This is a genomic window from Roseibium sp. LAB1 (genome assembly GCF_054658235.1).
Map to the genome: position 1 here is coordinate 1 of NZ_BAAGIB010000008.1, position 57,671 is coordinate 57,671.

The 57,671-nt window shown below is 56.3% G+C and carries 51 protein-coding genes and 1 tRNA gene (1 of these 52 running past the window's edge); 29 read left to right on the forward strand and 23 right to left on the reverse strand.

All coding sequences use genetic code 11. The features are described from left to right. The coding region (locus tag ACYQ54_RS26830; RefSeq protein WP_460087922.1) for a cadherin repeat domain-containing protein at nt 1–1,676 on the reverse strand (1,676 nt) is incomplete at its 3' end. Between the two features lie 37 nt (nt 1,677–1,713). On the opposite strand from ACYQ54_RS26830, the gene ACYQ54_RS26835 reads away from it, so the two are divergent. Together ACYQ54_RS26835 and ACYQ54_RS26840 are read left to right on the forward strand one after the other, a co-directional pair. Beyond that, entirely contained in the window at nt 1,714–3,306 is a 1,593-nt protein-coding gene (locus tag ACYQ54_RS26835; protein ID WP_460087924.1) for a peptidase domain-containing ABC transporter, read from the forward strand. Then, on the forward strand, nt 3,303–5,519 hold the full coding sequence (locus tag ACYQ54_RS26840) for a peptidase domain-containing ABC transporter (RefSeq protein WP_460087927.1): 2,217 nt from the start codon (nt 3,303–3,305) through the stop codon (nt 5,517–5,519). Before ACYQ54_RS26835 ends, ACYQ54_RS26840 begins: the two co-directional genes overlap by 4 nt. A 78-nt stretch (nt 5,520–5,597) precedes the next feature. On the opposite strand, the gene ACYQ54_RS26845 is transcribed toward ACYQ54_RS26840, so the two are convergent. The 5 genes from ACYQ54_RS26845 to eutB all read right to left on the reverse strand — a co-directional run bounded on the left by ACYQ54_RS26845 (nt 5,598) and on the right by eutB (nt 11,110). Next, nucleotides 5,598–6,965: an aminotransferase gene (locus ACYQ54_RS26845; protein WP_460087928.1), complete on the reverse strand. Its 1,368-nt coding sequence runs from the start codon at nt 6,963–6,965 to the stop codon at nt 5,598–5,600. 33 nt (nt 6,966–6,998) lie between these two features. After that, entirely contained in the window at nt 6,999–8,495 is a 1,497-nt protein-coding gene (locus tag ACYQ54_RS26850; protein ID WP_460087930.1) for an NAD-dependent succinate-semialdehyde dehydrogenase, read from the reverse strand. A gap of 90 nt (nt 8,496–8,585) precedes the next feature. Further along, nucleotides 8,586–9,101 (reverse strand): Lrp/AsnC family transcriptional regulator, encoded by a 516-nt coding sequence (locus tag ACYQ54_RS26855; RefSeq protein ID WP_460087932.1) that lies wholly within the window; start codon nt 9,099–9,101, stop codon nt 8,586–8,588. Between the two features lie 16 nt (nt 9,102–9,117). After that, nucleotides 9,118–10,113, reverse strand: a complete 996-nt coding sequence (locus ACYQ54_RS26860) for a cyclodeaminase (protein ID WP_460087933.1) — start codon at nt 10,111–10,113, stop codon at nt 9,118–9,120. Continuing rightward, a complete protein-coding gene (gene eutB / locus ACYQ54_RS26865; RefSeq protein WP_460087935.1) occupies nt 10,103–11,110 on the reverse strand; it encodes a hydroxyectoine utilization dehydratase EutB in 1,008 nt (335 codons plus the stop codon). The genes ACYQ54_RS26860 and eutB overlap by 11 nt, the downstream gene beginning before the upstream one ends. A 176-nt stretch (nt 11,111–11,286) precedes the next feature. Here eutB and doeA point away from each other — a divergent pair, with 176 nt between their 5' ends. The 3 genes from doeA to ACYQ54_RS26880 are packed head-to-tail and all read left to right on the forward strand — an operon-like array spanning nt 11,287 to nt 14,379. Further along, nucleotides 11,287–12,471: an ectoine hydrolase DoeA gene (gene doeA, locus ACYQ54_RS26870; protein WP_460087937.1), complete on the forward strand. Its 1,185-nt coding sequence runs from the start codon at nt 11,287–11,289 to the stop codon at nt 12,469–12,471. Nucleotides 12,472–12,478: 7 nt separating this feature from the next. Next, the gene (argE, locus tag ACYQ54_RS26875) at nt 12,479–13,654 is read left to right on the forward strand and encodes an acetylornithine deacetylase (RefSeq protein WP_460087939.1); all 1,176 of its coding nucleotides are present in this window, start codon (nt 12,479–12,481) and stop codon (nt 13,652–13,654) included. Continuing rightward, nucleotides 13,651–14,379 carry a GntR family transcriptional regulator gene (locus ACYQ54_RS26880; protein WP_460087941.1) on the forward strand — a complete coding sequence of 243 codons (729 nt, stop codon included), beginning with the start codon at nt 13,651–13,653 and terminating at the stop codon, nt 14,377–14,379. Before argE ends, ACYQ54_RS26880 begins: the two co-directional genes overlap by 4 nt. A gap of 215 nt (nt 14,380–14,594) precedes the next feature. Here the strand turns inward: ACYQ54_RS26880 and ACYQ54_RS26885 are convergent, their stop codons facing one another. Next, nucleotides 14,595–15,095 (reverse strand): hypothetical protein, encoded by a 501-nt coding sequence (locus tag ACYQ54_RS26885; RefSeq protein WP_460087943.1) that lies wholly within the window; start codon nt 15,093–15,095, stop codon nt 14,595–14,597. A 282-nt stretch (nt 15,096–15,377) separates the two neighbouring features. Here ACYQ54_RS26885 and ACYQ54_RS26890 point away from each other — a divergent pair, with 282 nt between their 5' ends. From ACYQ54_RS26890 to ACYQ54_RS26910, 5 genes are read left to right on the forward strand one after another with little or no spacing between them, the layout of a single operon-like run. Beyond that, nucleotides 15,378–17,204, forward strand: coding sequence for a BTAD domain-containing putative transcriptional regulator (locus ACYQ54_RS26890; RefSeq protein ID WP_460087945.1), 1,827 nt, complete (start codon nt 15,378–15,380; stop codon nt 17,202–17,204). Nucleotides 17,205–17,229: 25 nt separating this feature from the next. Then, nucleotides 17,230–17,652 (forward strand): hypothetical protein, encoded by a 423-nt coding sequence (locus tag ACYQ54_RS26895; RefSeq protein WP_460087946.1) that lies wholly within the window; start codon nt 17,230–17,232, stop codon nt 17,650–17,652. 52 nt (nt 17,653–17,704) lie between these two features. Continuing rightward, nucleotides 17,705–18,877, forward strand: coding sequence for a YcaO-like family protein (locus tag ACYQ54_RS26900; protein ID WP_460087949.1), 1,173 nt, complete (start codon nt 17,705–17,707; stop codon nt 18,875–18,877). Continuing rightward, on the forward strand, nt 18,874–19,599 hold the full coding sequence (locus ACYQ54_RS26905) for a TfuA-like protein (RefSeq protein ID WP_460088067.1): 726 nt from the start codon (nt 18,874–18,876) through the stop codon (nt 19,597–19,599). Before ACYQ54_RS26900 ends, ACYQ54_RS26905 begins: the two co-directional genes overlap by 4 nt. Before the next feature lie 6 nt (nt 19,600–19,605). Next, entirely contained in the window at nt 19,606–20,892 is a 1,287-nt protein-coding gene (locus ACYQ54_RS26910; protein ID WP_460087951.1) for a hypothetical protein, read from the forward strand. 29 nt (nt 20,893–20,921) lie between these two features. On the opposite strand, the gene ACYQ54_RS26915 is transcribed toward ACYQ54_RS26910, so the two are convergent. Next, nucleotides 20,922–20,995, reverse strand: a tRNA-Gln gene (locus ACYQ54_RS26915). A 368-nt stretch (nt 20,996–21,363) separates the two neighbouring features. Here ACYQ54_RS26915 and ACYQ54_RS26920 point away from each other — a divergent pair. From ACYQ54_RS26920 to ACYQ54_RS26935, 4 genes are all read left to right on the forward strand, one after another. Beyond that, nucleotides 21,364–23,013 carry a Ppx/GppA phosphatase family protein gene (locus ACYQ54_RS26920; RefSeq protein ID WP_460088069.1) on the forward strand — a complete coding sequence of 550 codons (1,650 nt, stop codon included), beginning with the start codon at nt 21,364–21,366 and terminating at the stop codon, nt 23,011–23,013. Continuing rightward, nucleotides 23,010–23,717 (forward strand): RlmE family RNA methyltransferase, encoded by a 708-nt coding sequence (locus ACYQ54_RS26925; protein WP_460087952.1) that lies wholly within the window; start codon nt 23,010–23,012, stop codon nt 23,715–23,717. Before ACYQ54_RS26920 ends, ACYQ54_RS26925 begins: the two co-directional genes overlap by 4 nt. 204 nt (nt 23,718–23,921) lie before the next feature. Then, nucleotides 23,922–25,424 carry an IMP dehydrogenase gene (guaB, locus tag ACYQ54_RS26930; protein WP_460087954.1) on the forward strand — a complete coding sequence of 501 codons (1,503 nt, stop codon included), beginning with the start codon at nt 23,922–23,924 and terminating at the stop codon, nt 25,422–25,424. Between the two features lie 51 nt (nt 25,425–25,475). Further along, nucleotides 25,476–26,768, forward strand: coding sequence for an RsmB/NOP family class I SAM-dependent RNA methyltransferase (locus ACYQ54_RS26935; RefSeq protein WP_460087955.1), 1,293 nt, complete (start codon nt 25,476–25,478; stop codon nt 26,766–26,768). Nucleotides 26,769–26,787: 19 nt separating this feature from the next. Here ACYQ54_RS26935 and ACYQ54_RS26940 read toward each other — a convergent pair whose 3' ends face one another. Then, a complete protein-coding gene (locus ACYQ54_RS26940) occupies nt 26,788–27,987 on the reverse strand; it encodes a tetratricopeptide repeat protein (RefSeq protein ID WP_460087957.1) in 1,200 nt (399 codons plus the stop codon). Nucleotides 27,988–28,253: 266 nt separating this feature from the next. On the opposite strand from ACYQ54_RS26940, the gene guaA reads away from it, so the two are divergent. The 3 genes from guaA to ACYQ54_RS26955 all read left to right on the forward strand — a co-directional run bounded on the left by guaA (nt 28,254) and on the right by ACYQ54_RS26955 (nt 31,473). Next, entirely contained in the window at nt 28,254–29,825 is a 1,572-nt protein-coding gene (guaA, locus tag ACYQ54_RS26945) for a glutamine-hydrolyzing GMP synthase (RefSeq protein WP_460087958.1), read from the forward strand. A gap of 447 nt (nt 29,826–30,272) precedes the next feature. Beyond that, nucleotides 30,273–30,833, forward strand: coding sequence for a class I SAM-dependent methyltransferase (locus ACYQ54_RS26950; protein WP_460087959.1), 561 nt, complete (start codon nt 30,273–30,275; stop codon nt 30,831–30,833). A 73-nt stretch (nt 30,834–30,906) separates the two neighbouring features. Next, entirely contained in the window at nt 30,907–31,473 is a 567-nt protein-coding gene (locus tag ACYQ54_RS26955; protein WP_460087961.1) for a hypothetical protein, read from the forward strand. A 149-nt stretch (nt 31,474–31,622) separates the two neighbouring features. Here the strand turns inward: ACYQ54_RS26955 and ACYQ54_RS26960 are convergent, their stop codons facing one another. Then, a complete protein-coding gene (locus ACYQ54_RS26960; RefSeq protein WP_460087962.1) occupies nt 31,623–31,922 on the reverse strand; it encodes a putative quinol monooxygenase in 300 nt (99 codons plus the stop codon). Between the two features lie 16 nt (nt 31,923–31,938). Further along, a complete protein-coding gene (locus ACYQ54_RS26965) occupies nt 31,939–32,955 on the reverse strand; it encodes an NADP-dependent oxidoreductase (RefSeq protein ID WP_460087964.1) in 1,017 nt (338 codons plus the stop codon). 107 nt (nt 32,956–33,062) lie between these two features. Here ACYQ54_RS26965 and ACYQ54_RS26970 point away from each other — a divergent pair, with 107 nt between their 5' ends. Then, nucleotides 33,063–33,641 (forward strand): TetR/AcrR family transcriptional regulator, encoded by a 579-nt coding sequence (locus tag ACYQ54_RS26970; RefSeq protein ID WP_460087966.1) that lies wholly within the window; start codon nt 33,063–33,065, stop codon nt 33,639–33,641. Nucleotides 33,642–33,964: 323 nt separating this feature from the next. Here ACYQ54_RS26970 and ACYQ54_RS26975 read toward each other — a convergent pair whose 3' ends face one another. Beyond that, the gene (locus ACYQ54_RS26975) at nt 33,965–34,978 is read right to left on the reverse strand and encodes a zinc-binding alcohol dehydrogenase family protein (protein ID WP_460087968.1); all 1,014 of its coding nucleotides are present in this window, start codon (nt 34,976–34,978) and stop codon (nt 33,965–33,967) included. 106 nt (nt 34,979–35,084) lie between these two features. Between ACYQ54_RS26975 and ACYQ54_RS26980 the strand changes: the two genes are divergently transcribed. After that, nucleotides 35,085–35,489 carry a winged helix-turn-helix transcriptional regulator gene (locus ACYQ54_RS26980; RefSeq protein WP_460087969.1) on the forward strand — a complete coding sequence of 135 codons (405 nt, stop codon included), beginning with the start codon at nt 35,085–35,087 and terminating at the stop codon, nt 35,487–35,489. A gap of 29 nt (nt 35,490–35,518) precedes the next feature. Here the strand turns inward: ACYQ54_RS26980 and ACYQ54_RS26985 are convergent, their stop codons facing one another. Continuing rightward, entirely contained in the window at nt 35,519–36,481 is a 963-nt protein-coding gene (locus ACYQ54_RS26985; protein WP_460087972.1) for a cation diffusion facilitator family transporter, read from the reverse strand. Between the two features lie 124 nt (nt 36,482–36,605). Between ACYQ54_RS26985 and ACYQ54_RS26990 the strand changes: the two genes are divergently transcribed. Next, entirely contained in the window at nt 36,606–36,983 is a 378-nt protein-coding gene (locus tag ACYQ54_RS26990) for a hypothetical protein (protein WP_460087973.1), read from the forward strand. Between the two features lie 8 nt (nt 36,984–36,991). Here the strand turns inward: ACYQ54_RS26990 and ACYQ54_RS26995 are convergent, their stop codons facing one another. Further along, entirely contained in the window at nt 36,992–37,627 is a 636-nt protein-coding gene (locus tag ACYQ54_RS26995) for a MarC family protein (protein ID WP_460087976.1), read from the reverse strand. 226 nt (nt 37,628–37,853) lie between these two features. On the opposite strand from ACYQ54_RS26995, the gene gyrA reads away from it, so the two are divergent. After that, entirely contained in the window at nt 37,854–40,664 is a 2,811-nt protein-coding gene (gene gyrA, locus ACYQ54_RS27000) for a DNA gyrase subunit A (RefSeq protein WP_460087977.1), read from the forward strand. Between the two features lie 93 nt (nt 40,665–40,757). On the opposite strand, the gene ACYQ54_RS27005 is transcribed toward gyrA, so the two are convergent. Continuing rightward, a complete protein-coding gene (locus tag ACYQ54_RS27005; RefSeq protein WP_460087980.1) occupies nt 40,758–41,129 on the reverse strand; it encodes a phosphopantetheine adenylyltransferase in 372 nt (123 codons plus the stop codon). 209 nt (nt 41,130–41,338) lie between these two features. Here ACYQ54_RS27005 and coaD point away from each other — a divergent pair, with 209 nt between their 5' ends. The 5 genes from coaD to tgt all read left to right on the forward strand — a co-directional run bounded on the left by coaD (nt 41,339) and on the right by tgt (nt 45,376). Beyond that, a complete protein-coding gene (gene coaD, locus ACYQ54_RS27010) occupies nt 41,339–41,845 on the forward strand; it encodes a pantetheine-phosphate adenylyltransferase (protein WP_460087981.1) in 507 nt (168 codons plus the stop codon). An 82-nt stretch (nt 41,846–41,927) separates the two neighbouring features. Beyond that, a complete protein-coding gene (locus ACYQ54_RS27015; protein WP_460088070.1) occupies nt 41,928–42,425 on the forward strand; it encodes a peptidylprolyl isomerase in 498 nt (165 codons plus the stop codon). A gap of 45 nt (nt 42,426–42,470) precedes the next feature. Further along, on the forward strand, nt 42,471–42,944 hold the full coding sequence (locus ACYQ54_RS27020) for a peptidylprolyl isomerase (protein WP_460087983.1): 474 nt from the start codon (nt 42,471–42,473) through the stop codon (nt 42,942–42,944). 195 nt (nt 42,945–43,139) lie between these two features. Beyond that, nucleotides 43,140–44,213: a tRNA preQ1(34) S-adenosylmethionine ribosyltransferase-isomerase QueA gene (gene queA / locus ACYQ54_RS27025; protein WP_460087985.1), complete on the forward strand. Its 1,074-nt coding sequence runs from the start codon at nt 43,140–43,142 to the stop codon at nt 44,211–44,213. A gap of 8 nt (nt 44,214–44,221) precedes the next feature. Further along, on the forward strand, nt 44,222–45,376 hold the full coding sequence (gene tgt / locus ACYQ54_RS27030; protein ID WP_460087987.1) for a tRNA guanosine(34) transglycosylase Tgt: 1,155 nt from the start codon (nt 44,222–44,224) through the stop codon (nt 45,374–45,376). A gap of 36 nt (nt 45,377–45,412) precedes the next feature. Here tgt and ACYQ54_RS27035 read toward each other — a convergent pair whose 3' ends face one another. The 3 genes from ACYQ54_RS27035 to galU form a co-directional block, all read right to left on the reverse strand. Beyond that, nucleotides 45,413–45,847, reverse strand: a complete 435-nt coding sequence (locus tag ACYQ54_RS27035; protein ID WP_460087988.1) for a DUF4864 domain-containing protein — start codon at nt 45,845–45,847, stop codon at nt 45,413–45,415. Between the two features lie 185 nt (nt 45,848–46,032). After that, nucleotides 46,033–47,337, reverse strand: a complete 1,305-nt coding sequence (locus tag ACYQ54_RS27040; RefSeq protein ID WP_460087990.1) for a nucleotide sugar dehydrogenase — start codon at nt 47,335–47,337, stop codon at nt 46,033–46,035. 111 nt (nt 47,338–47,448) lie between these two features. After that, complete coding sequence (gene galU / locus ACYQ54_RS27045) at nt 47,449–48,342, reverse strand: UTP--glucose-1-phosphate uridylyltransferase GalU (protein WP_460087991.1); 894 nt, start codon at nt 48,340–48,342, stop codon at nt 47,449–47,451. Nucleotides 48,343–48,733: 391 nt separating this feature from the next. Here galU and kdsA point away from each other — a divergent pair, with 391 nt between their 5' ends. Further along, a complete protein-coding gene (kdsA, locus tag ACYQ54_RS27050) occupies nt 48,734–49,582 on the forward strand; it encodes a 3-deoxy-8-phosphooctulonate synthase (protein ID WP_460087994.1) in 849 nt (282 codons plus the stop codon). Nucleotides 49,583–49,726: 144 nt separating this feature from the next. Beyond that, nucleotides 49,727–51,001: a phosphopyruvate hydratase gene (gene eno / locus ACYQ54_RS27055; RefSeq protein ID WP_460087995.1), complete on the forward strand. Its 1,275-nt coding sequence runs from the start codon at nt 49,727–49,729 to the stop codon at nt 50,999–51,001. Between the two features lie 80 nt (nt 51,002–51,081). On the opposite strand, the gene ACYQ54_RS27060 is transcribed toward eno, so the two are convergent. The 4 genes from ACYQ54_RS27060 to ACYQ54_RS27075 form a co-directional block, all read right to left on the reverse strand. After that, nucleotides 51,082–51,756, reverse strand: a complete 675-nt coding sequence (locus tag ACYQ54_RS27060; protein ID WP_460087998.1) for a DsbA family oxidoreductase — start codon at nt 51,754–51,756, stop codon at nt 51,082–51,084. Between the two features lie 120 nt (nt 51,757–51,876). Then, the gene (locus ACYQ54_RS27065; RefSeq protein ID WP_460087999.1) at nt 51,877–53,058 is read right to left on the reverse strand and encodes a PleD family two-component system response regulator; all 1,182 of its coding nucleotides are present in this window, start codon (nt 53,056–53,058) and stop codon (nt 51,877–51,879) included. A 13-nt stretch (nt 53,059–53,071) separates the two neighbouring features. Beyond that, nucleotides 53,072–54,703, reverse strand: a complete 1,632-nt coding sequence (locus ACYQ54_RS27070; protein ID WP_460088001.1) for an AMP-binding protein — start codon at nt 54,701–54,703, stop codon at nt 53,072–53,074. 24 nt (nt 54,704–54,727) lie between these two features. Continuing rightward, nucleotides 54,728–56,599, reverse strand: coding sequence for an extracellular solute-binding protein (locus ACYQ54_RS27075; protein WP_460088002.1), 1,872 nt, complete (start codon nt 56,597–56,599; stop codon nt 54,728–54,730). A gap of 265 nt (nt 56,600–56,864) precedes the next feature. On the opposite strand from ACYQ54_RS27075, the gene ACYQ54_RS27080 reads away from it, so the two are divergent. Then, nucleotides 56,865–57,476, forward strand: a complete 612-nt coding sequence (locus tag ACYQ54_RS27080; protein WP_460088005.1) for an invasion associated locus B family protein — start codon at nt 56,865–56,867, stop codon at nt 57,474–57,476. Between the two features lie 100 nt (nt 57,477–57,576). Here the strand turns inward: ACYQ54_RS27080 and hspQ are convergent, their stop codons facing one another. Continuing rightward, a protein-coding gene (gene hspQ / locus ACYQ54_RS27085; RefSeq protein ID WP_094070739.1) for a heat shock protein HspQ crosses the window boundary here: on the reverse strand, nt 57,577–57,671 show its 3' portion. 229 nt of this gene lie beyond the right edge of the window; 95 of the gene's 324 nt are visible here — the last part of the coding sequence; its start codon lies beyond the right edge, outside the window; the stop codon is at nt 57,577–57,579.

Consider the following 57,671-nt stretch of genomic DNA (forward strand, 5'->3'; position numbering starts at 1 on the left):
CCGTCAGCAACCCGGACCACGCCGTTCTCGTCGACGGTGAAGCGTGCGTCGTCGACGGAATAGGAAACCGTATCGGTAACGTCTTTGTCTTCAGCAAATGCCGTTACACCAACCACGGTACCTGCCGCGGCATCTTCGGTGATGGTGTTGGCAGCTGTGTCCGTATCCTGAACTGCGGAGGTCGCGAATTCGTTTTCGTCTTCGACCTTGAGTGTGAAAGTTTGCGTGGATTGTGAGCCGTCGGTCGAAGTGGCCGTCACAGTAAAGGAGACCGTTGCTTCGGTTTCGGCATCAAACACCGCGTCTTCGGCGATGCTGACAACACCCTGGTCATCAATGACGAAGCGCGGATCGTCCACCGAATAGGAGACGCTGTCCGTCACATCTTTATCCGTGGCGACGACGGTGATGCCGATTTGGCTGCCACCGTCTACACCTTCGGAAATCGTGTCCGCGACTGCGCCAACCGTACTGACGGCGCTGACATCGTATTCGTTCACGTCCCGGATCGTGATCGTGAAGGTTTCTGTTTGCGTAGCGCCATCGGAGCCGGTGGCAAGCACCACAATCTGATGACTGCCGGCCGTTTCCGCGTCGAGCGCACCGGCAACGGTCACGATGCCGCTTTCAGGGTCAATGGAAAACAGGCCACCTGCATCGTCGAGGAGGCTGTAAGTTACACTTGCGCCTTCCGCAGTGCTCGCGCTTGCCTGGATTCCGGTCGTTGAACCAAATGTGGAATTCTCATCGACGGAGTTGGCACTCTCGTCAATATCGGTAACCGCTGACAAATCCGAAGCAATGGTACCGGCAGGGAGAACAGATTCGCCACTTTCGAACGAAGCGTCAGCGGGTGCTTGTCCATCCGGATCGCCAAATGATCCACCAGTCTGTGTGGTAGGCGCTCCCGTCGAAAAGGTCTGATTTGTATCATCGGCCAGCAAAGAGGCGAGGCTCGCTGATGAGCCTCCACCAACTGGCAAATCGTCGTTGTCCGACCCGGCACCTTCTTCAGTGTTAGCAGCACCATTCAAAGATTGTTCGATGAACGCATCGGATGATTCGTCGTTTTCACGCGTGGAAAGCTCCGGAGTATCGTCGTCGAAAGCTACTGCCTGCGCACCGGAAGACGGGTCTTCCTGGTCGCCGTAGCGTTGCTCTTCCTCGTCACTGCCCAGGTGCAGGTTGGCATTCACCTGTTCCATGGATTCGCCCATGTCCTGGTCGAGGTGATAGTCGTGCGCCTTGTCGAGATGCTGATCCCGATTATCGAGGAGCCCCGAATGCAGAATGCTCTCGGAATTCAGGGTCGTCCTGGTTTCCGTGGAGCTGCCCTCTGCAGGGGACTTTTCCTGAGTGTCTCGATTCTGAGTGTCGCTTGCCATTTCGGTCGCACGTCCGCACAATTTCCGATACTGCCAATGAACGTCGGCGTCCTTAACAAAGCGCAAAATTCGTCTAGGATTCTGGAGGTTAGTTCTAATAAAATTCGGGAAATACGGCGTAAGGTAAACGCTTTTTAAACCCGAACGGCACAGTTTGAGCGAGTAAGTACACGACTCTGGCCCGCATATGCTGAAATCGGTAATTTCATCATTCTTTTTACCTCGTTTGAGGATCCGGCATTCTCCGACCGGAAAATGGATTTCTTCGCCCGGACTGCCGCGCGACGTCATCACTGCATCCGTTTTTGCAAACATCCTTGGCCTGGCGATGCCGCTGGCTATCCTTCAGGTCTACGACCGTGTTCTGCCGAACGCCTCCACCGACACTTTGCTCGTGCTCATCCTGGGGGTCATCGTCGTGCTCATCGCCGACGCTGTCATCAAGGTATCCCGGACAGCCGTTGTCGGCCGGTTGGGAGCTGGCTTCAATCATCAGGCGCACACGGAGCTGTTTCGCCGTGTTCTCGATGCGGAGCCGTCCCAGTTTGCCAAGACGCCGGTTTCCGTCCAGGTGCACCAGCTTCGCTCGCTGCAATCCGTCGCCGATCACTACGGCGACCAGAACCGTCTTCTTGCAATCGATCTACCGGCAGGCGGGATCTACCTGGCAGCGCTCGTCTTCATAGCCGGACCGCTGGCGTTTGTGCCGATCACCTTGTTGGGCATCTTCATGTTTTTTGCGCTCAACAGGAACAAGGTGCTGCAACAGGTTGTCGCCGACCGGGCCGACCAGGACGACCGCAAATCCGATTTTATCCTCGAAGTGCTTTCCGGTGCCAAGACCGTGAAATCCCAGGCGATGGAAGCGCTGATCATGCGCCGTTTCGAACGGTTGCAACGGGCGACTGCCGAACTCAGCTCGAAATACATGCGCCTGTCCGGACAGGCGAGAGACGCATCGGTTCTGTTTGGGACCTTGACGACGATTTTTGTCGTCATCTTCGGTGCGTTGATGGCCATTCACGGCAATTTCAGCGTCGGGGGTGTTGCCGCCAGCACATTGCTGTCCGGTCAGTTCGTGCAGCCCTTTCTGCGCGCGATCAATCAGCTAACCGACATGCAGCGGCTGAAGCACGACTACAGCCAGGTCAACGCCCTGTTCAGATTGCCCGAAGTCGAGCAGCAGGAACCTTTGAGGGTCGACACCGACGGTTCCATTCACCTGATCAACGTCTCGGTTGAACTGGGTGATGGCCGCCGCAGGGTGTTCGAAGATATCAACCTGACGATAGAAACCGGGCAATTTGTCGGTTTCCGCGGGGCGGACGGTAGTGGCAAGTCGACACTCATGAAATTGCTGACCGGCGAAATGACGCCGTCTACCGGCAAGGTGATGATTGGTGGGCACGATTACGACGGCGTGCATCAGCACGCCCTGCGCAAGACCGTTGCCTATGTCGACAACCAGTCGGCCATCTTCAACGGCACGATCCTGGAAAATATCACCATGTTCGGTGCCGTCTCCGACATCGCCCATGCCCGCATGGCGGCAAAGCTGATAGGGCTTGAAAAGGAGATCCATCTTCTTCCGCGCGGCTACGAGACACAATTAGGCTCTGATCTGGGCGGCAAGGTGCCGGCGGCCACATTGCAGCGCATCTGTATCGCAAGAGCACTGGCAGGCGAACCGAAAATCCTGATCCTGGACGAAGCAAACGCCCAACTGGACCAACAAGCCGAAAAGGGTCTTGTCGATGCCTTGATCCGTCTCAAGGGCTACCTGACCGTGATCATCATCAGTCATCGTCCTTCCATGCTGGCCGTGGCCGACCATCAATATGAACTCAGAGACGGCTGCGTTCACGACCTCGGCACGATGAACGTAACCGGGGCGTCTCAGAAAATGGGGATGCCGGCGTGAGCAGACCGCTATTCAATCTTGAAGACGTCCACGCGGCCGACAACGCAGTTCACCGGCAATGGCGCGACCTATCCGCCGAACTGGCCGCGGATGGGAGTTCCTCTGCCCGGCTGGGCCTGCCTGATGAAGGCGCGGCACCGGCCGAACGCTGCCTGATCCCGCTCTTGTGTGAAATGCGCTGGCAAGGCAACGACAGGCTTCTGTTCGAGGCCTTGCCCCATTTCGATCGTATCGACAGCTTCCAGTCTCTGCGCACAGTTCTGAACAGGCTGACAGTCAAGACGAAGCTGTTCCACGGCACTGCGACGGAACTGACCCACGCTCAGATGCCGTGTTTACGTTTTTCCGGCGACGACGTTCAGGTGATCGTCGGACAAATCGGTACGGGCGAGTTCCGTGCTTTTTCCGGCCTGCAAGGGGAGGCGATTGTCGTCCCTGCTTCGGATATCTTGAAAAACGAGATTTATCTCGTTGTGGAAGACACCGAAGACAAGAGCCAGGGCCAAAGCAATCGAAGCTGGTTCTCAACCGTGTCCAGACGGTTCCGGTCAAGCATCATTTCCATTCTTGCTCTTGGTTTTGTTCTCAACATTCTTGCACTTGCTCCGCCGCTGTTCATCATGGCGATCTACGACAAGGCGATGGGAGCGAAATCTACCGAAGTCCTTCTGACCATGGCTGTAGGTATTGCAATCATTCTCCTGTGCGAAATTGTGTTGCGCCGGATGAAAACATGGCTGCAATCCTATCTTGGTGGACGGGTCGACGCGATTGTCGGCAACAAGACCTTTGAACGGATCCTGCATTTGCCATACGCGATGCTGTCCGAAGCACCCATCGGAACTCAGGTCATGCGGCTGCGGTATTTCGACAGCGTGCGTGACATCTTCCAGAGTTCCCTGTTCAACGCGATCGTCGATATTCCCTTCACGCTAATCTTCATTGTAGCGATCTTCCTGATCGGCGGACCGGTGGCTTTGCCGCCGCTGGCGCTTTTGACGATCTACACCTTGCTGGCAGTATATGTTCTGCCAATGGTCCAACGCGAAGTCGCCGCAGTGGGGGAGCAGAAATCGAAGCTGAACAGCTTCATGATCGAGACATTCCGCAATCAGCGCGCGCTCAGAAATCTTTCCGTGGAAGATATCTGGCTGGTGCGGTTTTCCACTCTGTCCACCAGCTTCAACAAGCTCAACATCCATGCGCGTCATATCACCCATGTGCTGCAAACCGTGTCTCAAACTCTTATGACCATTTGCGGTGTTCTGGTACTGGGCATTGGGGCAATGCGTGTCATGGAAGGTGACATGAGTCTTGGTGCGCTGATCGCAACGATGGCATTGAGCTGGCGGGTGCTGAACCCCATGAACCAGGCGTTCCTCAGCATAACGCAGCTCGCGCAAAGCCGAACTGTGATCGAGCAGATCAATAATCTGATGCAGGTTCAGCTCGAACGTGAACCGGGTCACTTGCCGAAGATCACACGCGACATTCGCGGTGACCTGAAAATGTCCTCTCTCGTGCTCCGTTACCCGGGCGCGACAGAAGCTTCGCTGAAGGGGCTTGAGCTCACCGTGAAGGAGGGCGAGACCGTGGCCATCACCGGTCCGAGCGGATCGGGCAAGACGGCACTGTTTCAGGCGGTCATCGGTTTGTTCCAGCCGCAGGTCGGTTCGATTCTGTTCGACGGTCTGGACGTGCGCCAGCTAGACACTGCCGAGTGGCGCTCCTCCATCGGGTATGCTCCTGATGATCTGGACTTCTTTTATGGCACCGTGAAACAGAACTTGTTGATGTCCGATCCAGGAGCCAGTGAGGAAAGACTGATCGAAGTTACGGATCGACTTGGTTTGCTGTCCTACTTGACAGAAAACTTCAACGGTCTTGAAACGCGCCTCAATGGCGAGGTCTTGAAGCAAATACCGGACAACATGAAACAGCGTATTGTGTTGGCCCGTGCCTTCGTGAAGACGGCACCTCTGTATCTGTTCGACAACCCGGGTACGCATCTCGATTTCGAGGGTGACAAGAAGTTCATGGCGATGATCGAGGAGCTAAAGGGCAAGGCTACGATCCTCATCAACACCCAGCGACCAAGCCACATGAAAATGGCGAACCGCGTTATCGTGCTCAGAGGCGGTCAGATCGCGATGATGGGGCCGCCAGAGCAAGTGGTTCCGGCACTCATGGGGCAGCCCGCGAAAGCCGGTTAGCCGACGGTTGTTTCTCGTGATACAAATATGCCCGCCGGATGTTTCCGGCGGGCCTTTTCATTTCAGGTATTTCGTACTTTAAAAAACGGATTTCACCGCTTTCACGGTTGCATCGACCACCTTGTCGATTTCGTTATCCGAAATGCACAGGGGAGGGGCGAACCCAAGGATATCTCCCTGCGGCATGGCTCGACCGATCACACCTTCTTTCAAGAGTGCCGCAGCAACTTGCGGCCCGGTTTTGCTGGCCGGATCGAGATAGGTTCTGCTGGCCTTGTCCGCGACAAATTCGACTGCGCAGAGCAAACCATCGCCGCGTATGTCGCCAACGTTGGCATGGTCGCCGAGAGCGTCGGAGAGCGCCGCCTTGAAATAGGCGCCCGCTGTTTTCGCATTGGCGACAAGGCCCAGACTATCGATGAGCTTCAGGTTGGCAACGCCGGCTGCAGCACCGATCGGGTGCGCGGAATAGGTCCAGCCATGGCCGATCGGGCCGAACTCGTCAGTACCGTCTTCAAGAACCTTCCAGACCTTGTCTGAAATGATGGACCCGGACAACGGTGCATATGCTGAGGTCAAGCCTTTGGCGATGGTAATGAAATCCGGCTGAATTCCGTAGTGGTCAGAACCGAACATGGTACCGAGACGGCCAAAACCGGACACGACTTCATCTGCGATCAGCAGAATATCGTGTTTCTTCAAAACCGCCTGAATTGCTTCCCAATAACCGGCTGGCGGAGGCACGATCCCGCCAGTACCAAGCGCGGGTTCTCCAATGAAGGCGGCAATCGTGTCGGCGCCTTCTCGCTCGATGAGGGCTTCGAGATCGGCGACGCAATAGGCAACAAAATCGGCCTCGGACTGGGACAGGTCTTCCCTACGGAAATAGTCAGGGGCGACCGTGTGCAAGACCTGCGACAACGGCAGATCGAACTTCTTGTGAAACAGCTCAAGCCCGGTCAGCGACCCGGTCATCAAACCGGAGCCGTGATAACCGCGCCAACGCGAGATGATCTTCTTTTTTTCAGGCCGTCCGAGAATGTTGTTGTAATACCAGACCAGCTTGATGTTGGTTTCGTTTGCGTCTGACCCGCCAAGACCGAAATAGACCTTGGACATGTGAGCGGGGGCCCGTTCCATCACCATCTTTGCAAGCGTGATCGATGCCTCCGTGCCGTGCCCGACATAGGCGTGGTAGTAGGCAAGTTCGCGCGCCTGTTCAGCAATTGCATCGGCAATTTCCGAACGGCCATAGCCAACGTTGACACAGTAGAGACCGGCGAATGCGTCCAGAAGTTTGGTGCCGTCACGATCTTCAATATAGACACCGCTGCCACCGGTGACGATCCGGTTCGGGCTTTCGCCGCGTGCGTGCTGCGCAAGATGTGTCGAGGGATGGAAGAAGTTTTCCCTGTCCCAGGCGTCCAATTGATCATTCTTGAGCATGTTTTCGTCCTTTTCGTATTTGGCTCGGCCGGGTCAACTCCAGTCCCGGCAGACATATTTGATTTCGGTAAAGGCCTCCAGACCGTAGCGGGCACCTTCGCGTCCAAGTCCGGACTGCTTCACGCCACCAAAAGGGATCGGATAGCCGGTCACCTTTGTGCGATTGATGGCAACCATGCCGTATTGAAGCGAACGGCTTGCCCGGTAGATGCGGCGCGGGTCTTGGGTGTGGAGATAGGCGATCAGGCCATATTCGGTGTCGTTTGCCCGGGCGATGACTTCTTCTTCCGTATCGAAGGCCGCAAGTGCCGCAACTGGGCCAAATGTTTCCTCCCTGAAAATCGCCGCGTCACCGGGAACGTTCGCCAGAACGGTCGGTTCGAAGAACAATGGACCGGCCGCGTGACGGCGGCCACCGGTCAACAAACAGGCTCCTCGTGCCAGTGCGTCGCGAACGTGGTCTTCCTGTTTGGCAATAGCCCGTTCATGCATCAACGGTCCGATGTCCGGATCATCGAGACCCGGTCCAACGGTCAATTGATCAACACGCTTGGTGAAAGCATCGCAAAACGCCTGGTAGACAGGTCTTTCAATCAAAAAGCGGTTAGCCGCGAGGCAGTCCTGTCCCGTGGTGGCGAATTTTGCCGCGATTGCCTGTTCGACCGCATGGTCCAGATCGGCATCGGCAAACACCAGAAAGGGCGCATGCCCGCCAAGTTCCAGCACAAGGCGTTTAACCGTTTCTGCGCCTTGCGAATAGAGAAGTTTGCCAATCCCGGTTGATCCGGTGAATGAAACCGCTCTGACACGGGGATCCGCCATCCAAGGCTTCACAATCTCCTCGGCTTTGCCCGGAATGACATTGAAGACACCAGCCGGAAGTCCCGCCTGATCGGCCAACTCGGCAAGGGCGAGTGCGGAATAGGGCGTTTCCTGGGAGGGGTGAACCACCACGGTACAGCCAGCAGCAAGTGCGGCAGCAGCCTTGCGCGTGATCATGGCGCAGGGGAAGTTCCAGGGCGTAATCAGTGCCGCAACGCCAACAGGCTCCCGCCAGACCTCCATCTCCGCATCTGGAAGATGCGACGTGATGCTTTCGATGTTGGGGCGTTTGGCCTCCTCAGCGTAAAAAGAAACGAAGGAAGCTGCATAGTCGATCTCGCCGCGGGATTCAGACAGCGATTTTCCCTGCTCGCGTGTCATGAGGCGCGCAAGATCTTCCCGGTTTTCGACAATCAGAGCGTACCAGGCCAGCAGAAACGACGCTCTTTCCTGAGGCAGTAACGCAGCCCATTTGGAAAATGCGAGATTCGCAGCGTCGACAGCCTCGGCGGAATCCACGCTGGAGAGTGCCGTCACTTCGCCAAGAAGACTTCCGTCCGCTGGATCTGTAACCTCAAACACGGCACCGTCGCGCGACGCCACCCACCGGCCGTCGGAATAAGCGAAATGTTTGACCAGATGACGATTGTCGATCTGGTGGAAAAGCGAGCTTTCAGGTGATGTCTCGGCACGAATACGGGACTGCATGGCGTTGCTCTCCAAAGTGGTGAGCAGACCCTAGAATGGCCCCCGGGAACGAAACGGTTTTTATTGGAAGGACTTGCAGCCGTTTCGTTCTTATTCGGAGCTTTCGCCGGCAACATCCGTTCCAAGCATACCGGCCAGCAACAAATCGAGCGACGGACCCGAACTCTGTTTCACGGGCTTGGTAACCACATAGGTAAAGTAGCGAACGACACCAAGGCCGCGGTCGAGCAGGGCATCCATGAACCGCTGGTAGCTGTCTATATCACGTGTGACAGTCTGCATCAGGTAATCGAGGCCGCCGCCAATGGCCCAGCAGGCAACCACCTCATCGCAACCACGGATTGACCGCTCAAAGGCCTGAAAATATTCGGCGCGGTGATGCTCCAGTTCGACAGTCACGAACACAGTGACATGAGGAGCGATATGTCGGAGTGCGAAACGCGCGCCATAACCTTCGATGATACCGGCAGCTTCCAGCCTCTCGAGGCGTTTCCAGCAGGGGCTTGGGCTCAGGTTGATGCGCTTGGCCAAGTCAGCTTTGGAAATTCGTCCTTCTTCGGCAAGTACCTTCAGAATTTCCAGATCTCTGTTGTCCAGTTTCAGCATGGGGTCTCTTGCCGGTTCAGGAAACGAGCGTGGTGCCCGCGTTGAATTTCTTGACCTTGCCAAGGGTGAGCGTGGCAATGGCGGTATCCTGAACTCCGGTCCCGGTCAAATCGCAGACTGTGATGTCGGTATCTTGTGTTCTGCCAGGCGCTTTGCCCGAAACGACCGCGCCGAGCTCTTGCACGCAGGAAAGATCCTGCAAAGTGCGTCTCTCCAGCGCCGAGCGCAGTTCGCCAAATTTTTCGCATTGGCTGATGCGGTCGCAGATTACGGCGTCAGCACGGGTCAGGATTTGAGGATCGAGCTCATTCTTGTCTTCCTGGTCGGACCCCATGGCGGTTATATGCAAGCCCGGGTGCAAACAATCCACGTTCAGGATGGCGTCCTTAGCCGGTGTGGTTGTCACAACCAATTGGCTATCGGCAACGAGCTGCTGCCGGTCCTCGGTAGCGATCACGTCGATCCCCAGCGCTGCCGTCATATCCTTTGCCAAATGTTTGGCCTTGTCCGGGTCTCTGCCCCAGATGAAAGCCCTTGAAGCAGGACGCACCTTGGCTGCTGCAATCAGTTGCAGCCGTGCCTGGACACCTGTGCCTAAAATACCGATCGTGGAGACTTCTTTCGGTGCGAGGTGGCGCGCTGCCACCGCACCGGCAGCAGCCGTTCGAATGTCGGTCAGATAGCCGTTATCCAGAAAAACGGCCTGGACGAGGCCAGTTTTGGCTGAGAAAAGCACCATCAGACCATTCAGGCTCGATAATCCAAGGGTTGGATTGTTGAAAAACCCAGGAGAAACCTTGATCGCGAAACCGTCCAGACCGGGAACATAGGCCGTCTTCACATCGACCTCCGCATTCACCTCCGGCAAGGCCATGGACAGTACTGGGGGCATCACCACGGTTCCGGTTGCCAGTTTTGCAAATGCCTCTTCGATGCAATCGATGACTTCCAGATCCAGATGAACGGACCGTCGCAGATCCGCTTCAGTCACCAGCCTGATTTCATGCGCCATAACGGGTTCCCTTTACCAGATAGTCGCCAAGCGAAACGTCCTGTCCGGTCATGATTCTCGTGAATTGGGTCATGTCTACATTCCGCCCGGTAATAATCGTCGCGACCGGCCCCTTCGGTTGCGGCAGTTTTCCGGAAAGGCAAGCAGCGATTCCGACCACACAGGCGCCTTCCGCCACATGGCTGTCTTCGTAATAGAGCGTCTGCATGGCCCGGTAGATTTCGTCTTCGCTCACCAGCACGACGTCATCCAGAAGATCCCGACACATTGCAAAGGACAGCCGGTTGCCCAGGCCAATGCCGCCGCCAAGCGAATCCGCCAGGCTCGCCACTTCCGGCACTTCCACAGGGCGACCTGCGTCGATTGAGGCCTTCATTGCGGCACCTCGGTCCATTGTCAGGCCGATTACGCGGATCGCCGGGTTTATGGATTTTGCGGCAAGCGCGACGCCGGCGGCAAGGCCGCCTCCGGACAAGGGAATCAGAAGGGTTTCGAGATTCGGAACATCCTCCAGAATTTCAAGACCGATGGTTCCCTGGCCTGCAATCACATAAGGATCGTCGAAGGGGGAAATCTCAAAAACACCGGGTGATTGTCCCAGTCTCTGGCATTCGGCAAGAGCCTCGTCCTGACTGTTGCCGACAATGCAGGTTTCTGCCCCAAGCGCCTTGATGCCGTCCAGTTTGGTCTGCGGTACCAGTGACGACATGCAGATCACTGCCTTCATGCCAAATTGCCGCGCAGCATAAGCAACGCCTCGGCCATGATTGCCAGTCGAACAACAGGTGAGCGTCGTGGTGCCTTCGGGTGCATTCAGGGCCGCATTTGTGGCACCGCGCAGCTTGAAGGCTCCCGTTGGCTGCATCGTCTCCATCTTCAGGAAAAACGGGTGTCCGGATTGCTCGGACAGGAACCTGGACGGCAGCAAGGGTGTCCTGACGACTTTGCCCGCGATGGTTTTTCGCGCATCAAGAATGTCTGCGAGTTTCAATTGCATCGACCGTCTCCGGTACCGTATGCGACCATCTTTTGTATCCTGCACGGGACGTTTCTGCCTATTTGTGTACAAATACGTTCAAATGCGCAAGTCGGGTTCTTGATGTTTGTTTATTTACTTGATTTTTTGAATGGCTGCGTTCTTAGTTGTGTACAAATAATCGACGAGGCCCAATCATGCCAGGTCATGACCTTCCGTTCAGCAGTGCAGAATACCAACGCCGTCTCGACCTTGTCCGTGCGGATATGGCCAGACAGGGCATAGATGTCCTGTTTCTCGAGGACCCCTCCAACATGTCCTGGACCACCGGGTATGACGGCTGGTCGTTCTACGTCCATCAGGGTGTCGTTGTCTTTCTGGACGAAGAGCCCATCTGGTGGGGGCGCAGACAGGACGCAAACGGCGCGCGCCGCACTGTCTGGATGGACGATGCACGTGTTGCGTCCTATGCGGATCATTTTATCCAGTCTTCCGAGCGTCATCCCATGCAGGATCTTGCCGCTCTGTTGGCATCAAAGGGATACGCAAACAAGAAGATCGGCGTTGAGTTGGAAAATTACTATTTCTCGGCCAAGGCCTTCCTCACGCTTCAGCATGACCTGCCAAATGCGCAATTCATTGATGCCACGAGCATGGTCAACTGGCTAAGAGCGATCAAATCCGATGAAGAACTCGTCTTTATGCGCAAGGCCGCAAGGATCTCCGAGAAGATAATGGACGGTGTCTTCGAGCGTGTCGTGCCGGGAATGCGCAAGGCGGATCTCGTTGCCGAGATCTATGCCGATGCCATCCGCGGACTGGACGATGCCTGGGGCGACTATCCAGCCATTGTGCCGCTTCTTCCGAGTGGTGCGGATGCTTCGGCACCGCACCTGACCTGGGATGGCCGTTTCATGCAGGAAGGCGAAGCGACATTCTTTGAACTGTCCGGCTGTTATCGCCGATATCATGCTCCCTTGTGCCGCACCGTTTTTCTCGGCAAGCCGGAACAATATCTTCTTGACGCCGAAAAGGCGCTGATCGAGGGACTTGAAGCTGGTCTTGAGACCGCCAGGGCAGGCAATACTGCTGGCGACATCGCAAGAGCCCTGGCAAAACCGCTTGAGGCAGCAGGGATCGAACGGGGGGCACGGGCAGGATATCCTATCGGCATTTCCTATCCCCCGGACTGGGGCGAACGCACGATTTCCATTCGAGAAGAAGACAAGACTGTCCTTAAACCCGGCATGACATTTCATTTCATGCCTGGACTTTGGATGGATGGCTGGGGACTGGAAATCACGGAGAGCATCCTCATCAAGGAGGAGGGGCGGGCGGAATGTCTGTGCAACAGGCCGCGCAGATTGTTCGTGAAGTCCTGAGGTTGCGATGCGCTCTGACCTCTTGAACCGGACAATTTCGATCCTGGATCGACTGATCGGTTTTCCGACTGTTTCGGCCGACAGCAATCTAGAACTGATCAGTTTCGCCGCGACTTTGCTGCGCGAATCGGGCGCCAGGGTGTCGGTGTCGAAGGACGCGACTGGCCGAAAAGCAAATCTGTTTGCCACAATCGGCCCCGATGTTTCGGGCGGGATCGTCTTGTCGGGTCACACGGATGTTGTACCGGCCGACCCGGCCGAATGGACCTGCAACCCGTATCAGATGCGTGAAGAGGACGGTCTGCTCTTCGGGCGGGGCAGTTGCGACATGAAGGGCTACATCGCGGCAGTCCTCGCCAAGGCGCAGGATTATGCGTTTCTCGATCTGAAGCGACCGTTGCATGTGGCGTTGACGTATGACGAGGAGGTCGGCTGTTTCGGGGCCAGGCACCTGGTTGAGGAATTGAAACGGGGTGACATCCGCCCGTCTGTGGCAATCATCGGTGAACCTACGGAAATGCGGGTCATCGAAGGCCACAAGGGCTGTTACGAATATACGACCGCTTTCCATGGCACGGACGGACATGCGTCAGAGCCGGACAAAGGCGTCAACGCCATCCATGTGGCGGCGGCCTTTATTTCCCGAATGATGGAACTGGCTGACACCATGAAGGACAAGTCAGGTCCGGACAGTGAACGTTACTCACCGCCCTGGACAACTCTTCAGGTCGGTCGGATTGATGGTGGGTCTGCGCGCAATGTGATTGCCCGACATTGTGCCGTGGAGTGGGAAATGCGCCCGGTGCGCACGGAAGATGCGGTCGAGATCAGGGCCGCACTTGAAACCTATTGCCGGGACGTCCTCTTGCCGAAGATGGCATCCGTCTACCCTGATGCGGAAATCGTGACGGAAATCATCGGGGAAGTCGCCGGGTTGGCCGTGATGCCGGAGAACGAAGCGCGGGATATCGTCACATCGCTGACAGGGGCCAACCTGTGCGACGTCGTGTCTTTCGGAACTGAAGCAGGCCTGTTTCAGGCGCTCGGAATGTCCGTCGTGGTTTGTGGTCCCGGTTCCATCGCCCAGGCTCACAAACCAGATGAATATCTGGCAGTCGAACAACTCGACAGATGTCTCGCCATGCTCACGGGACTCGAAAGGACCTTGTTGCAGGCCCCATGACCGATCAGACCGTAACTGGATCGGCGGATGTCGCTGATCTTTTGAACCGGGCCTCCAACGCGCAGGAGCGGTTTCAGATCATGTATTCGGTCCTGAGGGACCGGATCTGTATGCTCGTTTATCCACCTGGAACGCAATTGAGCGAAGAGGCGCTGGCGACGGAATTCGGCGTCAGTCGCTCGCCGTTGCGCAAGGCATTGCAGATCCTGGAAGCCGATGGCTTGCTGCTGTCGCAACAAGGCGTCGGCACGTTGGTGACGGAAGTCGACCTTCAGGAACTGGCCCAGGTTTACGAACTCCGGCTGGAATTGAACGAATTGACCGGCAGGTTATGTCCGAGAACCCTCGATCCGGACTTGGAAGTCCTTTTCAACAATCTCAAGATCCGTGCGGAACGCCTGAGAACAAGGCCGGACCGGACGGTCTTTGCCCGTCTCAATATCGACTTCTTTCACGCGTTCCTGCAATTGACACTGAACGTGCCGCTTCGGGAGGTCTCCGAAAAGCTTTTCTACAAGACCTGTCGCATCTGGTTGACATTGATCCGCGATGAAGACCTTTCAGCAGAAGTCGCGATTTTCTGCAGTGAAATCGAGGAAATCGCCGATGCGGTTCGACTTGGAGATTTTCAGGCCGCAGCCTTGATTCGACGGGCGCACCTCTCCATGGGGTTCAACCGGCTGAAGGCCACCAGACATGCTACTGCCAATCAGCAAGCCGGTTAGCGTCCGAACCGGATGGGTTGCGACCGAGATGGAACGAATAAGACCGCTCCCGGAAGCGATTGTGGTGGGATACAATCAGTTGCTTCCGGGAGCGGCCCGGGCTTTCAAAGAAGATGAACGAACTTCTTTGAACGGTTAATTCTTGCAATAACCTCAAACAAAAGCGGCGTTTTCACCTCAAATATGTGCGGTGTGCCTAGATATAACTAAAAAATTCAGTGTCTCCTTGCCATTTTTGTCAGTTTTCTGACTGTTGAAGTCGTAATCTTGCAGTCAGATTCTACGTTGCGTTGAACGTATTTTCCTTTTTCGAGTGAATATTCGAGAAATACACAAAGTTCATTTGCATGAGCGACGAGCACTCTGTGACCGGAAACAACTGTGTCCGTCACTTCCAAATCCTGCCCCCAGGCCCAACCACCATAAGAAGTGCCGCCGTTCGACCTGAGGACAATTTCAAAAAAGTTGCCCCCGTCGCTTTCAGGCATTTTGAAAACGAGATCCAGATTGTCTTCATCGTCCTTCGTCGGCTCTCCCGCACCGAGCCAGACGGAACTGATATTTGCGGAGATCAAATCGCCAAGTGGATAAAATGGCGCGCCATCGTACCAAAGAAACTCCGTAATAACGGTTCCGATGTCGTTAGCCCTCTCAAATGGTCTTACATAATCTCCGTAACCTGCGTAGTTCCTCCTGAAGGAGATCTTACCAGACATGAATGGTTTCCTTACTATCTGATAATACGAAGTTTTTTGCTTTTAGCCGCGAAGCGTGATCACTCTTCGTCCCTTCGGCGAAGTTACATTCCCAAGTGCGCCGTCACACAGGCGTGACTCCGCTTCGGGAGTGGTGTTCTTCTGTGCGGGGAACTGTGTTAGAAAAAATTACCAGGGGGCAAAGTGATGAATAAAAGTAGTTCAGGCACTAATATTCGACTACTTGGCGTTCCGTCGGTGTATTACTCGCGGAATACCCCTTTCCCTGCCAAGGGATACGCATTGCTTGCAGTATTGTTGCTTGTGCCCGGCAACGAGCTCGCTCGTCAGAAGGCGGCTGCCTTGCTTTGGGAGGATGTTGCCCAAACCAGGGCCATGGCAAACCTCAGGCAACTGCTGGTGAGGGTTCAAAGCCGGCAGCCCGAATCCGGTCCCCTGATCGAAACCACACAGACCAGAATCAGTCTTGGGCCCGGGGCGCAAAGTTCCGATCTGGCCGCTTTTCTCCAGTCCTGCAAGGCAACCGACCTTGAAGGTATGATGTCCGGGATAGAGCAATTCACCGGTGAACTGCTCGATGGCATGGAATTCGAAGGCGAACAACTGAACCTCTGGCTGCTGACCGAGCGAGCGAGCCTGAGGGAGAAACTGTTTAACAGAGCAGCAGCAGCCCTTGAGGAAACGACACGCTTCGGTGCGGATCGTGGCGGCAACATCGGCAAGATCGCTGACCGGCTTCTGGCCTTCGAACCTGACAGCCCCGAATGCTATCGCATGATTTCGAAAGCCTATGGCAGGTGTGGTGACCAGGATGGCGTCGATCGTATCGACCGGTTGATGAATTCGGTTCTCAATCCCGCCTTGCCTCGTGTGCCTGGCAGTGCAAACGTCAAACCTTCGGGAACTGGCTGGGTTGCACCGGTGGGCGTCAAGCCGGTTGAAGAGCGTGCGGCACCTCCGAAAGCTCCAGTTCCACGTGTCGCCTTTTCGTCACCCCGCCATATCGACCGACACCCTGATGCGCAGCTTGCCGAGGCATTCGTCGAGGACGTCGCAAACAGTTTCTCCAGGTTCAAGACCTTTGTCGTGGTGTCTCCATTCAGCACAATGCGAGACTTTCGCGGCGGGAATGTCAGCAAGTGGGAAAAAATCAGGTCCAACTACTCCGTACAGAGTTTCCTGCTTCCTGGCAGCCAACAGATATCCTTTACCGTTATCGATGACGGTACGGGAGAGATCATCTGGTCCGCTGAGTATTCGATGGAGCCGGACGATCTCCATTATACGTTCCGGCTGCTCGCAAAAACCGTAGCGGCCAATCTCGCCCAGCAGATCGAACGTCAGATGCTCGATTCCGGTCGGGCGATCAATGCCCAGAGCTATTTGCATGTGTTGCGAGGGCAGAACCTCATCAAGACATGTAATCTGAGCATGATCCGGCGGGCCCGAAAGGAATTCCGCCAAGGTCTGACCTACGACAAGGACCTGTCGATCGCCCGGGCTCGCATAGCGCAGACAATGCAACTGGAATGGTTGCTTCTCGGGGGGACGGATCCGCATCTTCTTCACCGCGCCAAGGCGGAAGCGGACGCGGCGATCGAGATCGATTCGACTGCCGGTATTGGCTACTGGATGGCTGCGGTCATCGCGCTTTATCAGCGTGATTACGCAACTTCGGAAGCCAAGTTCCAGGAAGCCGAGACATTGAGCCCGAATTCTTCGGATCTGCTCATACAGCACGCAGATGCGCTTGCACATTTCGGCAAGCCCGAGGACGCCTGGAAGCGCTTCAAGCACGCGATCGATCTCAATCCACTCGCGCCGGACATCTACTGGTGGGCAGGCGCAAGCATCGCCTTCAAGCTGGCGGATTACGCTGAGGCGGTCCGGCTGTGCAAGCAGATGGATGACGAGGAGCCGGCTCTGCGCATCTTGACGGCAAGCCTCGCACTCGACGGGCAAATTGAGTCCGCAAGACAATACGCGCGGCGTCTCATGGACGTTTATCCGGGGATGACCGCGCAGGAAATCAGTCGCTTCGTGCCAGACAAGAACCCTGAGAACAACAAGATCTTTCTGGAAGGTCTGAAGCTCGCCGGCTTCGACTAAGTAAAACCATTTACAGGAGAAAATTATGCCTAATTCGTCATTCTACGTCCTAGGAAAACGCGGTCACGGTGTTGTCTTTTTGCGGATGGACCCACTGCGCGTGTCTCGCGTTTCACACCAGACAATCCTGGCGTACGAAGCACAAAATGCCGGCGTGGACGGATATGCGCGCATCGCCGCGGCTGCCCGGGTTCTGTTCGCCGAAAGTGACGGCAATCCGGAGACCAGCCTCAGCCAGGTCGAGTCGGAAGGTATCTACCAGGCAATCAAGCAGGGCAGCACGATCTCGGATGTCGATTTTGCCTTCCTGACCGATGTCGATGACAGCGATTGGGACCTCAACAGAATGAGCTGGGCACCGATCCAGGATCCGGTCTCAAAGACAGGCTCCGGTTCAGACACCGGAAATTCCGAAACGCTTCAGGATGCCGTTCTTTCGGACGATTGATCCGGAAGGTGGTCCTACTGGCAAAATCGCACCGCTACAGGAGGCATTCGCTGTGCAATCCGATCCTTTCTCTCCGCAATTCCTGCGCAGCTTCGGCATTACCAGATTGGGTGAGATAACCGGTCTGGATATGATCGGCATACCGGTCTGGTTCGCAACCAGACCCAATTCCAGGTCACTTTCCGTATCGCAGGGAAAGGGCGTGACCGACGATCAGGCCAAGATATCGGCCGTCATGGAGGCCGTGGAATGTGCTGTTGCCGAACAGCCGCGGCAGCACGTCAAGGAATTTGCGACAATAGAAGACATGGCGCGCCAGCAGCGAAATGTCATTCCTCTCTACGACCTCGCAAGGGTCAACTCGCAACAGCTCGACCCGACCCGCCAGCGGGCCTGGGTTCCCGGTACGTCCCTGGTTTCCGGGCAGGAGCGTTTTGCGCCTTACGAACTGATTGGCATGGACATGCGAAGCGACATGCCCTGGGACCGTGATGCCTTTCGCATGACCTCCCAAGGACTGGCGGCACATTTCTCAGTCGACAAGGCGATTGAGCACGCTCTGCTGGAACTTGTGGAGCATGACGCGTCCTGTCTGGTGGATACCTTCGGCCTGTTCGTGAGCAACATCCGCGAAGTGACCGATATCAGCGGTGCGAATTCTGATCTCGATGCCATTTTGGAGAAGGTTTCCAACGCGGGTCTCGATCTTCACGTCTACGCCCTTCCAGGACGGGTGAAGTTGCCCGTGATTGCGGCCGTCATTTCGCGGCAGGTGAACGGACCGACAGGCATTATTTCACGCTCTCCAGCTGGTATTGCCTGCCGGACCAATGTTGCCGAAGCAGTTCTTGCAGCGCTTCTTGAAGCTGTGCAATCGCGCCTGACCGACATCGCCGGAGCACGAGATGACCTTGCCATGGAGCGGTTCCAGCAATCCAGGGAAGGTACGAACAAGACCCAACCTCCGACAGTAACCCTGACCGAACTGGAGGCTGAATTCAGGCCGACAAGACAACCCTCATCCATGGGGTGGCAGAACATCCTTAAACTGATGCAGGCAGCAGGCATCGGAGATGCGTACGTGTTTCCGCTGAAGTCACCGGTTGACGACGTTCATGTGGTTAGAACAATCGTTACCGGCCTTGACGCGCACGCGGGCAGTTTCTCCGAAATGTCGATGAATTCGATCCTTCTGACAACGGCAGTGCTGAGCACTGCATGCTGAAACCTGTGGTCTTTGCAGGTCCGAGCATTCACGGCCTGTCTGACGAGCTTCTCGATGGGCTGGAGGTTCGGCCACCGGCGGCGCGCGGCGACATGTTGCGTGCAGTGGGCGAGGGGCGACGTGTAATTGGACTGATCGACGGGTATTTCAACTCGACACCATCTGTCTGGCACAAGGAGATTCTCTTTGCGCTGCAGGAAGGGTGCAGCATCTATGGCGCTGCCAGCATGGGCGCTCTGCGAGCGGCGGAATGCGCAGCATTCGGGGTTGTCGGTGTTGGCGATGTTTTTGAAGATTATCAGGCAGGCAGGCGCCTGTCGGACGCCGACGTTGCGGTTACGCACGCTCCGGCAGAATTGGGCTTTCGTCCGTTGACCCTTGCCCTGGTCGACGCTGAAGCATCGCTTTCAAATGCTCTTGAAGGCGGTTTCATCACCGAAAAATCCCACGAACAATTGCTGAAAGCAGCAAGAACTCTTCATTTTACCAAACGCACCTGGGCCAAGGTCGTGCAAGTGGCTGATCTTTCAGAAGAGGACTGCAACCGCTTTCAGGCAAGCCTTCCGACTGTTGAGCGAAGCTTGAAGAGGCAAGATGCGGAAAAGATCCTGATCAGGTTGAAGGAGCATACCCAAATCGAAAGTTTTGCTGTTCAGGACAGCTGGAAACTTCAGAACACAATGTTTCTGAAGTTGCTTGAAAAAGACATTCTCGGCAGGTGACGCTGAATGAAGATGGAAATTGTCAAAGCTGAAACCACGTGGTCGATCGTGCCTGATTGCGGCGGCCTGATAGACACAATCGCAGTCTCGTTGCCGCAAAAGGTATTTGATCCCGCCAATCCTCATGCAGAAAAAATTCTTTCTGCGATCGGCAATTTGCTCAAGGCCATGCCGTTGAGCGTGTCGATCCTGGTTTTCGCGGACGAAACCAACGAGGCTGCCGCGAAAACCTGGCTCGAAGAGCAAACGGCTTGCCGCTTTGAGGTCATCGTGTCAGGTACAACTTCTCTGCAAAGCGCCGACATCTGGACACAGGATTCAATCCTGGTGCGAGAGAAAGGTTCAGACCTGGGTCTCGGCGCACCAAAATCCGACTGGCCCGGAGGAATTCTGCCGTCCTTGTTGGCCAGGCACCTGTCCGTCTCCTGTGATGACCTGCCTCTTTTCCTGCCAGGAGGAGACCAGATAGTGGGAGGGGAGTTCCGCATCGTTGGTCATACAAGCCGGTTACGATCGGCCTCCGCCAAGTATGGCGGTGATGGAACGCTACTGGAGGCTGAAAGGCGTATCGCCCAACTCGATCACAGACCCGTCTGCTATTGGGGCTACCGTCGGAAAGATCTGACCGGAAAGCCGATCAACGCTGTCGAAGGAAACATGACAGGCGAACCGTTGTCACATTCCGACGGTCTGATGGGAAGCGGCGCTTACAGAGAGGGAACTCTTCCTGGAGATCCCTATCGTGACACTTTGATACCTGATCTGGTGACCACCATCGAACGCTGTGAAAGTCATGTCGACAGATACGTTTCACCGACAGGTCTCAGGCAAAACGGCAAACACTTGCTTCTGCTTGCAGACCCAGTTGCTGTGGCTCCGGACTCTGAAAGCAAGGCGAAACGGGAAAAAAGGCTGCTCGATGCTTCAGAACGTTGGATGAGGGACCAGGGTTTCGAAATCATTCGCAATCCTGTCCCGTTTGCGACTGACGTCAAAAACGAAGTCCGGCCCCGCCTTTACAACAATGTGTTGCTCGAAAATGCGGTTCGGCAGGGCAACAGCAAACCCCTCATGTGGTTGCCGTGCTTCGGAGAGGATGTACGATTCTCAGACTTTGACGCGGCGAATGCCAGGATCTGGAAGGACCTGGGGTTCGATCCAAGACTGGTGACCGGATGGGAAAGCCTCGCTCACGCGAATGGCGCACTTCGCTGTGCTTCGAAGGTGATCAGACGGCAACCGTATAACAAGACAGAATTCGCAGACCAGCCGTGTTCTGGTACTGTTGCCTAGTCTTCGAGATGTTTTATTGCAGGAAAATTTGGCTGGGGAACCTGGATTCGAACCAGGACTAACGGAGTCAGAGTCCGTGGGTCTACCGTTAACCTATTCCCCAACACTGCTCATCAGATGAGCTGCCAATCGATCGGTAGTGAGCAAGAAGGGTGCCTCGCTCTCGATTGGTGTGCCGCATATACATCTATCACATCGGCGATTGCAAGACCTGCCTCGGACTTTTTTCTGAAATCGAACACCTGTGGAAAGTCTCGCGAAAGACTGCATGCATTCGTGTCACGGAGAGCTTTTCCAGCGACGGGCAACCTGTTACAGTTTTGTCAACGAAAGACGCGGTCTTCAGAAGCGCCCCTTTAAAACGGCGGAAGCTCTGGAGATCTGAAAGGCAAAAGCGTGACTCAGTCAGGTCAGGAACCGCCCGAGAAAGGGCGACGTACCGCTGATGTGTCCGGAACCAGCGGGGCTCCCATGGAGCCCAGGGGACCAGCAAGACGGCGCCGAAAGCGCAAGTCAGGCAAGGGCCCCAAAGGCAACCCTGCAGCACCGGCAGCAAGCGCCGACGCTAATGGGGCGCCTCCTACGGACGGGCAAAATCCGTCCGCTGCTGGAAACGGACCCGTCGACAAAGCATTCGCCGCACAGGGCACGCCTGTGCGCAAGGGAGAGGGTGCGACTTCATCCCAAAATCGTCGCAAGAAACGGAAACGTGGCCGCAAGCCTCGGGCTGAAGACGCTCAGCTGGTCAATTCGGGCGATCCGGTTGGCGCACAGTCTCGAGATGGATTGAAGCCGCAATCAGACACGGCAACAAGTCTCAAGGGAAAGAAAGCTGCACGAAGGCGAGGCAGGCGCCGGAAACAGGCGTCAACCGGCAACGAAGCGCCTGCAACAGCAAATAACAACGAGGGTGAGATCGTTGTTGATGCTGCGACGATCGAAAAGGGAGCCTTGGCCCCTTCCGATCGAAACCAGGACGCGCGAGCACGCCGGAACGGTGAAAGTCGTCAGGACACCAGCCGAAGGGACCATCGAGACGGTAACCGTGGGGCGGTATCATATGATCGTTCGTCAGGAAGAAACAATTCCCCGCTTTATGCCGCACTAGATCTTGGGACCAACAACTGCCGGCTCCTGATTGCCCGTCCGGAAGACCGCGGGTTCCGTGTGGTCGATGCGTATTCAAGAATCGTTCGTCTCGGCGAAGGTGTCGGATCGAACAAGACGTTGAGCGAAGCTGCAATGGAAAGGGCGATCGATGCCCTGGCTCAGTGCCACCGGAAACTTGCCGACAGAGGCGTTGCGCGCTCCCGTCTGATTGCCACGGAAGCTTGCCGCGCCGCGGAAAACGGCGCTGCCTTCATCGACCGGGTCAAGGCGGAAACCGGATTGGCACTGGAAGTTGTCAATCGCGAGACCGAAGCCAGGCTTGCTGTAGCCGGCTGCGCCTCGCTGGTGGACCACGATGCCGATGGCGTGATTCTGTTCGACATTGGCGGTGGCTCTTCGGAGATTGTCTGGCTGGATCTGCGAAACCGATGCGGTGCGCGCGGTTACGCACTGACCCGTTTTATCCGCTCATGGATTTCCTTGCCTGTCGGTGTGGTCAATCTCGCTGAAAGACACGGCGGCGTTCACGTGACACCGGACATATTCGAGGCAATGATTGAAGATGCAGCTGAACATCTTGCCGCCTTCAGTCTCGCCAATAACCTGACAGAGGCAATCGCGTCAGGCAGGGTGCATATGTTGGGCACGTCGGGCACGGTCACGACGCTGGCCGGCGTTCATCTTGGCCTGAAGCGATACGACCGGCGCAGGGTTGACGGAACATGGCTGGAGGATGGTGACGTCTCCAGAATGATTGATCAACTGCGTGACATGCCTTATGAGGCGCGCGTCGACAACCCATGCATTGGTGCGGATCGTGCTGATCTTGTATTGGCCGGCTGTGCCATTCTGGAGGCTATTCGCCGCCGGTGGAGTTGCTCGCGTCTGCGCGTTGCAGACAGGGGGCTGCGCGAAGGCATTCTCACTGAATTGATGGCGGCCGACGGTGTCTGGTCGCACAGGAAAAACGGCGCTCGTCAGGATCGTGGACGCCAAAGGAACAGAACATGAGCCAGGGCAAAAAAGGAACGGGCGATCGCGGTCTCAACGTGAAGGTGAAGACTTCCGCTGGCCGGCGCGAATCCTCGACGCGTTGGCTGCACCGGCAACTGAACGACCCTTATGTTCGGCGCGCGAAGATGGACGGTTACAGGTCTCGTGCTGCCTACAAGCTGATAGAGATCGACGACAAGCACAAGCTGCTGAAACCGGGCTACCGGGTGGTCGACCTAGGCTGCGCACCGGGTGGTTGGTGCCAGGTTGCGGCGGAAAGGGTGCAGTCTTCCGTCGATGCTCCGAAGGTTGTCGGGATCGACTATCTGGAAATGGACCACGTACGCGGCGCGACATTTCTGCAAAAGGACTTTCTGGATGACGATGCACCGGCGACCTTGCTGGAGGCACTCGGTGGGCACAGGCCCGACGTTGTCTTGTCCGACATGGCTGCGCCGACGACCGGCCACAAACAGACCGACCATTTGCGCACCACGCATCTTTTCGAAATCGCGATCGATTTTGCGCGGCGGAATCTTGTGCCTGGCGGCTCGTTCCTGGCGAAGGTATTTCGCGGGGGGACGGAAAATGCGTTGCTGCATGATCTGAAGCGCGAGTTCAAGTCGGTAGCCCACCTCAAGCCGCCGGCAAGCCGCAAGGAAAGCCCCGAACTTTACGTGATTGCCAAGGGATTCCGCGGCAGCGATCTTGAACCCGATTGATCGAAAATTGGGCGGTCCGGGCAACCGGCAAGCAGCAGCAGACAGGGGGAACGCCGTCCAGCAGGCGTCACCCCCTTTTCTTTCTGTCACCTGCGTGTTATTGACCCGCGCCAACTTCTCCGGCACAGCCGAAGCGACTCGAAAGATGCAGGCTTTTGATCAAAGCGTGCGTCTCAGCTATTTTTTTACAAAGGGGAATTGGCAATGGCATCCTTCTATGTCCCTACCACCGGACAGCAAGCCCTGACGTTTGACGATGTCTTGCTGATCCCCGGTCACTCGGAAGTCATGCCGGGTGAGGTGGATCTGCGCACGCGGGTCACGCGGGAACTCGAACTCAATATTCCGATCATTTCGTCTGCAATGGACACCGTCACCGAAGGCCGACTGGCAATTGCCATGGCTCAGGCCGGCGGCATCGGCGTCGTCCACCGTAACCTGTCTCTCGACCAGCAGGCCGAAGAGGTCCGGATGGTCAAGAAATTCGAATCCGGCATGGTCGTCAATCCTTTGGTGATCGGACCGGACGCGACCCTTCAGGACGCTCTGGATCTGATGAAGCGCTACGGTATCTCCGGCGTACCGGTTGTCCAGAACGGCGGATCTGGTGGTCAGACCTCGGGCAAACTGGTTGGTATCCTGACAAACCGGGACGTCCGGTTTGCGTCAAATCCCGACCAGAAGATCCATGAACTGATGACCAAGGACGATCTCGTCACAGTAAGCGAGAATGTCAGCCAGGATGACGCCAAGCGTCTTCTGCATCAAAACCGCATTGAAAAGCTTCTGGTTGTTGACGAGAACCGGAATTGCATCGGTCTTATCACCGTCAAGGACATGGAAAAGGCACAGCTCAACCCGAATGCGTCCAAGGACGATCAGGGCAGGCTGCGCGTTGCTGCTGCAACAAGTGTCGGCGAAGAAGGTTTCGCTCGCGCGGAACGGCTGATCGACGCGGGAGTAGACCTTCTTGTCGTCGACACCGCCCACGGCCATTCCCAGAAGGTTCTGGACATGGTTGGCCGGGTAAAGAGCCTGTCCAACTCCGTGCAGGTGCTTGCCGGCAACGTGGCAACGAGCGAAGGAACCAAGGCCCTGATCGACGCCGGCGCTGATGCCGTCAAGGTCGGCATTGGTCCGGGGTCCATTTGTACCACGCGAATTGTTGCCGGTGTGGGTGTGCCGCAGTTGACCGCGATCATGGATTCGGTCAACGAAGCAGAAAAGCAAGGTATTCCGGTGGTCGCCGACGGAGGGATCAAGTTCTCTGGCGACCTTGCCAAGGCTATCGCAGCGGGCGCTGCATCCGTCATGGTTGGCTCTCTTCTTGCTGGAACCGAGGAAAGCCCGGGCGAGGTCTACTTGCACCAGGGGCGATCCTACAAGTCCTATCGCGGCATGGGGTCCGTTGGCGCCATGGCGCGCGGATCTGCCGATCGCTATTTTCAGGCGGAAGTGCGCGACAGCCTCAAACTCGTACCGGAAGGTATCGAAGGGCAGGTCCCTTACAAAGGCGCGCTTGGCAGCGTGTTGCATCAGCTTGCCGGTGGCCTGAGGGCTGCCATGGGCTATGTTGGGGGGCGCACCATTCTCGATTTCCAGGAAAAGGCCCGTTTCGTAAGGATTTCAGGTGCAGGTCTTCGCGAAAGCCACGCACATGATGTTACCATTACGCGGGAAAGCCCGAATTACCCGTCCAACGTTTAAATCACTCGGTACCGAGACGCCGACAAACAGGCGGTCTCGCAAAGGAACAGCATGAAAGATGGCGGACGCCTGTCAGCGGCGATTGAAGTCCTGACAGAAGTGGAAACACGGCACAGACCGGTGCAGCTTGCCCTGAAGGACTGGGGAGCTTCTCACCGGTTTGCAGGTTCCGGAGACCGGACGGTCATCGGGAACCTTGTGTTTGACGCACTTCGGAACAAGGCTTCTCTTGGCGCAAGAATGAAAGACGGGTCTGCTCGTGCAGTTGTCCTGGCAACCTACTGCCTTAACTGGGGCAAGGGACTGCAGGCACTGAGCGACGTCCTGGCCCAGGATCATCACGCGCCGGAAGCTCTGTCGGATGCTGAAGTCGCCTGCCTGACAACGGATCCGGACCAGGACCCTGCGCCGTTTGAACAGGCCGATGTTCCTGGATGGCTATGGCCAAAATTCGAAGGTGTTTTCGGTGAAAATGCCATCGAAGAGGGCCAGGCGCTCGCGACTCGCGCCCCGATCGACATGAGAACCAACACGCTCAAGGCCGACCGTGAAAAGGTTCTCAAACGCATTGCGCACACCGGGGCTAAGGCAACGCCGTTGTCGTCGGCCGGTGTGCGTATCGAAGCAAAACCTGATCTAGGCCGCATGCCGCATGTTCAGGCAGAGGAAGGCTATCGCAAGGGGTGGTTCGAATTGCAGGACGAAGCCAGCCAGTTGGCGGCTCATCTTGCGCAGGCCAAACCCGGTGAGCAGGTTCTGGACTTTTGCGCAGGCGGCGGTGGCAAGACACTGGCGCTTGCGGCTTCCATGCAGAACAAGGGCCAACTCTACGCTTATGATGCCGACCGGCACCGTCTGGCACCGATCCACGAACGGTTGCAGCGGGCAGGGGTCCGGAACATTCAGGTGAAAGACCCCGCAAGTTCCAGTCTCGACGATCTGATCGGTCAGATGGACCTGGTTTTCATCGACGCGCCCTGCACAGGAACCGGCGTGTGGCGCCGCCGTCCGGACTCCAAATGGAAGCTGGCGGAAAAGGCACTGCAGGATCGTATAGACGACCAGCGCCGTGTTCTTGAAAACGCAAGCAAATATGTGAAGACGGGGGGCCGGCTCGCCTATGCTACCTGTTCAGTCCTGCCAGACGAAAATCAGGATCAGGCAGCATGGTTTCTGGAACAGAACCCGTCGTTCCGGTCTGTCTCAGCGCTTGATATCTGGAAGAATACGCTCCCGGAGGCGCAGCTTCCGAAATACGTCTCCGAGCGCGGGGATATTCTGCTGACGCCAGCGTCAACACAAACAGATGGATTCTTCATTGCCCTGTTTCAAAGGGTGCAGTGAATTCGATCCGTGCTTGCCGTCAGGTTCTGTCCTGACGGCGTAGCCCGAGAACATTCGGCAACTGGTCTCCGTCCGTGCTGAGGAATGTCTTTGAGGCGACCGGCGTTTCACTTTCTTGATCTGGGGAACTTTGACGGTCTTGTTCCGTCCCATCAGCGGGCTCGATAGCGTCTGCGTCATCATCTGAAGACGTTTCTTCTTCAGATGTCGCTGGAGAAGCCTTCGGGCTCGACAGAGGCTTGGTTTTCTCAGCGTCGACCAGACCTTCCACAAGGTCACGGATTGCAGGTTCCAGGCCATCTCCACGAGACATGGCCGTCAAGACAGATCTTGCCTGATTGGAATACTTCAGAGCGGCGAGGGCGGCACCGAGAGCATTCAGAGGCTCTTTTGCCGCTTTATCCAGATCGTGGGCAGCAAGTGCATGTTTCAATGCTTCACTGTGATCGCCAAACTTGCGGGCAATGCTGCTGAGCCGGACATGGGTCGGTACAGACCGGGGGGACAGTTTCAACGCTGCAAGCGCAGCTTCCCGGGCGTCTTCCAGTGCTCCCTTTCCGACAAGGGCATCGGACAGCAGGTCGAGCGGCAGTGGATCTGCCGGTGCGTGTTCGCTTGCGCGGATGGTCAACTCAATCACTTCGTCAAAGCGCTTGCGCAGCAACAATGTCTGCGAGAGCCCGATCAGCGCCGGACCGTAATCCGGATCCGCCTTGAGAGCCTTCCGATAAGCTGCTATCGCAGCCGCTTTCTGGTCTATGCGCGCCTGGGTGTCGGCAAAAAGCGACAAGACTGCCGGCGTGTCCGGCAGCAATTCCACCAGTCGTCTTGCAGGTACTGTCGCTTCTTCCGGCTTGTCTTCTTTCAAAAGCACACTAGCAAACCCATAAAGGGCGTTGCGATTGTCCGGTGCCTGAGCGAGCACGTCGGCAAAGTTCTGCCGGGCATTCGCAGTGTCGCCCAACAACAACTGACAGTTTCCGAGGCTGGCACGGGCGTTCAGGTGATCGGGTTCAGCAAAGACTATCCGTCTTAGCTGGGATTGCGCTTCGTCCAGATAGCCGGTTTGGAGCAGGGCAGACGCCGTCCTGTAGGCAATTTCCGTATCATCCGGCGACAGTTCCTGTGCTTTTAGATAGGATACCAGCGCCCTGTCCAGATTGCCGGCATTTTCCTGGGCAACGGCTTCTTCGAACGCTTTACGGGCAGCTGCGGTCATCTGAGTCGGGTTTCCTAAGGCACCTGCCGTCTGCCCGTCTCACCGGAGACGAAGCACGGGGGCTTATGGTTAACCTAAGGAGCGGGCGTGCGCCGGTCAAAAGCGAAATTCAGCCGTACACAGCTTGTCCGCCGGAAACATTTGCCAGCCAAATTTGTGACACACGAAAGCCTTGGACCCGGCATTGACCCGAAAATCTTGTGCGGGACAGCAACTGGTGTGAAATTCGGGTTCATTTTGCGGAAAAGACCGGTTAGAAGCTGGCCATGACCCAGCATCAGCGCCTTCTCATCATCGACTTCGGCTCCCAGGTCACGCAGCTCATCGCGCGGCGCCTGCGCGAGCTGAACGTCTATTGCGAAATCCACCCCTACCAGAACGTAACAGACGCGTTTCTGACCGAGTTTGCCCCCAAGGCGGTGATCTTCTCGGGCGGACCGGATTCAGTTACGCGGACCGGTTCACCGCGTCCGCCTGAAAGTGTCTACACGATGGGCGTTCCAATCCTGGGGATCTGTTACGGCCAGCAGGTGATGATGCAGCAGCTGGGCGGACAGGTTGACGGTGGAAAGATATCCGGTGGCGGCGGCACGGCAGAATTTGGCCGGGCCTTCGTGACGCCGGTCGAAAACAAGCTCACCATTCTCGATGGCTGGTTCGCGAATGGAAGAGAACAGGTCTGGATGAGTCATGGCGACCATGTCAGCAGGATCGCGCCGGGCTTCGAGGTGTTTGGAACATCGCCGAATGCACCCTATGCGATCACTGCAGACACGGAGAGGAATTTCTACGCCGTGCAATTCCATCCGGAAGTGCATCACACGCCGAACGGCAAGAAGATCTACGAAAACTTTGTTCGTCTGGCCGGTTTCACCGGTGACTGGACTATGGGAGCCTACAAGGACGATGCAATTGCCCGAATCCGCGAACAGGTTGGCGACAAGAAGGTCATCTGTGGCCTTTCTGGCGGTGTGGACAGTTCAGTTGCCGCAGTCCTGATCCATGAGGCGATCGGAGATCAACTGACTTGCGTCTTCGTCGACCACGGCTTGTTGCGCCTGAATGAGGCGGACGAAGTGGTCTCCATGTTCCGGGACAATTACAATATTCCCCTGATCCATGCGGACGAAAGCGACCTTTTCCTGGGTGAGCTTGATGGCGTTTCCGACCCGGAAACCAAACGCAAGATTATCGGAAAGCTTTTCATCGACGTTTTCCAGAAGCATGCCAACGAGATCGAAGGTGCCGAATTCCTTGCGCAAGGAACGCTTTATCCTGATGTGATCGAGAGTGTCAGTTTTTCCGGTGGCCCGTCGGTCACCATCAAGTCCCATCACAATGTCGGCGGCCTGCCGGAAAAGATGGGTCTGAAGTTGGTCGAACCGCTCCGCGAACTCTTCAAGGACGAGGTGAGGGCGCTAGGCCGCGAACTCGGTCTGCCTGAAAAATTCATTGGCCGTCACCCGTTCCCGGGTCCGGGCCTTGCAATCCGCTGTCCGGGTGAAATTACCCGCGAAAAGCTTGAAATTCTGCGCAAGGCAGACGCGGTTTACATCGACCAGATCCGCAAGCACGGCCTTTATGACGACATCTGGCAGGCATTCGTCGCAATCCTGCCCGTACGCACCGTAGGTGTCATGGGGGATGGGCGAACATACGATTATGCCTGCGCCTTAAGAGCCGTAACATCTGTCGACGGCATGACTGCCGACTATTACCCCTTCACGCATGATTTCCTGGGTGAAACGGCAACCCGTATCATCAACGAAGTCCAGGGGATCAACCGGGTCACCTATGACATCACGTCCAAACCTCCTGGCACGATTGAGTGGGAATAGGCTGCTTTCCGGCTAGCGTATAATCCGGCGTGTCGATGAGCCGGTTTTGGCACAGGTCAAAACGTAAAATGATAACCGTATCAGCCGGTCGCTGCCAAACAGGCAGTACCGACTGCGGGAAACTGTTATTGCCGATGCTGGAGCATGACCGTTGATACGTTGGTAATCGTTTTTCACAGCATTGAATACAGCTGGCTGTCGGTTAACTGAATGTTTGCATGCGGTCAGCTAAAGAACAGCCAGTCTGATATACAGTAAGTGGCCGTGCCGATTCACAATGGGAATAGTTAAGGTGAGTAAATTAACTAAACTTATTTCCGGATACGAAAATGACGGCTTCACCCTGGGTAAATTGGCAAGAAAAAGAGAATTCAATATTTTTGTAATCTGATTGAAGATAAATACAAGGAAAAGGGTTTTGTAAACATCCTCGATATTGGCGGAACAGTGCAATATTGGAATATCCTTGATAGTGATTTTCTTGACCGCAACAATGTACAGATTACGTTTTTGAACTTGCCAGGTTCTCAGGTGTATCAGGCTGACGGCAGATTTGATTTTTTGACCGGAAATGCCAACGAGGATATCTGGAGCTACCTGAATCCTCAGGATTTTGACCTGATACACTCAAATTCTGTCATCGAACATGTGGGTGACTGGGCGCAAATGAGAAAGTTTGCGACCAATATAAAGAGTTTCCACGGCGGCTACTTTGTGCAAACACCCAATTTCTGGTTTCCTGTCGAACCTCATTGCATGACCCTCTTCTTCCATTGGCTACCGAAACCCGTCAGGGTGTGGTTGGTTGCACATTTTTCCCTTGGGCATTGGGAAAAGGGCGCAAACATCGATGAAGCTGTTGAAATTGTCGAAAGTGCTCGCTTGCTGAGCAAGACGATGTTCAAGGCGCTTTTCAACGATGCTCGTGTCAAGCAGGAAAGATTCCTGTTCTTGATCAAATCATTTATGGTAGTCCGCGCGAATGGTGACAAAGTCACTTCATCATGAGGGCCGTTGCGATCGCAGTTGTTGAAACGCAGCCGCTTCAGAGCCTCAAAAAGGGCGCCAAGTGTTGTCAGTCTTGGCGATTGTGCTTGTTTCCTCAAATGTGCGGGCCTGTATGAATACTCCCCGGCTTCCGGAACTGACGCCTGACTGCAAGGCATGTGCAGCGCTGTGTTGCGTTGTTTTCGCCTTTGATCGCTCTGAGTCTTTCGGCATAGACAAAGCGGCCGACGAAGTCTGTCCCAACCTGGATTGTAGCGGAAGCTGCAGGATTTTTGACGACAGGTCTCGGCTCGGCTTCAGCGGCTGCATCGCCTATGATTGCCATGGGGCAGGTCAAAAGGTGACACAAGAAGTGTTTGAGGGGCGTTCCTGGCGGGACGATCCCGGGCTAATGACACGGATGGGGGAGGCGCTTTCGATCCTTCGTCAAATTCATGAAAAGTTGCAGCTGTTGGCAGCCGCCGAAAAACTCCCTCTCGGCAAAACGGAAAGACTGGAACTTTCGGGGCTCCAGCATCAACTTGCTCCTCAAACGGAGTGGACCGAGGCGCGACTGAAGGAATTTCCTCTGGCCGAAATATCGCGTCAGGTTTCAGAGTTCCTGACAGGCCTCCGTCGGCATGTCGGCACACAGCGCTGACAGGGTGACAAAGGGATTTAGCTGGCGCATTCACATGTCGCTGGACATGCGCGCGCGCCAAACATCCAGTTGGCGCGCGACCTGAAGCCGGTGACGGCGTCGCAGGGTTCGTGAAAGGGCTGTGTGTACCTTGGTCTTGAACCATCGGTTCAGTTGAAACCGCGCACTTCTTCCGACACCTGGTAGGTTCGAAGGTCGGCTTTCATCCGGTCACCCCAGAGTGCCAGGAACGCCACCGTCTCCGCCGTCGCAAGATGGGCAATAAGCGCTTCCTGATCCCGCCAGCGCTCGGCGACCAGAAAACGTCCCGTTGCCCTGTCGTCCAGCGTGATGCCATAGAACAGGCATCCGTCTTCGGCCGTGGTGCTGAGGCTGATCGTCCGCACATCGTCGGCGAATGCGTCGACGTCCTGCGGGGCGATGTGGATGTAACCCATGAGTATGAGCATGTCCGTTACCGCCCGTTTATATGTCAACGGTCAGCACGATCTTTCCCTGGATATGCCCCTCGGAGGCTCGTTCATGCGCCTGGCGCGCCTTGGCAAGCGGATAGGTGCTATCGATAACCACTCGGATTGTCCCGTCATCGAGCAAGCGGGCAAGCTCCGTCAGTTGAGCTCCGCTGGAACGGACCTGGGTCGTGGAGACCGTGATGCCACGCTTTTCGGCATCCTCGGCATTCGAAAAACCCAGCGGGTAGACCGGGAACAAGGCGCCTCCCGGCTTCAGGGTCTGGAGAAAACGAGCCGTTGTCGGACCTCCCAGCGCATCAACGACAAGATCAAGGTCGTGAGCCACGTTCTCGGGAGGCGTTTTTGTGTAGTCGATGAATTGGTCGGCGTCGAGGTCTCGAAGGATTGCCTCATGTTTGGTCGAGGCCACGGCGATGACGCGCGCACCTTTCAGCTTCGCCACCTGCACCGCGAAATGGCCGACACCGCCCGCGGCTCCGTTGACCAGCACCGTCTTGCCCTCAAGCGGGACCAGGTTATGCGGACCGGGCTGCAGCGGGTTCGGTTCGCTGTGTCCAGGCTCCACCATGAATTGCCACGCGGTTAGAAGCGACATGGGGGCTGCGGCGGCATGGATGTGATCGATGCCGGCTGGTTTCTTCGCGAGTTCCGACGCAGGAACAGTGACATATTCCGCATAGGCTTTGCTTTCCCCGACGCTGAAAAAGCGCACCATTGAATAGACCTCGTCGCCGACGGAAAAACCTTGAATATCCTCGGCAACCGCTTCGACTACCCCTGATATGTCGGTGCCCAGAATGATTGGAAAGGTCACTTGGGGCCGCCATTCCGGCGGAAGCGCTCTGTAGCCATCGCGTAGATACCAGTCGGGTGGATTGATCCCGACAGCACGAACGCGAACCAGAACTTCGCCCGACTTCGGTACAGGTTTTGGCGCGTCTTCGTATTGCAATACATCCGGGCCGCCGAAAGCATGAATCTGCACGGCTTTCATTGTTTCACTCGACATGGCTTTGTCCTTTCAAGGCAAGCGTGCTAAAGCTGGAGCACTGCCCCGCATTAACTGGAGCGATGCCCCGTATAAATGGTGCACCGCTCCATTTGTCAAGTGTTGTGATGAGATCAGACGCCAAGAAGAACTACGATCAGATACTCGCTGTTGCCCGCGACCTTCTTTCCGGGGAGGGCGCAGACGCGTCTCTGCGCGATATCGCCCGCAAGGCCGGTGTTGGAGATGGAACGCTTCATCGCCACTTTCCCACGCGCGAAGCCTTGCTGGAGGCCTTGCTCCGCACGAGCTTCGACGCGTTGAGCGCAAGGGCGGGTGAACTTGCAAAGTGCGAACAGGCCGACGAAGCGCTGTTAAGCTGGCTGCGGGAGGCGATTGTGGTGACGCACAGCTACAAGGGTGTCATCGCGCCGATGGTGGCCGCGATTGCTGACGAAACTTCCGCCCTGCATTCCTCTTGTGTGGATTTGCGCCAGGCAGGGGCGGAACTACTCCAGCGGGCCCAAGCAAAAGGGCTGGCGCGGGACGATATGGATGGCAACGATCTTTTCGCACTGATAAGCGCGATGGCATGGCTTGCCGACCAACCGCCGCTCGTACCGCGGGCGGATCACCTCTTCGACATCATATCGGACGCCATTCTTTCCAGGCAGGCGGGCAAGGATGCAGGAAATAAGCACGCGTAAGCTGCGTGGAAAGATTTGTTCGGCATCTAGCCGGGTTTAAGGTCCATGCCCCGCTGATCCCTGTAGAAAGTTTGGAGGTAGTCCTGACGCCGAGCCCTGATATAGCGAAAACATCCTGACCGGTGTCACCGGGTTCATCGGCTCGGCGATGGTCACCAACCCGTACGACGACAGACACCAGTTGCCCGGACTGGAGCGATAATAGAATATCTCGAATGTCTTCCGACGTATTGCCGTCATCTCCGAGCTTCCAGGGAAAGCATGAAGATGACGGCAAGCATGTGCGTGGGGTGTGTACTAGCGGCAAACGAGCTCGCCCAGTTCTAAAACCCGTTCAGAACAATCTTGCCGATTGTTTTGTTGCTTTCAATTTTCTGGTGAGCGGTGCGCAGATTTTGCGCATTGATTGGCTCGATGACCTCCGTCACGGTGGTCTTGATCTTGTCCGCATCCACTAGTTCGGCAACTTTGTTCAGCAGTTTGCGCTGCTCGTCCATATCGGACGTCTGGTACATCGAACGCGTGAACATCATCTCCCAGTGTATGGAGACGGCCTTCAGTTTGAAGGGAGCGATGCTGACGTTCTCTGGATCATCGATGAGGAGAAAACGACCCTGCGGGGCAATCAGGTCTGCAATGTCGGTCAGATGCTGACCGGTGTGGGTGGTGGAGAACACGTAACCGGGCGCCTCCAGGCCGAGAGCTTCTATCTGAGGTGCCATGGGTTTGGAGTGGTCGAGAACATGATGAGCACCAAGCTCCGTCACCCAGGTCCGGCTCTCCGGCCTGGACGCAGTGGCGATAATGGTCATGTCCGTCAATTGGCGGACAAGCTGAACTGCAATTGAGCCGACGCCTCCCGAACCACCAATAATCAGCAGCGTGTTAGCACCTGCAGGAACCGGGTATTTGACGTTCAGACGGTCGAAAAGCGCTTCCCATGCCGTGATCGTCGTCAACGGCATCGCAGCGGCTTCGGCAAAACTCAGGCTCTGTGGCTTTTTGCCGACGATGCGTTCATCGACAAGATGAAATTCCGAATTTGTGCCGTCTCGGGTGATGTCGCCGGCATAGTAGACTTCATCACCAACCTCATAGCCTGTAACATCTGGCCCAACCTCAGCCACGACGCCGGCAGCATCATAACCGAGCACAACGGGAGCCCCATTTTGCGGGGAACGGGATTGCCGAACCTTCGTGTCGACTGGGTTTACCGCGACGGCCTTTACCTGAACGAGCAGGTCGCGACCTGTTGGAGCCGGCCGGGGTAGATCGAGGTCAATCAACGCATTTGTGTCGTCGATGGGAAGCGGTTGGTAATATCCAATGGTACGCATGATGAATTCTCCTGAATTGCGTACCGCTCAAATTGAGCATAAATTCATCAAGTGCAAGAATGCACAATTTTAGCCCTTACACACAATTTTGAACCTAAGGCACAAAATGGATACTGAAAAAAATACAGGACCAAAACTGGTCAAGGATGTTTATGGCTGTCATCCGGGGTGCGCCGTGGAGGCTGCGCTCAGCCTGATTGACGGCAAGTGGAAAGGCGTCATTCTGTTCCTGTTGATGGATAAGGACGTCATGCGTTTCAACGAGTTCCAGAAGGCGCTCCCGGATATCACCCAGCGGATCCTGACCGCGCAATTGCGTAGTATGGAGGCCGATGGCCTGATCGTCAGGACCGTGTATCCCGTTGTCCCGCCCAAGGTTGAATATCAACTGACGGAGCTTGGTGCATCACTTGCCCCGGTCGTAAAGGCGCTTGCGCTCTGGGGAAATGAAAACAAGACGCTGTGGCCCAAAGGGTTCAAACGCGACAGCCATCTCCAGCAGACAGGCTGAATGACACCAGATCCGGATTGTGCCTGCCGCTATTCCTTAAGCTCAACGGCGGCAGCCTGCTCCTCGGCCAGCATCTGTTCATGATGTTCCTTGGCCTGAACTTCGATGAACAGTCGTGTCACCGCAGGCATTTCCATTTTGATGGTTCTTTCCAGCGAATAGATCGTTTCTTCCACGGTCCCAGCCGTCACTTCGTCAATGAAGTCGACGGAAAGTGCCAGCAGGATATCCTGGGGCCCGCGATGCAATGTTCGAATTTCATTCAGGTTCTTGATGGAAGACGTCGCATCGATGATTGACTCTATTTTTGCGATAATCTCCGGCGACGCGCCTTCGCCGATCAAAAGCCCCTTGGTTTCATAGGCAAGCAGGGTTGCCGTTCCTCCAAGGATGACGCCGATCAGTATCGAGGCGACACCGTCCAGCCAGGGAAGCCCAAGAAACTGCACACCCAGCAATCCGACAAATGCGACGACCAGGCCGAGCATGGCAGCGGAATCTTCGAAAAGAACAGTGAAGACAGTCGGGTCCTTGCTGTCCCGGACGGCAAAAAAGATGGATTTTTTCCCCCGAGCCTTGTCGAATTCCTTGAATGCAATCCACCAGGCACTGGCCTCGAAAACCATCGCAAGTGCCAGAACAATATAAGCAACGTAAGGATCGGACACAGGATGAGGGTGCAGGACCTTCTGGATCCCTTCGTAAACTGACACGCCGGCACCGACGGCGAATATCAGGATCGCAACGACAAAGGACCAGAAATAGAGTTCTGCTCCGTATCCGAAGGGATGTCTCTTGTCCGCTGGCTGCTTGGCTTTCTTGAGGCCATAGAGAAGCAGACCCTGGTTGCCGGTATCGACGAGAGAGTGGATTCCCTCTGACAGCATCGCCGAAGAGCCGGTGTAGGCCGCCGCCGCGAACTTCGTTATGGCGATCAGGGAGTTACCCGCAAGGGCGGCGAATATCACTTTTCTGGATCCATGGCCTGCCATGCTTGCCCTTTCCGCTCGGCTTGTCCCTGTCTCTTTGCACCGCAGCCTATGACGCATTCGTGACTTTGTTCAAGCACGCTGCATTGCAAGGATACTCCCGCATGTACCAGGGGAGACTTGTTTCATGAATGTCAGATATCCGGCACTGGTTGCGCTGTTTGTGGTCCTGTCAGCGTATGGATCAAATGTGTCCCGTGCCGGCGAGGTAGAGATAGTCACGGTGAAGGCAAGCAGCTCGGCGAGCGGATGGTCCTTCGCTGTAACCCTCAAACATGACGACACGGGTTGGGATCATTATGCGGACCTCTGGCAGGTCTACACGCCAGACGGACAACTGCTCGGCGAACGGGTTCTTCTCCATCCCCACGTCGACGAACAACCCTTCACTCGCTCGCTGTCAGGCGTCGCTATCCCTGAAAGCGTGTCTCAAGTGGTCATCAGGGCAAGAGACACGGTGCACGGCGTCTCTTCACAAGAATACAAGCTGACCTTGACGCGTTGAAACCTGCTTCATGCGCGGATGAAAGCCAGCACGCCGTCTGCAACAAACTGAACGGAGAGCGCGGCGAGAAGCACGCCCAGCAGGCGGGTAATCACCAGCTGTGCGGTTTCCCCCAAAAGCCTTTCGATCTTGTCGGCCAGCAGAAACGCCCCCATGCAGCTCAGAAGAATGATCGCTATGACGCCGCCAAGTCCGGCATATGTGAGGGTATCCGGCGCCTGGCTGGACAACAGAATGATAGCCGAGATCGCGGCTGGTCCGGAAATCAGAGGAATTGCCAAAGGAAAGATGGCCAACTCGTTGATCGTGCCGTGATGCGCTTCGGACTCCACCGCCTTTTCGGCGGTTTCTGTTTTCCGGGCCTGACGCTTTCCGAAAATCATCTCGATTGCGATCAGGAACAAGAGGATGCCACCGGCGACGCGGAAAGCGGAAACCGAGATACCCAGAACATTCAGGACCGTCTGTCCAGATGCATAGAACACCAGCAGAATACCGGCCGCCGTGACAGTTGCCCGAACGGCAACCTCGCGCCTGTCGTGCTTGCTCATCCCCGCCGTAATTGCGAGAAACATAGGGGCCAGACCGACCGGGTCAATGGTGACGAAAAGCGTCGCAAAGGCGTTGATGTAGTAGTCGAGCATGGCGATTCCCGGAACGGTTTTTCAGGCGCTTTTGCGGCCTTACTATAGAGCTTTGCGAGGTACTGCGATGATCTCAACCCAAATGATTTTCACCCCCTGTGCATACTTCTTGTAACGCATTGAATTTAAACTATTATTACTTGGGTGGAAAAGCGCCGGGAATTTGGAGTGGCGCCTTGAATCAGATATAAAAGAGCCAGCAATAACAATGAAATGAGTGTCTTCCTTGGCTGACCAGGACAACAGCACGCCCACTGACGGTCTTCCGTCCGATATCAAACCGGTCTCCATCGTCGATGAAATGAAGCGCAGCTATCTCGATTACGCGATGAGCGTGATCGTTTCGCGTGCGCTGCCTGACGTCCGCGACGGACTGAAACCGGTGCACCGGCGCATTCTCTACTCGATGCACGAAAACGGCTACGAGTGGAACAAGCCTTACCGTAAGTCGGCCCGTGTGGTCGGTGACGTCATGGGTAAATATCACCCCCATGGCGACAGCGCGATTTATGACGCGCTTGTACGTATGGCACAGGATTTTTCGTTGCGCCTGCCACTGATCGATGGGCAGGGCAACTTCGGCTCTGTCGATGGCGACCCGGCTGCGGCCATGCGCTATACCGAGTGCCGTCTGGAAAAAGTCGCGCACAAACTGCTGGACGATATCGACAAGGAAACGGTCGATTTTCAGGAGAACTACGACAACTCCGAAAGCGAGCCTGTTGTTCTTCCGGCCAAATTCCCGAACCTTCTGGTCAACGGGGCCGGCGGTATCGCGGTTGGCATGGCCACCAACATTCCGCCGCATAACCTCGGTGAAGTGATCGACGCCGCCATCGCAGTGATGGAAAATCCGGCAATGTCGCTGGAAGAGCTGATGCAGATCGTGCCTGGTCCGGATTTTCCGACAGGCGGCATGATCCTCGGCCGTTCGGGCATCCGCAGTGCTTATGAAACCGCCCGCGGATCCATCGTCATGCGGGCGAAGGTCGACGTCGAGGAAGTCCGCAAGGACCGGACGGCCCTGATCGTTACGGAAATCCCGTATCAGGTCAACAAATCGACCATGATCGAAAAGATTGCCGAGTTGGTTCGCGACAAGCGGGTCGAAGGCATCTCGGACATCCGCGACGAAAGTGACCGCTCGGGCATGCGCGTCGTGATCGAACTGAAACGAGACGCGGTTCCGGACGTTATCCTGAATCAGCTTTATCGCTTCAGCCAGTTGCAGACCTCCTTCGGCGCGAACATCGTTGCGTTGAATGGCGGCAAGCCGGAGCAGATGAACCTCTCCGACATGCTGCGCGCCTTTGTGTCTTTCCGCGAAGAAGTTATCCAGCGGCGCACACGCTACCTCCTGAAGAAAGCTCGCGACCGTGCCCACATCTTGGTCGGTCTGGGTATCGCGGTCGCCAATATCGATGAAGTCATCAAGTTGATCCGTGCGGCTCCGGACCCGGCGACAGCCAGAGCGCAGCTTATGGAGCGCAACTGGCCGGCCAAGGATGTCGAATCGCTCATTCTTCTGATCGACGATCCGCGCCACATGGTGCAGGACGACGGCACCTACAAACTGTCTGAAGAACAGGCGCGAGCCATTCTTGATCTGCGTCTGCAGCGCCTGACGGCGATGGGTCGCGACGAAATCGAGGAAGAACTCAACAAGATCGGTGCGGAAATTTCCGACTATCTCGACATCCTGCGCTCACGGGCAAGGATCCAGGAGATCGTCCGCAATGAAATGCTTGAAATCAAGCAGGAATTTGCAACGCCGCGCCGGACGGAAATCATCGAGGGCGGCCCGGACTTCGACGAAGAAGACCTGATCCAGCGCGAAGACATGGTGGTGACTGTATCTCACGGCGGCTATATCAAGCGCGTCCCTCTGGCCACCTATCGGGCGCAGCGCCGGGGTGGCAAGGGCCGGTCAGGAATGGCGACGAAGGACGAGGACTTCGTCACCCGCCTGTTCGTGGCAAACACTCACACGCCAGTACTGTTCTTCTCGTCCCGCGGTATCTGCTACAAGATGAAGGTCTGGCGATTGCCGCTCGGCGGTCCAACCTCTCGCGGCAAGGCACTGGTCAACATGCTTCCGCTTGAGCAGGGCGAACAGATCACATCCATTTTGCCATTGCCGGAAGACGAGGACAGCTGGGCAAACCTCGATGTGATGTTTGCCACCATTCGTGGCACCATCCGTCGAAACAAACTGTCTGACTTCGTCAATATCAACCGGAACGGCAAAATCGCCATGAAGCTGGAGGATGGTGACGGCATTGTCAGCGTCGACACCTGCTCCGAACATGACGATGTGATGCTTACGACCAACTTCGGTCAGTGTATCCGCTTCCCCGTGACCGACGTGCGGGTCTTTGCCGGTCGTAATTCCGTTGGTGTTCGCGGGATTCGTCTGGCGGATGAGGACCGTGTGATCTCCATGCAGATCCTCCACCATATAGATGTGACGGCCGAAGAGCGCGCCGCCTATCTGAAGCTTTCCCGGGCGATGCGCGGTGAAGCGGATGAAAACGGCAACGGAGCGGACGAAGAAGGCGTTGTCGCCGGTGATCTTCCGCAGGAACGTTATGCTCAGATGAGCGCCGCCGAACAGATCATCCTGACCATCTCGGAAAATGGCTACGGCAAACGGACATCTTCGTTCGAATATCGGGTCACAGGCCGTGGCGGCAAGGGGATTACGGCCATGGCGGTCAATGACCGCAACGGCGGCCTGGTCTCATCCTTCCCGGTCGAAGACAGCCACCAGATCATGCTGGTCACGGACGGCGGTCAGCTGATCCGTTGCCCGGTGGACGGTATCCGCATCGCCGGCCGTGCGACCCAGGGTGTGATCATCTTCAAGACAGCGTCCGATGAAAAGGTCGTTGCGGTAGAAGGGATCTCCGAAGTCGACGAGGAAGATGTTCTCGAAGAGGGCCTCGAAGAGACCGGTGATGGAACTACCGAACCCGGTGGCGAGGCCGATGCCGGCAACGACACGACCGATGGAGATGAAACCCCTCCGGAGGCCTGATCTATGACCTCACCAGACTAAAACGACAACAGCGGCCAGGGTGGAACCTGAGCCGCTGTTTGCCGTTACGGGGTAGGGAGGTCGAGACGATGCTCAGTTGGCCACGGGGTAGCGGGCCAGTATGGTTTCGTTGACGGTCGGTGTGTTTTTTTCCACGGTTACAAAAGACACGTTGCGAACGCGTGATGCACCGGAAAGGGCAGCAGCACAATCTTCGCTCCATGCGCCCCAAGCCTGGGATTCGCAGGCATTTGTTGCCGGGATTTGTACCGCGCGGTCAGACTTGGTGGACGCCAATCCCTGGGTGGCCAGACTGGTCATGCCTTCTGCTTGGGATGCGTTGCTCGGGTGCATGCTCATCATGCCGGCAGCAATCATGGTCAGCAACGCCAAGACGAAAATAACTGCCATCTTGAGTTGGCCGGCCGGATCGATAGCCTTTGCCTGAAACGAAAACGGACGCACCGCGATAGCCGTAGCGGTCCGGTCGATTGTGGTAGTGCTCCTCATGGTACTGGCTCCTGCTCACGCCAAATGATTTCGATGAAGCCAACATGAACGAAGTCTGCATAGTCAGATGTGACGGTTGTCACATAATGTCAGTTACTGGCAAAAGTCACATCCGTTCCTGCGTTCTACTTGTGAGGCAGGGGCAGGCAGAGTAAGGAAGGGCCATGAATCGTATAGCGCTTTATCCAGGATCCTTCGATCCCGTCACAAACGGCCACATGGATATACTGCGCCAGTCGCTTGCGCTGGCTGACAAGGTTGTGGTTGCGATCGGCATACATCCGGGCAAATCTCCTCTGTTTTCCTTCGAGGAGCGGGTCGAGTTGATCCATGCGTCCGCCCGATCCGAATTTACTGCCGATGAAGCCGACCGGATTGATGTGATCGCGTTCGACAATCTCGTCATCGAAACGGCACGCCTGCAAAAAGCTGCCTATCTGGTTCGCGGTCTGCGAGACGGCACCGATCTCGACTATGAAATGCAGATGGCAGGCATGAACGGCACACTGGAACCGGACATCCGGACGGTTTTTCTGCCAGCTTCCCCGAATGTGCGCCACATCACGGCCACCTTGGTGCGCCAAATCGCAAAGATGGGCGGAGAAATTTCCGCTTTCGTTCCGGAACCGGTAGCCGAACCCTTGAGGCTGCGGGCAAATCCCGGCGCGTGAACCAACGCCAAGCTTTAGACCTGAACCTTAGGAGTCTCCAGTGTCGCGCTTTTTTGCAGTTTTTGCCGTTCTGGCATCACTCATGATCCTGCCTTCGGCCGTCAACGCCCAGGGAACCGATCCTGAAAACACGATTTTTCTCGACCTGAAGGACGGCCGGGTCGTCATTCAGTTACGTCCGGACCTTGCTCCGGCGCACGTCGAGCGCATCAAGAAGCTTGCCCGCGAAGGTTTTTACGACGGCATTGTCTTTCACCGCGTGATCGACGGCTTCATGGCCCAGACGGGTGACCCCACGGGCACCGGCACTGGTCGGTCCAGCGAGCCCAACCTGAAGGCCGAGTTCTCCAATGCCGCGTTCAAGCGCGGCACGCTCGGCATGGCACGGTCCGCCAGCCCGGACAGCGCCAATTCTCAATTTTTCATCATGTTCGGCGACGGTGACTGGCTGAATGGCCAATACACCGTATTCGGCGAAGTGGTCGACGGCATGGAGTTTGTCGACAACATCAAGCGCGGCGAGCCGCCGGCAAACCCGGACAAGATCATCAAGATGCAGGTCGCTGCAGACGCTCAATAAGCGTTCAGGCGATGTTATTTTCAAAAATACCCAAGGAGATACTCGATGGCTGAAATCAAAGACGCCGAAAACACCCTTCTCATGGAAACAAGCCAGGGACCGGTCGTGATCGAGCTGAAACCGGACCTTGCGCCGACGCATGTCGCCCGCATCAAGGAACTGGTTCGTGACGGCTTCTACGACGGCATCGTCTTTCACCGCGTGATCGACGGCTTCATGGCCCAGACCGGCTGCCCGCAAGGCACTGGCACCGGCGGATCCGGCAAGAAACTGAAAGCGGAATTCAGCAACGAGAAGCACGTGCGCGGTACCTGCTCCATGGCGCGCGCCATGGACCCGAACTCCGGCGACAGCCAGTTCTTCATCTGTTTCACCGATGCACCCTGGCTCGATGGGCAGTACACCGTTTGGGGCCAGGTGATTGAAGGCATGGACAATGTCGACAAGATCAAGCGCGGCGAGCCGGTCTCCAATCCGGACAACATCGTTTCTTTGAAAGTGGCGGCCGACGCGGCCTGAACCTTCTGAAAACTGACGTTTACGAAGCAGCGCGGATCAATGGTCCGCGCTGTTTTGTTTCGGATCTATGTTCGGAAGGTTGACCTGCCTGCCTGTCGCCAGTAAGAGCCGCTGACTGAAAGTCCGGTTGCCGGTTTGAATTGAACAGGCGCCGTGCCCCGAAACCTTCCTGAGATCCGGCAGTAGCACAACGCCATGCGCGTCGACCAATTCGATTTTGATCTTCCCAACGAACGGATTGCCCTGCGTCCTGCACGCCCGCGCGATTCTGCGCGCATGCTTGTCGTGCGGCCCGGGGAAAACCCGGTGTTGTCAGACAAAGGGGTCCGTGAGCTGCCACTCATGCTGGAGCCGGGCGATGCATTGGTCTTCAACGACACCAAAGTGATTCCAGCCCAGCTTGAAGGCACCCGCCTGCGCGGTGAAATTACCGCCGGTATCAGTGCGACGCTTCACATGCGTACAGGACCAGATCGTTGGAAAGCCTTCGTCCGGCCGGCAAAGAAGCTGCAGGTTGGCGATACAGTTCTGTTCGAGGGCTTCGGTACGCGTTTAACGGCCGAAGTGGCGGAAAAAGGTGACAGCGGCGAGGTGCTGCTGGTTTTCGATAGGTCCGGTCCGGAGCTCGACACCGCAATCGCCTCTGTCGGGCACATTCCCTTGCCGCCCTATATCGCGCAAAAACGCGGCGAGGACGATCAGGATCGCAAGGACTACCAGACCATCTTTGCCGAGAGGGACGGTGCCGTTGCCGCACCGACTGCTGGTCTGCATTTCACGCCGGAACTGTTGCAGGCATTGAGCGACCGCGGCATTGAACAGCATCGCGTTACCCTGCATGTCGGTGCGGGAACATTTCTGCCGGTCAAAGCGGAAGACACTGCGGATCACAAGATGCATGCCGAATGGGGTGAAGTCTCGAAAGAGACCGCATCAGCGCTTCTGGCGGTCAAGGCGAGGGGCAACAAGGTCGTCAGCGTAGGCACGACTTCCTTGCGTATCCTTGAAAGTTCAGCCCAGGCAAAGGGTGCCATAGCTGCCTTTGCAGGTGAAACATCGATCTTCATTACGCCCGGTTACCGTTTCAAGGCAATCGATGCACTGATGACCAACTTCCATCTTCCACGTTCCACCTTGTTCATGCTGGTGTCGGCACTATCGGGTCTGGACACGATGCGACACGCCTATGAACACGCCATTGCGCAGGAATACCGCTTTTACAGCTACGGTGACGCATCGTTGCTGTTTCCGCAGGAAGGTGCTGTCTGAGGACCAACATGACTGAAGAAACCGGCAAGACATTCAGCTTTAAACTGATTACCACGGATGGCGCGGCACGTCGAGGCGAAATCACCACGCCCCATGGCATTGTCCGCACACCCGCGTTCATGCCGGTGGGCACACAGGCAACCGTGAAAGCAATGTATCCGGAGCAGGTGCGTGACACCGGCGCCGACGTGGTCCTCGGAAACACCTATCACCTGATGCTTCGTCCAACAGCAGAACGGGTTGCCAAGCTGGGTGGGCTGCACACGTTCATGAACTGGCCACACACGATTCTGACCGACAGCGGCGGATTTCAGGTGATGTCGCTGGCGCAGCTGCGAAAGCTTGATGAAGACGGCGTGCGTTTCCAGAGCCATATCGATGGCCAGAAATATCACCTGACGCCGGAACGTTCCGTTGAAATCCAGGGATTGCTAGGGTCCGACATCCAGATGCAACTTGATGAATGCATAAAGTTGCCCAGTCCGCGCGAAGAAGTCCAAAGAGCGATGGAATTGTCGCTCAGGTGGGCGGAACGCTCGCGCAAACAGTTCGAAACCATGGGCGGTCCGGGCAAAGGGCAGGGGCTCTACGGCATCGTTCAGGGCGGCGATCAACCGGACCTTCGTATCCGCTCGGCCGAAGAACTGGGTAAAATGCCGTTTGAAGGCTATTCGGTTGGCGGTCTGGCAGTTGGCGAACCGCAGGACGTCATGCTGAGCATGCTCGACATCACCACACCGGTAATGCCGGTGGACAAACCGCGTTACCTGATGGGTGTCGGGACGCCGGACGATCTACTGGAAAGCGTGAAGCGCGGCATTGACCAGTTTGACTGCGTTATGCCGACCCGGGCGGGTCGGCACGGCCTAGCCTATACACGGTATGGCAAGGTCAATCTGAAGAACGCCCGTCATCAGGAAGACCCGCGTCCGCTGGACGAGGGAAGCAATTGTCCCGCATCTAGCGTCTACAGCCGCGCCTATCTGCACCATCTGGTGCGCGCAGGCGAGGGGCTGGCAGGCATGCTGCTGACTTGGAACAACATCGCCTACTATCAGTTCCTGATGCAGGGCATGCGAGATGCTATCGAGGCTGGCCGTTTCGAAGACTTCTATGCAAAGACCAAGGAAGACTGGGCACGCGGAGACATTGCCGCGCTGTAACCCGACATTTTCGCAATCGGACCTTGCCGAAACCGTCTAGGCGGAAAACCCATCCGATGTGGTCAGGTAACAGCCGGAGATTTTCCAACTGCCGTCATCCTGTTGCTCAAAACTGTAGAGTGCCAGCCAGTTCTTCCCGTTGGGGCCTGTCACATAAACTTCCTGCGTCGGGCCAAGCTTGGTCATTTTCGACCGGCCAAAGGTTACGCTTTGAGGCTTGTAGACCGGTTGATAGCCCTGCCGTACCATTTCCATGAAGAATTCGGGCGTCTGAAACCGCTGTTGCAACGAATTGGTTGCGAACGAGAAAGCCGCCTGGGCATTTCCAGTGGCAAAGGCGCTCATCTGATTTTTGATGATCTTGTGAAAGGTGCTGCTGTCGAGGCCGTCATCGGCGCGAACGGAACCTGAGGCCAGCAATGCGCTGACGCCGGCAACCGCCACCATCTTCCAGAAACGAGCATGAGCCATGTTCGGTGTCTCCTTTCCTGAAACCCGAACAGTATACGGCGCGAAACTCTTTTCAGATTGCTAAAATAACAGTGATCCGCTGCGGCAATTAACGGCATTTGGAAGCGATTTAAGGCAGTTTTCTACCGCTGGATTTGCAGGGCTCCTGAAGACACTCACCGCCGATCCGAAAAAACGCTGCAAATTCAAAGACGCCAGAGCTGAATTCCGTCCGGACAGGTCGCACGGTCCAAAAGCGCTGGAATGTCGGCGACAAGACCCCTCTCATCCTTCAGAATGTTTTTCACCGTCTGCCAACCGGTGCCGTCTTGGAAAAAATGCGTATGCGGAACAGCCAGAATGGCGACATCTGCAGCTTCAATATCTTCCTTCGGGGTGAGGGTGATTCCATATTCAGCGGCAACTTCGTCCGGTTGTGCCAGGGGATCGCAGACCTGAACACTCGCACCGAACTTTTCCAGTTCCCGAATAAGATCGACAACCTTCGAGTTCCGGGTATCAGGTACATTGGCCTTGTAGGTAATGCCAAGCACGGCGACCTTTGGCGGCATGGGCATGCCAAGCTTCACGCTTTCCTGGATGATCTTGCCGGCAATGAACGCCGGCATCGCCTCGTTCGTTCCACGACCAGCCAGAATGACCTGAGGCGTCATGCCGATTTCATGCGCCTTGTGAGTCAGATAATAGGGATCGACGCCGATGCAGTGCCCGCCGACCAGGCCAGGCTGAAACGGCAGGAAGTTCCACTTGGTCGACGAGCCCTTGAGCACATCTCTGGTATCGATGCCCATCTGGTGAAACAGCATGGCCAATTCGTTCATGAGTGCAATGTTGAGATCGCGCTGGGTGTTTTCGATCACCTTGGCAGCTTCCGCAACCCGGATAGACGACGCCAGATGGATCCCGGCCGTTACAACCACCCCATAGAGATTGGCCAGGGTCTGAGCTGCTTCCGGACTAGAGCCGGAGACAATCTTGGTGATATCGGCAAAGCCGCGTTCGGTGTCGCCCGGGTTAATGCGTTCCGGCGAATATCCAACCGCAAAGTCCTTGCCGAACTCAAGGCCTGATTCCTTCTCCAGAACCGGCACGGCAATTTCCTCGGTTGCACCCGGATAGACCGTCGATTCAAAAACAACAATCGAACCGGGCTTCAGGTTTCGGCCAACAGTTGCGGCTGCGCTTCGAAAAGGCGACAGATCAGGACGTTTTGCATGATCGACTGGCGTCGGCACCGCTACGATCAGAACATCCCTGTCGCTCAGGTCTTCTTCCCTGCTCGAAAAACCAAGTGATTTCTGTCGCAGATCTGCCGTGCAGACAGACGCCGTGCTGTCCTGCCCGCTGCGCAGTTCCGACAGTCGGCTCTCGTTGATATCGAACCCGAGAACGTCGAAGCCCTTCGCCGCGAAAGCGACGGCGACCGGCAGGCCGACATACCCGAGACCGATGACCGCGATCCTGGTGGACTGAATGGAATTGTCGAGCATATGACATCCGGGACTGGAGCAAACGGAAAGGGCCGGGTCTACGCAAGACCCGGCCCACTCCTAAAGGCTTCTGACAAAGCATTTCAAGCCCGCAGTGAAAACGACCGCAGATTATTCGGCCGCCATGGGCTTGCGAATGATCTCTTCCATGAACGGAACCAGTTCACGGGCAAGCTTCGGATCGTCCATGCCAAAGGCAATATTCGCACTCAGGAAACCGGCCTTGTTGCCACAGTCGTAGCTGCGACCTTCAAATTTCAGCGACGCAAAGTGCTGTTCTTTCATCATTGCGAGCATGCTGTCGGTCAGCTGGATCTCGCCACCTGCACCCTTGCTCTGATTGGATAGGAGATCGAAAATTTCAGGCTGAAGAATATAGCGGCCGGTGATCATCAAATTGGAAGGCGCTGTGCCAGGGGCAGGCTTTTCGACCATGTTGGAGATCTTGTGGGCATTCACGCCGATTTCACCGTCGAGTTCCACGATACCGTACTGATCGGTCTGGTCTTCCGGCACCTCTTCAACTGCAATGATATTGCCTCCGGTTTTCTCGTAGAGATCGACCATCTGCTTCAGGCAGCTGACCTGGGACTTGATGATCACGTCCGGCAGAAGGATGGCAAAGGGCTCGTTTCCAATGATATCGCGCGCGCACCATATGGCGTGACCGAGACCAAGCGGGGCCTGTTGACGGGTGAAGGAGGTGGCACCGGGAACCGGACGGTGCTTTTCCAGAAGCTCGAGCGCGGCGGTCTTGTTTCGCGCCTTGAGCGTATCTTCAAGCTCATAGGCCATATCGAAATGGTCTTCGATGACCTGCTTGTTTCGCCCGGTGACGAAAACGATATGTTCGATGCCCGCGGCCCGCGCTTCATCAACGACATACTGGATGATCGGCCGGTCAACGATTGTCAGCATTTCCTTCGGCACTGCCTTGGTGGCAGGCAGAAACCGTGTGCCAAGACCTGCCACGGGCAGGATCGCTTTGCGAATGGGCTTGTTCATGTCAGGCCTTCCGATGGTCTACAAATACGAACTCAATCTTCTTTTGCCCACTAATAGTCACAAGAACTTTCAAACATATTTCCAAAGTTCCAGTCGTCCGCGGGCACGACGTTGCAACATGTCCTGCAAGCAACAACCGGGCCAATTGCCTGTGGCCGGTTGCAAGCTTGTGCACTGCAATACTACCGCAATAACTTCGACAAAGTGATCATTTTATGTCCACGCCCTCTTCCATGAATTTAAATCGATTTAAAGCCTGTTCGCTTTCCGCCATAGCGATGTTGCGGGGACGCCAAAAGAGCGCTATGGAACACCGCAAGTTCCGGGATCGGACTTCTTTCTTGAATGAGTTGCTGCGGCCAAGCGGCAACCACACGGCGAATGGTGGAAAATGACCGAGGCAAACCGCGTAGTTTCCGTTGGCAATGTAACCTTCAGCAACGAGGCGCCATTCAGCCTTATTGCCGGCCCGTGCCAGCTCGAAAGCCGGGAACATGCGCTGGAATGTGCCGCGGCTATCAAGGAAATCACGGATCGTCTCGGGATCGGCGTCATTTACAAGACGTCCTATGACAAGGCCAACCGGACATCCCTTGGCGGGAAACGGGGCATTGGCATGCAGGATGCGCTGCCGATCTTCGCGGAAGTGAAGGAAAAATTTGGCATGCCGGTGTTGACCGACGTCCACAGCCCCGAGCAATGCGCACCGGTTGCGGAAATCGTCGACATTTTGCAGATCCCCGCATTCCTTTGCCGCCAGACGGATTTGCTCGTTGCCGCTGCGAAGACCGGACGTGTGGTCAACGTCAAGAAAGGCCAGTTTCTGGCCCCTTGGGACATGAAAAATGTTCTCGGCAAGGTGACCGGGTCGGGCAATTCCAATGTGCTGCTGACTGAACGTGGTGCCAGCTTCGGCTACAACACGCTTGTGACCGACATGCGCTCGCTGCCAATCATGGCCCAGACCGGTGCCCCGGTCATCTTTGACGCGACACACTCCGTTCAGCAGCCCGGCGGGCAGGGCGCCTCTACCGGCGGCGACCGGACCATGGTTCCTGTTCTTGCCCGCGCAGCCGTGGCAGTCGGTGTGGCCGGTCTCTTCATCGAAACCCACCCCGATCCGGACAACGCACCGTCCGACGGTCCGAACATGGTCCCGCTCGATCAACTGGAAGCGTTGCTGGTACAGTTGAAAGCTCTCGACAACGTCGTCAAGGCGCCGGCTGCAGCTGCAGAATAACGAATTTTGGCCGCACCTCGTGTGCGGCTTTCTTTATGGAGCAAGAGCTCCTGGAAAATCCGCCGGTTCCTTCCGGCTTCCGAATGGCCGGAACCTCTCCGGCACACTGTCAATTCAGGCACATGCGACAAGGGAGTTCTTTCCATGACCGCCATTATCGATATTATCGGCCGTCAGATCTTTGACAGCCGTGGCAACCCCACAGTTGAAGTCGACGTTTTCCTGGAAGATGGATCCTTCGGGCGTGCTGCGGTTCCGTCTGGCGCTTCCACCGGTGCACACGAAGCCGTTGAGCTGCGCGATGGCGGCGACCGCTTCATGGGCAAGGGCGTCCAGAATGCCGTTGATGCGGTGAACGGAGAGATTTTCGAAACCGTCGGCGGCCTGGATGCAGAAGACCAGCTTCAGATTGACCGGGCGATGATCGATCTCGACGGCACCCACAACAAGTCACGACTTGGTGCCAACGCAATTCTGGGTGTTTCGCTTGCCGTCGCCCGCGCTGCCGCACAGGCATCCGGACTGCCGCTCTACCGCTATGTTGGCGGCACGTCTGCCCGCACTCTGCCGGTTCCCATGATGAACATCATCAATGGCGGCGCGCATGCGGACAATCCGATCGATTTCCAGGAATTCATGATCATGCCGGTCGGCGCCGAGTCGCTCAGCGATGCCGTACGCATGGGATCGGAAATTTTCCACACCCTGAAAAAGGCGCTGAGCGCAGCCGGTCACAACACCAATGTTGGCGACGAAGGCGGCTTTGCCCCCAATCTGGAATCCACCGACGCCGCCATCGGATTCGTCATGAAGGCCATTGAAACCGCTGGCTACAAGCCGGGCGAAGATGTCTTCCTGGCGCTCGATGCAGCATCGACCGAATTCTTCAAGGACGGCAAATACGTGCTGGAAGGTGAAGGCAAGACGCTTGCACCCGAGGAAATGGCGAAATATCTCGCTGACTTCGTTTCCCGGTACCCGATCATTTCGATCGAAGACGGTCTTGCAGAAGATGACTGGGACGGCTGGAAGGCCACGACCGATCTTATCGGCAACAAGTGCCAGTTGGTTGGCGACGATCTCTTCGTGACCAATTCCGAACGTCTGCGCAAGGGCATAGACCTTGGTGTGGCCAACTCGATCCTGATCAAGGTCAACCAGATCGGAACTCTGTCCGAAACGCTGGACGCGGTCGAGACCGCCCACAAGGCTGCCTACACCGCAGTGATGTCGCACCGCTCAGGCGAAACCGAAGACAGCACGATTGCCGACCTCGCGGTTGCTACCAATTGCGGCCAGATCAAAACCGGTTCGCTGGCGCGGTCCGATCGGCTTGCGAAATACAACCAGCTCATCCGCATCGAGGAAGAACTGGGAGCACAGGCGGTTTATGCCGGTCGTTCTATCCTGCGCGGCTAATCTTTAGCTGACAGACAAACGAGAAAAGCCCCGCACACTGTTGCGGGGCTTTTTTTGCACTCAGAAGTTCAATCAAGCAATCAGTTTGCTGTTGCCGCCTGTGGATCGGTCCGGGTTTCATCCGCATGCAGAAGCGCTGCAGCAATCGTTTCCGGTTTTTCCGCCCCTGCCAGAACAAACCTGCCGTCAATGATGAAACAGGGAACGCCCGTAATCCCGGATTTCTGCGCATTGGCAATTTGAGCCTCAACCTTGTCGAGGTCCGTCTCCGTTCCCAAAAGATGTTCCACCAGGTCGGACTGCATGCCCGCTTCCTCAGCGATGCGCACGAGAACCTCGGGGCGGGTCAGGTCTTCACCATCCAGGAAATAAGCCTTGAACAGCAGCTCCACGACTTCATCCTGAAGGTCGTCGTCGCGCGACCACAGAATCAGCCTGTGACAATCAAGCGTGTTGGGCGACAGGGTAATGTCCTCAAAGGCAAAATTGATGCCTTCTTCCTGTCCAGCAGCCCGGATCTGGTTGTAAAAAGCATCCGCCCGTTCCAAACCACCAAACTTGTCGCTCAAATACTGCTTCCGATCCTTGCCGGTCTTCGGCAAGGTTGCATCGAGTTGAAATGGATGCCAACGAACCAGTACATCAAGCTGCGGAACCGATTTCAACGCCGCTTCCAGGCGTCTTTTGCCAATAAAGCACCAGGGGCACATCACATCGGATACGACATCGACGGTGAGAGCGGATGATAAGGTCATCGGACATCCAGAACGTTGGAGGTGTTTCTGTCAGGCTAAAGGCTCTGACAAATATGCCAACCCCAAATTAGCGGCAGTGTTAAGGCAAATCCCAAAAGTTGCCGCGGAAGGCACATCTGGTCACAGAACTGTGTGGGTGAGGATCGAGTTGATTCTCTTTTGCAGTCTGGTGGTACCTGCTTCATTCTTCAAGACAGCAACCGGCCCGAAGTCCTTTACAAGACAGACAAGGTCTTCGTCCCTGCTGGTCGCGTCGGCGATGGAAAGCAAGGTCGTGTTAATGTCTTCCAGTTCCTCGGAGGAAGTGACGGCAATACCAAAGTTTTCCGGTTGAAGCCGCATTTCCCAAAGATCGAGCCCACGCGCGGCAAGGCCATTGCTGCAGGCCTCAAGATAACTGGTATAGTCCTCCACACCGAGACCGCCATGATGGATCTGCTGGCGCAGCCACATGTGGCTTTCTGCAAGAATCCTGTCGGCGAGGCGGCGCCTTTTGCCGAAGCGGATGGCGGAGTTCAAACGGCGAGCGAGGGTTTCCTTGCGGTTTTCACCGACCAGCACGTCCGATGCTCCATTTCGGAAAAGTTGAACCAGGTCTTCCTCGCGCTCACAGACAGCCAGAACCGGCAAACCCGCGAAACGGGCATCCCTGCGGATCTGCTGCATATAGTCGACGGCATCTTCAAAGGGCGCATCAATGACCACGGCGTCAAATGCACGCTTGGACATGAATTCGACCGCCATGTTGCCGTCGAATGCACCGACAACCTCCACTTTCTCCTCGCTGGCGTCCTGCCATTCAAGAAAGCGCCCACTGAGGCCGACCACGAGCAGGCTGCTGGTGCCGGAATGATGCGGAGCACTGCCAAAGCCCGGTATCCTGCCAAAGATACGCCTGCGGAGCTGGGCCTCTTCCGAGCGGAGCAAAGCGCGCTGATGGATGCAAATCAGCATAAGCAGCACTTCGTCGGGGACAACCTTGTCGATGATTGCTGTCGCCTGAAGACCAGGTGGCAGGACATCGTCACTGCCGGTCAGAATGTAGAAGGGAACTTCGCTGGCGAGGCTTCTGATCTGCGGAAGCAGCCAGGAAAAGAAATCATCGCGCCTGTCGCTGTCGAGACAGCCGATATCGACTACGATCGCAGCAGGCAACGCCATGGGGAGTTTGCTGCGCCGCTCGAACATGTTGACGAGCGAAACATCTAAATCTTCGGGCGCATCCCCATTGCTGCTTCGCCTGGGCCGTCGCCCCGCATACCAATAGGGGCCACGCCAGGAAAGCGAAGTTTCAACATCCATTCCTTATATCCACCTAGGCCACGGCAGCAGGCAATCGCTGTGTCCGCATTGTCAAGCGGTCCCGGCTGATCGTTCCGTCCTCATTCCGCGGCAGAGACTGTAAAATCAGCACACGATGGGGGATCTTGGCAAGGTCTACGCCTTCGGCGTCCAGATAAGCGAAAAACGCTCCCGCATCCGGCACACTCCCGGTGTGGGGAACGAGCGCTGCATACATCCTCGCTCCAAGGAGCGGATCTTCCACGATGAAAGCGGCAGCTTCCTTGATGCCTGGATAGCTGCCGTAGACAACATCCACCGTTTCAAGATTGCCAGTACCAAGGGCATATTGCCCGGGTATGCCGAACCCGGCGATGCCACCATCCGCCAGTTCGACTTTGATATTGGTGTTCAGGAACCCGGTCCCCTCCCAGCGAACGCGTCGTTGGTCGCCATTGATGGTTCGCCAACCGACATCGGGAACAATTGGTCCCTTTACCAGCAGCGTTGGGGTTTGCGTTTCCACCTCATCGGTGACCGCAATTTCTAGAAGGGCTGGCCCGCTTTCGCACCCGATTGGCCCGCTATGCTTTCCCAGCGCGGTCGCCTTCATCTTCGCCGATGGTCCTCGCGCTTTGGCCACGAGCGCGAATTCATCCGCGATGTGAAGGTCGATGAGGCGGCGCCGGGCAACGAAAGTCGTGGGGTGGGGCGCTGCAATGTTCCAGGCGGCAAGCACCGTGGTCCTGATGTCCTCAAGTTTCCTGTCGAGCGTCTGAGCAAGTGGGCCTGGCGTCATCACGATATCCGCCTGAACATCGTTTGCATGAGCAGCAAGGTTTGCAAGGGAGGTCGGATGATGCAGATGCAAGGTGCTGCCGGTCAGCAACCAGGGAACCAGTCCTCCGCCAAGGCCGGTCAACCCGCTGAGGGAGTAGGGAAGTACCATCACGCTGGCATCCCGCACATGAGCTTCCTGCACAATCATCTGAGCAACCGAAACCCAGTGATTGTGACAACGGGTCACCGGAACATTTTCCTCGCCGCTGCGGCTCCAGCAGATGGTCGCCGTGTGGTCGGCCGGGTCGGGGCGATCTCCGGGAGTGAACTTCAGTTCCTCACCCATTTCCGCAAGCATCGGCCCCAATTCGATCAAACCGTCGGGAATGTCCTTTCCGAGGCCGAAGACAAACCGCAAAGAAAAGAGGTCCGCCGCGACATCGCGTGCAGCAATGCCGACATCGCGAGTTTCGACACGGTCAGCGGCGATAAACCCCTTGGCACCTATGGAGTTCAGGGCCTCCAGAACGTTTTTCTGGCGCCAATGCAGCGGCAGGGGTGATACGATCAGGTCGGCGCGCAACGCGGCCAGGAGAGCGATAACGGTATCGACCGTATTGGGAGCCTGAACGCCGATGACATGATCGGTAGAAAGCCCGACCGTCGAATAAAATGCCGCAAGACGATCGATTTCCCGGTCAGCGTCACCGTAGGTCAAGCTCCGCGGTGAACCGCCAGTCCAGGTGGCTCGGTCAGGCGCATCGACCAGGGCAAGTCGATCAGGGTGTTCTGCGGCCGTCTTTCGGAACAATTCGTCAAGCGGCACATCGGACCAGGCTCCGCTTTCATGATATTCCTTGGACAGGCTTTCAGGCGTGGCTTTCATTTTGTTCTTCGTCCATTGGTCCGATTATTGTGCCGCAGCTGACCACCAGGTGTCGTACTCATGGCCATAAAGAGACTCGTTCTGCGGCGGAACGAGTTGTTTCCAGTGGGCAACCCAGTCGTCCGCGACATGGTAGAGCGGAACAGCGTAAGCGCCCGAGATGAGAACCCGATCGAACGCGCGAACAGCGGCAATGAAGTCGTCCCGGCTGCGAGCGCCAACAATCTCGTCGATCATCGCATCAATCGCCGGTTCCTGTGCACCGACGAAGTTGAAGGATCCTTCCGTTTCAGCAGCTTTGGACGACCAGCGGCCGTATTGCTCTGCTCCGGGAGACAGCGAGGCGTACCAGGTGTTGAACACCATGTCGAAGTCACGCTTCGTCCTGCGATCTTCGAACTGGGAGGGATCTACACTGCGCACGCTGGCCGATATGCCGAGCAACTCCAACGTCCGGATGTAGGCAAGAGCCAGTTTTTCCTCGTCTTCGTTCTTGGCAAGAATTTCAAAGGAAAGCTGATTGCCGCTTTCCCCATGCTCAAGTTTTCCGTCTTTCAGACCGTAGCCGGCCTTGCCGAAAGCCTGTAGCGCGGCTCGCAGAACCTTCCTGTCCCGCCCGGAGCCGTCAGCTTCTGCCGGACGCCAGGTGCCGTCCATGACTTCAGGATCAACAGCGTCGGGGAAGGGGGCCAGCAGTTCCTTTTCCCGGTCGCTGGCGGGACGGCCGATCGACGACAGTTCCGAATTGTCCCAGTAGCCTGCCGTACGTGTGTAGAGACCATAATAGAGGTTGCGGTTCACCCATTCGAAATCAAACAGCATGCGCAGCGCCTTGCGCACGGCCGGATCGGAGAACTGCTCTCTCCGTGTGTTGAAGGCGATTCCCTGCATCGCGGCCGGGATACCGAGCGGGATTGCCCGCTTGAGCACTTCGCCATTTTTCACGGCCGGAAAATCAAGTCCGGTCGCCCAGCGGGCAGGGTCTCGAAACTGAAGCGCCTGCACCAGTCCTTTCTTGAAGGATTCCTGCAAGGTGGTTTCATCGCGGAAGTATTCGATCCGGATCTCGTCGAAATTGTCAAAACCGGCTTTGACCGGCAGATCCTTGGCCCAATAGTCAGGGTTCTTCTCATAAACGACAAGCCGACCCGGCTCGATCGTCTTGAAAGTGTAGGGGCCAGAACCGACTGGTGGGGTCAGTGAGGACTTATCGAAATTCTCCGCATCGGTTTTGGCCTTGGAATAGATGGGCGCCAGGGCAATCAGCAAAGGCAGCTCCCGGTTATCGCCGTTTTCAAACACCAGCTTGAGGCGGTTCGGTGCAGTCACCTGCTTTTCGGTGATCGCCGCGTACCAGTTTCGATAAGGCGGACGTCCCTTGTCGCGGATCACCTCCAGCGAAAAGATCACGTCGTCGACGGTGACAGGAGACCCATCGGAAAATTTGGCATCCGGATTAAGCTCGAATTCGATCCAATCCCGGCTTTCCGGCATGCGAACGCGTTGAGCAAGCAGCCCGTAAAGCGAAAAGGGTTCCGCGTAGGAGCGAACCATCAGGCTTTCCAGGATGTTGTTGCCGAATTCGCGTTCACGCATGCCGCGCGCGGACGTCCACCCACCCTGCACGATAAAGGAATTCAGACTGTCGAAAGTCCCCTGAACGCCCAATGTTATGCTTCCGCCCTTTGGGGCGTCCGGATTGGCATACGGAAAGGGTTGGTCAGGACCAAGAGCGGGTGTACCGTGCATGGCAATGGCATGGGTCCAGGGAACAGTTTCGTCGTCCGCACTGGCAGGCGCGCCGAGTGTCAGCGCCAGCAGACAAACTGACGAGGCCGTTAAACCGATCGCCTTGCCGGCATGAAGAAGAAGACCGGAAACTATCGAAATACGCATCACCACCGCCGGAGATTCTGTTGATTCTCGGCGTTGAGAGTAGCACAGGGTTAACGTGGACGCGCCCTGGGCAAGCAACAAACCGCAAGATATTCAGGTTTGAATTCGCCATTTGCGGTGCGTTGCAAATCGGCCACCCTCTCGCCCAAATTCGGTGTCTTACCATAGTTTAACGGTTTGAATGGCGTTACGGGCCTTGCGGTTGGTTCCGGAATGCCCCAGAACAACGCGAAAGTTTCGTACACGCACGATTGAGGACGTTTCGATGACGAGTGTTTTGAAAAGAGGATTGTTCGGATGTGCAGTAGGTGCATTCGTAGCCCTATCTTCTTTTGCTGGTGCACCCGCAATCGCCCAGGAAGAAAAAAGCCCATGGACGAAAGCGTGTAACACCAATCCGAACACGCAGAAGCAAATCTGCTTTATTTCGATTGAATTGCGCACCAATACCGGACAGTTCCTGAGTAACATTGCCATTCAGGAAACTGAGGGCGAAGCCCGCAAGAAACTGCTGGTCGCAGTACCGACCGGCGTTCTGATCCAGCCCGGTGTGCGCATTCAGATCGATGATGGCAAGCCCGTTCAGGGTAAGTACAGCATCTGCGCACCCAACGCCTGCTATGCCGAATTGGCAATTGATGAGTCTTTCATCAACACCATGAAGCAGGGCGGTGAGATGATTGTGGCTCCGTACAACCAGCAGGCCAAGGAAATCGTCTTCAAGATGACCCTTATCGGCTTCACCAAGGTTTACGATGGCGACCCGATGAACCTCGCTGAACTTCAGAAGCGTCAGGAAGAACTGCAGAGCGAATTGCAGAAGCGCGCCGACGAAGCCCGCCAAAAACTGATCGACGCCCAGAAGCAGAGCCAGTAACAACCTGTTTCGTTAGAATTGAAGAAGGCCGGAACTGTGAAAGTTCCGGCCTTCTTTGCATTTGAATTTGGTTCCAGCAGACAGAAGCGGACATTCCCGCTTAATGGATCTCGACACTGCGTGGCAGATAGGATCCGTCGGTCTGTTCTTCGAAAATCTCTTCAACCTGCGGATGGCGCACCGGCTCACCGGTCA

Bases quoted from the DNA above. Each gene is read 5' to 3' on its own strand.
- ACYQ54_RS26835 (WP_460087924.1), top strand. From the start codon at position 1,714: ATGCCGCTGGCTATCCTTCAGGTCTACGACCGTGTTCTGCCGAACGCC.
- ACYQ54_RS26845 (WP_460087928.1), bottom strand. From the start codon at position 6,965: ATGCTCAAGAATGATCAATTGGACGCCTGGGACAGGGAAAACTTCTTC.
- ACYQ54_RS26850 (WP_460087930.1), bottom strand. From the start codon at position 8,495: ATGCAGTCCCGTATTCGTGCCGAGACATCACCTGAAAGCTCGCTTTTC.
- ACYQ54_RS26855 (WP_460087932.1), bottom strand. From the start codon at position 9,101: ATGCTGAAACTGGACAACAGAGATCTGGAAATTCTGAAGGTACTTGCC.
- ACYQ54_RS26860 (WP_460087933.1), bottom strand. From the start codon at position 10,113: ATGGCGCATGAAATCAGGCTGGTGACTGAAGCGGATCTGCGACGGTCC.
- eutB (WP_460087935.1), bottom strand. From the start codon at position 11,110: ATGCAATTGAAACTCGCAGACATTCTTGATGCGCGAAAAACCATCGCG.
- doeA (WP_460087937.1), top strand. From the start codon at position 11,287: ATGCCAGGTCATGACCTTCCGTTCAGCAGTGCAGAATACCAACGCCGT.
- argE (WP_460087939.1), top strand. From the start codon at position 12,479: ATGCGCTCTGACCTCTTGAACCGGACAATTTCGATCCTGGATCGACTG.
- ACYQ54_RS26880 (WP_460087941.1), top strand. From the start codon at position 13,651: ATGACCGATCAGACCGTAACTGGATCGGCGGATGTCGCTGATCTTTTG.
- ACYQ54_RS26885 (WP_460087943.1), bottom strand. From the start codon at position 15,095: ATGTCTGGTAAGATCTCCTTCAGGAGGAACTACGCAGGTTACGGAGAT.
- ACYQ54_RS26895 (WP_460087946.1), top strand. From the start codon at position 17,230: ATGCCTAATTCGTCATTCTACGTCCTAGGAAAACGCGGTCACGGTGTT.
- ACYQ54_RS26910 (WP_460087951.1), top strand. From the start codon at position 19,606: ATGAAGATGGAAATTGTCAAAGCTGAAACCACGTGGTCGATCGTGCCT.
- ACYQ54_RS26920 (WP_460088069.1), top strand. From the start codon at position 21,364: ATGGAGCCCAGGGGACCAGCAAGACGGCGCCGAAAGCGCAAGTCAGGC.
- ACYQ54_RS26925 (WP_460087952.1), top strand. From the start codon at position 23,010: ATGAGCCAGGGCAAAAAAGGAACGGGCGATCGCGGTCTCAACGTGAAG.
- guaB (WP_460087954.1), top strand. From the start codon at position 23,922: ATGGCATCCTTCTATGTCCCTACCACCGGACAGCAAGCCCTGACGTTT.
- ACYQ54_RS26935 (WP_460087955.1), top strand. From the start codon at position 25,476: ATGAAAGATGGCGGACGCCTGTCAGCGGCGATTGAAGTCCTGACAGAA.
- ACYQ54_RS26940 (WP_460087957.1), bottom strand. From the start codon at position 27,987: ATGACCGCAGCTGCCCGTAAAGCGTTCGAAGAAGCCGTTGCCCAGGAA.
- guaA (WP_460087958.1), top strand. From the start codon at position 28,254: ATGACCCAGCATCAGCGCCTTCTCATCATCGACTTCGGCTCCCAGGTC.
- ACYQ54_RS26960 (WP_460087962.1), bottom strand. From the start codon at position 31,922: ATGCTCATACTCATGGGTTACATCCACATCGCCCCGCAGGACGTCGAC.
- ACYQ54_RS26965 (WP_460087964.1), bottom strand. From the start codon at position 32,955: ATGTCGAGTGAAACAATGAAAGCCGTGCAGATTCATGCTTTCGGCGGC.
- ACYQ54_RS26970 (WP_460087966.1), top strand. From the start codon at position 33,063: ATGAGATCAGACGCCAAGAAGAACTACGATCAGATACTCGCTGTTGCC.
- ACYQ54_RS26975 (WP_460087968.1), bottom strand. From the start codon at position 34,978: ATGCGTACCATTGGATATTACCAACCGCTTCCCATCGACGACACAAAT.
- ACYQ54_RS26980 (WP_460087969.1), top strand. From the start codon at position 35,085: ATGGATACTGAAAAAAATACAGGACCAAAACTGGTCAAGGATGTTTAT.
- ACYQ54_RS26985 (WP_460087972.1), bottom strand. From the start codon at position 36,481: ATGGCAGGCCATGGATCCAGAAAAGTGATATTCGCCGCCCTTGCGGGT.
- ACYQ54_RS26990 (WP_460087973.1), top strand. From the start codon at position 36,606: ATGAATGTCAGATATCCGGCACTGGTTGCGCTGTTTGTGGTCCTGTCA.
- ACYQ54_RS26995 (WP_460087976.1), bottom strand. From the start codon at position 37,627: ATGCTCGACTACTACATCAACGCCTTTGCGACGCTTTTCGTCACCATT.
- coaD (WP_460087981.1), top strand. From the start codon at position 41,339: ATGAATCGTATAGCGCTTTATCCAGGATCCTTCGATCCCGTCACAAAC.
- ACYQ54_RS27015 (WP_460088070.1), top strand. From the start codon at position 41,928: ATGATCCTGCCTTCGGCCGTCAACGCCCAGGGAACCGATCCTGAAAAC.
- ACYQ54_RS27020 (WP_460087983.1), top strand. From the start codon at position 42,471: ATGGCTGAAATCAAAGACGCCGAAAACACCCTTCTCATGGAAACAAGC.
- queA (WP_460087985.1), top strand. From the start codon at position 43,140: ATGCGCGTCGACCAATTCGATTTTGATCTTCCCAACGAACGGATTGCC.
- tgt (WP_460087987.1), top strand. From the start codon at position 44,222: ATGACTGAAGAAACCGGCAAGACATTCAGCTTTAAACTGATTACCACG.
- ACYQ54_RS27035 (WP_460087988.1), bottom strand. From the start codon at position 45,847: ATGGCTCATGCTCGTTTCTGGAAGATGGTGGCGGTTGCCGGCGTCAGC.
- ACYQ54_RS27040 (WP_460087990.1), bottom strand. From the start codon at position 47,337: ATGCTCGACAATTCCATTCAGTCCACCAGGATCGCGGTCATCGGTCTC.
- galU (WP_460087991.1), bottom strand. From the start codon at position 48,342: ATGAACAAGCCCATTCGCAAAGCGATCCTGCCCGTGGCAGGTCTTGGC.
- kdsA (WP_460087994.1), top strand. From the start codon at position 48,734: ATGACCGAGGCAAACCGCGTAGTTTCCGTTGGCAATGTAACCTTCAGC.
- eno (WP_460087995.1), top strand. From the start codon at position 49,727: ATGACCGCCATTATCGATATTATCGGCCGTCAGATCTTTGACAGCCGT.
- ACYQ54_RS27060 (WP_460087998.1), bottom strand. From the start codon at position 51,756: ATGACCTTATCATCCGCTCTCACCGTCGATGTCGTATCCGATGTGATG.
- ACYQ54_RS27065 (WP_460087999.1), bottom strand. From the start codon at position 53,058: ATGGATGTTGAAACTTCGCTTTCCTGGCGTGGCCCCTATTGGTATGCG.
- ACYQ54_RS27070 (WP_460088001.1), bottom strand. From the start codon at position 54,703: ATGAAAGCCACGCCTGAAAGCCTGTCCAAGGAATATCATGAAAGCGGA.
- ACYQ54_RS27075 (WP_460088002.1), bottom strand. From the start codon at position 56,599: ATGCGTATTTCGATAGTTTCCGGTCTTCTTCTTCATGCCGGCAAGGCG.
- ACYQ54_RS27080 (WP_460088005.1), top strand. From the start codon at position 56,865: ATGACGAGTGTTTTGAAAAGAGGATTGTTCGGATGTGCAGTAGGTGCA.